The organism is Candidatus Aquicultor sp. (assembly GCF_054640775.1).
The window spans coordinates 1-53831 of the sequence record NZ_JBTSLF010000001.1 but is presented as its reverse complement, the minus strand read 5'-3'; the positions used below and the strand labels follow the sequence as shown (position 1 = coordinate 53831).

General features: G+C 51.0%; 51 protein-coding genes. 49 read left to right on the top strand and 2 right to left on the bottom strand.

Annotated elements, in window-relative coordinates; genetic code table 11:
* A partial coding sequence (locus ACYC56_RS00255; protein ID WP_461372162.1) for an Ig-like domain-containing domain occupies window positions 1-1914 on the bottom strand: 1914 nt, incomplete at its 3' end.
* A 327-nt stretch (window positions 1915-2241) separates the two neighbouring features.
* Here ACYC56_RS00255 and ACYC56_RS00250 point away from each other — a divergent pair.
* From ACYC56_RS00250 to ubiE, 15 genes are all read left to right on the top strand, one after another.
* Window positions 2242-3450: an MtnX-like HAD-IB family phosphatase gene (locus ACYC56_RS00250; protein WP_461372161.1), complete on the top strand. Its 1209-nt coding sequence runs from the start codon at window positions 2242-2244 to the stop codon at window positions 3448-3450.
* Window positions 3450-4229 carry a class I SAM-dependent methyltransferase gene (locus ACYC56_RS00245; protein WP_461372160.1) on the top strand — a complete coding sequence of 260 codons (780 nt, stop codon included), beginning with the start codon at window positions 3450-3452 and terminating at the stop codon, window positions 4227-4229. The genes ACYC56_RS00250 and ACYC56_RS00245 overlap by 1 nt, the downstream gene beginning before the upstream one ends.
* 70 nt (window positions 4230-4299) lie before the next feature.
* The gene (gene uvrC, locus ACYC56_RS00240) at window positions 4300-6156 is read left to right on the top strand and encodes an excinuclease ABC subunit UvrC (protein ID WP_461372159.1); all 1857 of its coding nucleotides are present in this window, start codon (window positions 4300-4302) and stop codon (window positions 6154-6156) included.
* Window positions 6157-6194: 38 nt separating this feature from the next.
* Window positions 6195-6713, top strand: coding sequence for a methylated-DNA--[protein]-cysteine S-methyltransferase (locus tag ACYC56_RS00235; RefSeq protein ID WP_461372158.1), 519 nt, complete (start codon window positions 6195-6197; stop codon window positions 6711-6713).
* Window positions 6714-6825: 112 nt separating this feature from the next.
* A complete protein-coding gene (rapZ, locus tag ACYC56_RS00230) occupies window positions 6826-7737 on the top strand; it encodes an RNase adapter RapZ (protein WP_461372164.1) in 912 nt (303 codons plus the stop codon).
* Window positions 7738-7748: 11 nt separating this feature from the next.
* The gene (locus ACYC56_RS00225) at window positions 7749-8687 is read left to right on the top strand and encodes a gluconeogenesis factor YvcK family protein (RefSeq protein ID WP_461372157.1); all 939 of its coding nucleotides are present in this window, start codon (window positions 7749-7751) and stop codon (window positions 8685-8687) included.
* 18 nt (window positions 8688-8705) lie between these two features.
* Window positions 8706-9671, top strand: coding sequence for a DNA-binding protein WhiA (gene whiA / locus ACYC56_RS00220; RefSeq protein ID WP_461372156.1), 966 nt, complete (start codon window positions 8706-8708; stop codon window positions 9669-9671).
* Window positions 9672-9715: 44 nt separating this feature from the next.
* Entirely contained in the window at window positions 9716-10711 is a 996-nt protein-coding gene (gene gap, locus ACYC56_RS00215) for a type I glyceraldehyde-3-phosphate dehydrogenase (protein WP_461372155.1), read from the top strand.
* Window positions 10712-10824: 113 nt separating this feature from the next.
* The gene (locus ACYC56_RS00210) at window positions 10825-12012 is read left to right on the top strand and encodes a phosphoglycerate kinase (RefSeq protein ID WP_461372154.1); all 1188 of its coding nucleotides are present in this window, start codon (window positions 10825-10827) and stop codon (window positions 12010-12012) included.
* A gap of 63 nt (window positions 12013-12075) precedes the next feature.
* The gene (gene tpiA / locus ACYC56_RS00205) at window positions 12076-12867 is read left to right on the top strand and encodes a triose-phosphate isomerase (RefSeq protein ID WP_461372153.1); all 792 of its coding nucleotides are present in this window, start codon (window positions 12076-12078) and stop codon (window positions 12865-12867) included.
* A 16-nt stretch (window positions 12868-12883) separates the two neighbouring features.
* Window positions 12884-14476, top strand: a complete 1593-nt coding sequence (gpmI, locus tag ACYC56_RS00200; protein ID WP_461372152.1) for a 2,3-bisphosphoglycerate-independent phosphoglycerate mutase — start codon at window positions 12884-12886, stop codon at window positions 14474-14476.
* 212 nt (window positions 14477-14688) lie between these two features.
* Window positions 14689-14928, top strand: coding sequence for a preprotein translocase subunit SecG (gene secG, locus ACYC56_RS00195; protein WP_461372151.1), 240 nt, complete (start codon window positions 14689-14691; stop codon window positions 14926-14928).
* A 154-nt stretch (window positions 14929-15082) separates the two neighbouring features.
* Window positions 15083-16702 carry a peptide ABC transporter substrate-binding protein gene (locus ACYC56_RS00190; RefSeq protein WP_461372150.1) on the top strand — a complete coding sequence of 540 codons (1620 nt, stop codon included), beginning with the start codon at window positions 15083-15085 and terminating at the stop codon, window positions 16700-16702.
* 52 nt (window positions 16703-16754) lie between these two features.
* A complete protein-coding gene (gene recD2, locus ACYC56_RS00185; RefSeq protein WP_461372149.1) occupies window positions 16755-18956 on the top strand; it encodes an SF1B family DNA helicase RecD2 in 2202 nt (733 codons plus the stop codon).
* Between the two features lie 29 nt (window positions 18957-18985).
* A complete protein-coding gene (gene ubiE, locus ACYC56_RS00180; RefSeq protein ID WP_461372148.1) occupies window positions 18986-19723 on the top strand; it encodes a bifunctional demethylmenaquinone methyltransferase/2-methoxy-6-polyprenyl-1,4-benzoquinol methylase UbiE in 738 nt (245 codons plus the stop codon).
* Window positions 19724-19728: 5 nt separating this feature from the next.
* Here ubiE and ACYC56_RS00175 read toward each other — a convergent pair whose 3' ends face one another.
* Window positions 19729-20187 carry a hypothetical protein gene (locus ACYC56_RS00175; RefSeq protein WP_461372147.1) on the bottom strand — a complete coding sequence of 153 codons (459 nt, stop codon included), beginning with the start codon at window positions 20185-20187 and terminating at the stop codon, window positions 19729-19731.
* A 170-nt stretch (window positions 20188-20357) separates the two neighbouring features.
* Between ACYC56_RS00175 and ACYC56_RS00170 the strand changes: the two genes are divergently transcribed.
* The 34 genes from ACYC56_RS00170 to ACYC56_RS00005 all read left to right on the top strand — a co-directional run.
* Complete coding sequence (locus tag ACYC56_RS00170) at window positions 20358-20894, top strand: nitroreductase family protein (RefSeq protein WP_461372146.1); 537 nt, start codon at window positions 20358-20360, stop codon at window positions 20892-20894.
* A 110-nt stretch (window positions 20895-21004) separates the two neighbouring features.
* A complete protein-coding gene (locus ACYC56_RS00165; protein WP_461372145.1) occupies window positions 21005-21178 on the top strand; it encodes a hypothetical protein in 174 nt (57 codons plus the stop codon).
* Window positions 21179-21189: 11 nt separating this feature from the next.
* Complete coding sequence (locus ACYC56_RS00160; RefSeq protein WP_461372144.1) at window positions 21190-21453, top strand: GlsB/YeaQ/YmgE family stress response membrane protein; 264 nt, start codon at window positions 21190-21192, stop codon at window positions 21451-21453.
* A 93-nt stretch (window positions 21454-21546) separates the two neighbouring features.
* Entirely contained in the window at window positions 21547-21921 is a 375-nt protein-coding gene (locus ACYC56_RS00155) for a CBS domain-containing protein (RefSeq protein WP_461372143.1), read from the top strand.
* Window positions 21922-22240: 319 nt separating this feature from the next.
* Complete coding sequence (locus ACYC56_RS00150) at window positions 22241-23533, top strand: double-cubane-cluster-containing anaerobic reductase (protein ID WP_461372142.1); 1293 nt, start codon at window positions 22241-22243, stop codon at window positions 23531-23533.
* Window positions 23534-24283, top strand: a complete 750-nt coding sequence (locus ACYC56_RS00145) for an acyl-CoA dehydratase activase (protein ID WP_461372141.1) — start codon at window positions 23534-23536, stop codon at window positions 24281-24283.
* A 113-nt stretch (window positions 24284-24396) separates the two neighbouring features.
* The gene (locus ACYC56_RS00140; RefSeq protein WP_461372140.1) at window positions 24397-24867 is read left to right on the top strand and encodes an HAD family hydrolase; all 471 of its coding nucleotides are present in this window, start codon (window positions 24397-24399) and stop codon (window positions 24865-24867) included.
* Window positions 24868-25118: 251 nt separating this feature from the next.
* Window positions 25119-25550, top strand: coding sequence for a division/cell wall cluster transcriptional repressor MraZ (gene mraZ, locus ACYC56_RS00135; protein ID WP_461372139.1), 432 nt, complete (start codon window positions 25119-25121; stop codon window positions 25548-25550).
* Between the two features lie 27 nt (window positions 25551-25577).
* On the top strand, window positions 25578-26516 hold the full coding sequence (gene rsmH / locus ACYC56_RS00130) for a 16S rRNA (cytosine(1402)-N(4))-methyltransferase RsmH (RefSeq protein ID WP_461372138.1): 939 nt from the start codon (window positions 25578-25580) through the stop codon (window positions 26514-26516).
* Between the two features lie 3 nt (window positions 26517-26519).
* Window positions 26520-27077, top strand: a complete 558-nt coding sequence (locus ACYC56_RS00125) for a hypothetical protein (protein ID WP_461372137.1) — start codon at window positions 26520-26522, stop codon at window positions 27075-27077.
* Window positions 27078-27095: 18 nt separating this feature from the next.
* Window positions 27096-28799, top strand: coding sequence for a peptidoglycan D,D-transpeptidase FtsI family protein (locus ACYC56_RS00120; protein ID WP_461372136.1), 1704 nt, complete (start codon window positions 27096-27098; stop codon window positions 28797-28799).
* A gap of 1668 nt (window positions 28800-30467) precedes the next feature.
* Window positions 30468-31940, top strand: a complete 1473-nt coding sequence (locus tag ACYC56_RS00115) for a UDP-N-acetylmuramoyl-L-alanyl-D-glutamate--2,6-diaminopimelate ligase (RefSeq protein WP_461372135.1) — start codon at window positions 30468-30470, stop codon at window positions 31938-31940.
* On the top strand, window positions 31928-33334 hold the full coding sequence (locus tag ACYC56_RS00110) for a UDP-N-acetylmuramoyl-tripeptide--D-alanyl-D-alanine ligase (protein ID WP_461372134.1): 1407 nt from the start codon (window positions 31928-31930) through the stop codon (window positions 33332-33334). Before ACYC56_RS00115 ends, ACYC56_RS00110 begins: the two co-directional genes overlap by 13 nt.
* Window positions 33335-33391: 57 nt before the next feature.
* On the top strand, window positions 33392-34429 hold the full coding sequence (mraY, locus tag ACYC56_RS00105; protein ID WP_461372133.1) for a phospho-N-acetylmuramoyl-pentapeptide-transferase: 1038 nt from the start codon (window positions 33392-33394) through the stop codon (window positions 34427-34429).
* 38 nt (window positions 34430-34467) lie between these two features.
* On the top strand, window positions 34468-35859 hold the full coding sequence (gene murD, locus ACYC56_RS00100) for a UDP-N-acetylmuramoyl-L-alanine--D-glutamate ligase (protein WP_461372132.1): 1392 nt from the start codon (window positions 34468-34470) through the stop codon (window positions 35857-35859).
* Window positions 35822-37291: a putative lipid II flippase FtsW gene (ftsW, locus tag ACYC56_RS00095; RefSeq protein WP_461372131.1), complete on the top strand. Its 1470-nt coding sequence runs from the start codon at window positions 35822-35824 to the stop codon at window positions 37289-37291. Before murD ends, ftsW begins: the two co-directional genes overlap by 38 nt.
* Window positions 37203-38333, top strand: coding sequence for an undecaprenyldiphospho-muramoylpentapeptide beta-N-acetylglucosaminyltransferase (gene murG / locus ACYC56_RS00090; RefSeq protein ID WP_461372130.1), 1131 nt, complete (start codon window positions 37203-37205; stop codon window positions 38331-38333). Before ftsW ends, murG begins: the two co-directional genes overlap by 89 nt.
* A gap of 59 nt (window positions 38334-38392) precedes the next feature.
* On the top strand, window positions 38393-39793 hold the full coding sequence (gene murC / locus ACYC56_RS00085) for a UDP-N-acetylmuramate--L-alanine ligase (protein WP_461372129.1): 1401 nt from the start codon (window positions 38393-38395) through the stop codon (window positions 39791-39793).
* Between the two features lie 78 nt (window positions 39794-39871).
* The gene (gene murB, locus ACYC56_RS00080) at window positions 39872-40807 is read left to right on the top strand and encodes a UDP-N-acetylmuramate dehydrogenase (RefSeq protein WP_461372128.1); all 936 of its coding nucleotides are present in this window, start codon (window positions 39872-39874) and stop codon (window positions 40805-40807) included.
* A 98-nt stretch (window positions 40808-40905) separates the two neighbouring features.
* Entirely contained in the window at window positions 40906-41697 is a 792-nt protein-coding gene (locus ACYC56_RS00075) for a cell division protein FtsQ/DivIB (RefSeq protein ID WP_461372127.1), read from the top strand.
* Window positions 41698-42177: 480 nt separating this feature from the next.
* On the top strand, window positions 42178-43239 hold the full coding sequence (gene ftsZ / locus ACYC56_RS00070) for a cell division protein FtsZ (RefSeq protein ID WP_461372163.1): 1062 nt from the start codon (window positions 42178-42180) through the stop codon (window positions 43237-43239).
* A gap of 152 nt (window positions 43240-43391) precedes the next feature.
* Window positions 43392-44258, top strand: a complete 867-nt coding sequence (gene pgeF, locus ACYC56_RS00065; RefSeq protein ID WP_461372126.1) for a peptidoglycan editing factor PgeF — start codon at window positions 43392-43394, stop codon at window positions 44256-44258.
* Window positions 44259-44435: 177 nt separating this feature from the next.
* Window positions 44436-45107: a phosphate signaling complex protein PhoU gene (phoU, locus tag ACYC56_RS00060; RefSeq protein WP_461372125.1), complete on the top strand. Its 672-nt coding sequence runs from the start codon at window positions 44436-44438 to the stop codon at window positions 45105-45107.
* Window positions 45108-45285: 178 nt separating this feature from the next.
* Entirely contained in the window at window positions 45286-45960 is a 675-nt protein-coding gene (locus ACYC56_RS00055) for a YggS family pyridoxal phosphate-dependent enzyme (RefSeq protein ID WP_461372124.1), read from the top strand.
* A gap of 14 nt (window positions 45961-45974) precedes the next feature.
* Window positions 45975-46460, top strand: a complete 486-nt coding sequence (locus tag ACYC56_RS00050) for a cell division protein SepF (protein WP_461372123.1) — start codon at window positions 45975-45977, stop codon at window positions 46458-46460.
* A gap of 12 nt (window positions 46461-46472) precedes the next feature.
* Window positions 46473-47282, top strand: coding sequence for a pyrroline-5-carboxylate reductase (gene proC / locus ACYC56_RS00045; protein ID WP_461372122.1), 810 nt, complete (start codon window positions 46473-46475; stop codon window positions 47280-47282).
* An 18-nt stretch (window positions 47283-47300) separates the two neighbouring features.
* Window positions 47301-47597 carry a YggT family protein gene (locus ACYC56_RS00040; RefSeq protein WP_461372121.1) on the top strand — a complete coding sequence of 99 codons (297 nt, stop codon included), beginning with the start codon at window positions 47301-47303 and terminating at the stop codon, window positions 47595-47597.
* Between the two features lie 48 nt (window positions 47598-47645).
* A complete protein-coding gene (locus tag ACYC56_RS00035) occupies window positions 47646-48560 on the top strand; it encodes a DivIVA domain-containing protein (protein ID WP_461372120.1) in 915 nt (304 codons plus the stop codon).
* An 18-nt stretch (window positions 48561-48578) separates the two neighbouring features.
* Window positions 48579-48878 (top strand): DUF167 domain-containing protein, encoded by a 300-nt coding sequence (locus tag ACYC56_RS00030; RefSeq protein ID WP_461372119.1) that lies wholly within the window; start codon window positions 48579-48581, stop codon window positions 48876-48878.
* Between the two features lie 33 nt (window positions 48879-48911).
* On the top strand, window positions 48912-49250 hold the full coding sequence (locus tag ACYC56_RS00025) for a hypothetical protein (protein WP_461372118.1): 339 nt from the start codon (window positions 48912-48914) through the stop codon (window positions 49248-49250).
* A gap of 315 nt (window positions 49251-49565) precedes the next feature.
* Window positions 49566-52400, top strand: coding sequence for an isoleucine--tRNA ligase (gene ileS, locus ACYC56_RS00020; protein WP_461372117.1), 2835 nt, complete (start codon window positions 49566-49568; stop codon window positions 52398-52400).
* A 65-nt stretch (window positions 52401-52465) separates the two neighbouring features.
* Window positions 52466-52834 carry a TraR/DksA family transcriptional regulator gene (locus ACYC56_RS00015; protein WP_461372116.1) on the top strand — a complete coding sequence of 123 codons (369 nt, stop codon included), beginning with the start codon at window positions 52466-52468 and terminating at the stop codon, window positions 52832-52834.
* Window positions 52835-52858: 24 nt separating this feature from the next.
* Window positions 52859-53338, top strand: coding sequence for a signal peptidase II (gene lspA, locus ACYC56_RS00010; protein WP_461372115.1), 480 nt, complete (start codon window positions 52859-52861; stop codon window positions 53336-53338).
* 21 nt (window positions 53339-53359) lie between these two features.
* The coding region (locus ACYC56_RS00005; RefSeq protein ID WP_461372114.1) for a prolipoprotein diacylglyceryl transferase at window positions 53360-53831 on the top strand (472 nt) is incomplete at its 3' end.

The following is a 53831-nucleotide window of genomic DNA, read 5'->3' as shown; positions in this document are numbered from 1 at the left end:
GTTCTTCACCGCGATGTTTGAGTACGCGCTACCTGACTGGATGGCCTCATTAAAGGTAACCGTAATGGTTTTACTTACCGAAACACCGGACGTGTTGCTGCCCGGATCGGTGCTTTGGATAACCGGCGGTGCGTTCCCGTTTGTAGTAAAGTCAAACGTAGAGGTGGTCACAAGCGGATTGTTTGTCGTATCCTTAATGGCGCCCGTCGGTCCACCCGGAATGTTTACCCTATATTTTGTCCCGTTTCCCAGATTTTTTGTCGGATTAATAACCAGGATATTTTTATACGCACCATCCACGATACCGTTCACTATGGTGACCGATGCGGGTATTGCCGTGCCGGTTGTATCCTTAAGCGTTATCCCGCTGAAGTTGGAACCGGCCTTGATATCCTCGCTGAAGTACACATTTATGTTTTGATCTACCGGAACACCGGTAGCGCCATTGGACGGGTCGGTGCTGGTTATCACAGGCGGCACATCCGGCTGCGCCATAAATCCAAAGGTATATTTGGCGGCCAGCGGATTGCCTGAGGCGTCTTTTACCGAGCCCGCATCGATAGTGACCGTATAGCTTTTGTTATAGCTAAAGTCATTGACCGGGTCGATGGTAAGTGTCTTGCCGCTGGCGTTATTTACGGTTGTCAAGATGTTATTACTAGAATCTTTAAGCGTAATCCCGGTTAGTAAGGTACCGGGCTCCAGATTTTCGCTAAAGGTAACGGTGATGGTTCTATTCAACCCAATAGAGGTGGCGTTGTTGGTCGGGTCGCTGGCGACCACCAGGGGGGCGTCTTTGTAGATATATTTAAGGTCGGTGCTGGTGCCCGCATCGTAATAGCTAATGTGCGCCGACCCGTTGGCGTCGACGGCAATGGACGAGTACTGGCCTTTATCACCGCCGGAATCCGCGGTCTCCGTAAGCCAGAGAGTATTAGAATCGCGGTACGCGTACTTGAGTACCTTGTTGGTGGCGTCATAGTAACTGATATGCGGATTGTTGTTGGGGTCGACCGCGATGGACGTATAAAGTCCCGTATTGCCGGTTCTGTCCACGGCCGTTATTTGCCAATTTGCACCCGATTTATATGCGTATTTAAGATCGCCATTGGTGGCGTCATGGTAACTGATGTGCGGATTGTTGTTCTTATCGATATCGATCGAGCTATACAAGCCTTCATCGTCGGTATTATCGACCGGCTCTATATGCCAATTGCCGTCACTATCCTTATACGCATACTTAAGGTTGTGGTTCGTCGTATCGTAGTAGCTGATGTGAGGTTTTCCTGTAGAGTCGACGGCGATGGACGAGTACATGCCTACATTATCCGGGCTGTCTACAGCCTTGATATACCAGGCACCTTCACTATCCTTATAAGCATATCTGAGATCACCATTAGTGGCGTCGTAGTAGCTGATGTGAGGTCTCCCCGAAGCGTCAACGGCCAGCGATGAGTATGAGCCGACGTCGTTATCGGCATCTACGGGTGGTCCTGTTTGCCACCCCGTAGCATCTTTATAGGCGTATCTCAGGTCATCGTTGGTATCATCGTAATAGCTTATGCAGGGTTTACCGGTAGGGGACAAGGCTAATGAGGAATATCTGCCGATATTGTCACCGGAGCCCGGCTCTACGGGTTCGCTTTGCCAGAAGCCCAAGGAGTCTTTAAATGCATACCTCAGGCCGGTATTGGTGGCATCATAGTAGCTGATCTGTGGGCTTCCCGAGGAGTCGAGGGCGATCGATGAATGCTGGCCCACGTCTCCTGTTGTACTTTCTACGATCTGCCACTGCCAGTTTACGGCCGCAAACGACGATTGTGCCAATACCATAGAAACCAGCAGGCCCACCAGCACTATCCCAAGCGCGAGGGTGGTATGTTTACGCGGTTTATTTATCCGAAATCCCCTCATACATCCTCCTCTTTAAAGCCCCGGCTCATCCAACCAATAAAAAAAACCCTGCTGGGGGCAGAGTTGATTTGAGCTAGGTGTGCATCCCGTGCTATTGTCCGCAGAAAAGGCGGTCTCATTTGTTGTTTATAATGTGTAATAGTTATGGCTTTATACTATCATCAGTATGCTCAATTGGCAATGACTTACAGTCCAACTATTACCACTGTAAAGGTTTGCCTGGATACCTCTTGCTTACAGGGGATGCACCGGACGGGGAAGTGCATAGTTCCTGGTCTGAGATTGACATACGCTTCAAGGAGTTATACCTTTAAAACAAGACAAAAATTGTCCGAAATTATCGACCCCCGGCATAGCCGGCCGGCCTTTTACGGGAGGATTATGCAGGTTACCAAGAGATCGGAATATGCAATTTTAAGTGCGCTGTACCTCGCAAAAAAAGGCGGGATGTGCGATATAGGCGAGATTGCGGCATCGCACGGGCTCTCGGTCGCATTTGTGGCCAAGGCCTTGCAGGGTCTTTCTAAAGCGGGGATTGTAACCTCGCGGCGCGGTCAGGGAGGCGGCTACACCCTGGCGCGACCGGCGGAGGCGATCAACCTGCTTGAGCTGGTCGAGGCGGTTGAGGGACCGGTCGCGATCAGCGACTGCCTCAAGGAAGGCGCCTCGTGCACCGCCGCCGGCTGTGAACTCAAGCCCGTCTGGGAAACGACGCAGCGCCTCATCCGCACGCAGCTTGCAGGTACAACACTCGCCGGCCTTCTCACAACCAAGAGCGATACGCATAAGAACTATAAAAGCGATATGAGCGATACGCGTGGTACTATAGCGGCGCCGGTTATCTTATGTGACTTCGACGGCACTATCAGCAAGCAGGACGTATCAGATGCCATCTTTACCATATGGCTGGGGGAGAAGTGGACCGAGATCGACCGGGAATGGCACGACGGCCGCATCTCGATGGTCGAGCTTTACCGGAAGTGCTGGGAGCTTGTCGAAGCGGACGAGGCCGATATCAGCGACTTCGTTGATACGGTCGAGATCGACTCCTTTTTCGCCGAGTTTATAGAGCAAACCCGCGCTTCCGACGTGCCGGTTTATCTGGTAAGCGATGGGTTCGATTATTTTATCGAACGGGTGATGGGTCGTCACGGCCTCTCCGATCTCACGTATCATGCAAATCACCTGTCGTTTGTTAACGGCAAGCTGGTTCTCGGGTTTAATAACCAGCACGCGGAGTGTATCCAGTGCGCCAACTGCAAGAAAGCGGTCATGGACGCGCAACGCGAGGGCGCCGGCTACGTGATCTACATCGGCAACGGCCTTTCGGACCGCTGTGCCGCCGAGCACGCCGACCTGGTGTTTGCCAAGGACAGCCTGCTCGAGTACTGCAGGAATAACGGTATTGATTGTATTGCGTACGAGCATTTCGGCGAGATCATCGGACATTTACGGGAGCGCTCGATACTTAAAGGCTTAGACAGAAATTTAGATAGAGACTTAGAGAGATGCCTGGATCAGCAAGGAGATGAATAATGGCAAAGACTTCTGAGCATTACGATAAGCACCTGGCGCCGTATTACTCGTGGCTTTTCGGCGATGTCGATAAGAATATCGCCGTCAACTACGAGTTCTTTGCCTCCCAGGGGATTGCTCCCGGCGGTTCGGGGGTCGCGGTTGATTTAGGTGCGGGGTCCGGCTTTCAGTCGATAGCCCTTGCGCGGCTTGGGTTTAGGGTTACGGCCATCGATCTCAGTCGGAAGCTGTTGGACGAGCTTAAAGACAACATGAAGCAGTACGGTAACGAGGATATGGTGATCGAAGCCGTACGCGGCGATATGCTGAATTTCGAGAAGCATAGCCCCGGCGGCGTAGAACTCTTCGTATGCATGGGCGACACGCTCACGCACCTGGACTCGTTTCGCAAGGTCGGATCGATGTGCAAAAAGGTGTATCATGCGCTGGAGCCCGGCGGCAGATTCCTGCTGAGTTTTCGAGATCTCACGCTTGAACTGGAGGATCTCGACCGGTTTATCCCTGTGAGAAGCGATGAAAATACGGTGTTTACCTGCTTTCTCGAATACGAGCAAAAGCATGTAAAAGTATATGATTTGATCTATACCAGGAATCATACGAAGAACGATACGAGCAATCGTGTAAACGATGAGGGGCTTTGGAGTTTGAGTAAAAGCTTTTACCGGAAGCTTCGCATATCGACTAACTGGCTGGTAGCGGGGCTTACAAGCACGGGGTTTACCGTTGACTTGTGTGAGAATAAGAACGGCATGATAACCATTATGGCAAGCAAACCGTAGCGTCATCGAACGTGGAATTATCGTGGCGATAAGTGCAATGAATATAACGAGTAATAGATAAAGAACTACTATGAACTATAGATCGAGACTAATCGAACAACTAAAAAGCGTGCCCACCGACCCCGGCGTCTATATATACCGGGATGCCGACGGCAGGGTTATCTATGTCGGTAAGGCCAAATCTTTGCGCAACAGGATGCGATCGTACTTCCAGGGCGGCGACCACGCACCGAAGACCAGGGCGCTCGTCGAGCGCATCGTTGATTTCGAGTTTTATGTAACCGGCAGCGAACTCGAGGCGCTGGTGCTCGAGTGCAACCTTATCAAGAAGTACCGCCCGGCGTTCAACGTATCCTACCGGGACGATAAGAGCTATCCATATATCGCCATTACCTGGCAGGATGCCTTTCCAAGGATATTGATAACCAGGGAGCATCACCGGCGCGGCACCAAGTATTACGGGCCGTACACCAGCGTGGCGGCGGTGCGCGAAACATTCGATACGCTGCGCAGGATATTCCCATTCAGAACGTGCAAGCGCGCCAAGCCGGGCAAATCGACCGGCTCGCCGTGCCTCAACCATCATATAAAACGCTGTCTCGGGCCGTGTATCGACGCGGTCTCTAAAGAAGCGTACCGTGCGATGATGGAAAAGATCGAGTTGTTCCTGGAGGGACATCCCGAGCCGGTAATCGACCAGCTTGAGGCCGAGATGAGCCAGGCGGCGGCAGGTCTCGAGTTCGAGCAGGCGGCGCGTATCCGCGATCGCCTGGATGCCGCACGCATCGTCCTGCAAAAGCAGAAGATCGTCTCCGAGACGGGAGAAGACTTCGACATCGTGGGCTTAAGCTTCGACGGCTCGCTTGGATGTATCAACCTCTCGATCGTGCGCGACGGCAAGCTCATCGGCAGCAAGAACTTTATCCTCGACAGGGGAGAGTCGGATGAGGATGTGTTAAGCGCGTTTATCAAGCAAAACTACATCAATTCCACGTCGGTCCCGCCTCAGGTGCTTGTGCCGCTCGAGCTTGAGGATGCCCATATTATCGAGGAATTACTAAGTCAGCAGCGGGGAACTAACGTTTCGCTTAAAATCCCCCAGCGGGGCGATAAGCGCGACCTTATCGATATGGCGTCGGCAAACGCCCAGTATGCGCTCACTATGTCGGTCGTCAAACACTCATGGGAGAAAGAGAATTCGAGCCGCGTTCTGGGGTCTCTGGCCAAGGCGCTCGGTTTATCCGGGCCGCCCGGGCGTATAGAATGCTTCGATATATCGACCATCCAGGGCAGCAACTCTGTGGGCTCGATGGTTGTCTTCAAGCAGGGCCGCCCGGCAAAGGATGATTACAGGAAGTTCAAGATACAGTACGACGTCAGCATCAACGACTACGCGATGATGCACGAGGTGATACATCGCAGGTTTACGCATGCGGATGCCAAGTTCGACCCGTCGTTTTCAGATGAGCCGGATCTCGTTATCGTAGATGGAGGAAAACCTCAGCTCTCAGCCGCTCTTTTAGCGATGCGAGAGGTCGGGTACGAAGATGTGCCGATCGTCGGGCTTGCGAAGCGCGAAGAGGAGATATTCGTGCCGGGCTGTTCCGACCCGGTACGGCTCGACCGCGGCAGCGATGCTTTAAAGCTCATGCAGCGGATACGCGACGAGGCGCACCGCTTTGCCATCACATATCACAGGAGTTTACGGGGTAAGGCAATGATCGAGTCGACTTTAGATAAAATCCCGGGGGTGGGCGGAGCGAGGAAGAAGCTTTTGCTCAAACACTTCGGCTCTCCAGGCGAAATCGCGGATGCGAGCCTTGAGGCGCTAAACAGCGTTCCCGGTTTGCCAAGCGTTATCGCCGAGCGGGTTTATCGCCATTTTCACAGTATTGGGTCGCAAATGGGACCCAATACTAGAGACTAGAAAGTAGATTGAGCAGGGTTTTTAGTGTGGAGGGCTAAATGACGAGATCAGAATTACTAGGATTTACTACTTATACGACCCAATGGGGTGTGGGGGCGGCGGTTTTTAGTGGAATCGGTCTTGCAGGCATCATCTTCCCGCAGGAGAGCGAACACTTGCTGGAAGAAGAAATCGCCAGGCGGTATGACCGGCTAAAATATGACGAGACCCTCGGATTAGAGTTAAGCTCAACTATAGGTAGATACTTTAATGGAGAGAACGTACACTTCGACTACCAGCTGGATTATGGGCAAGCAACAGAGTTTGAGCGTAAGATATACGATACTCTAAAGTCTGTATCATACGGTGAGACATTAACATACAAAGAATTGGCGTTGCGCTGCGGGCGGCCAAAGGCGGCGCGGGCCGTGGGCAATGCGATGGCAAAAAATCCTGTTCCCATCGTGGTGCCGTGCCATAGGGTGTTAAAGAGCGATGGTAGTATCGGTGGCTGGAGCGGTAAGCGCGGGTGGAAAGAGCGTCTTCTGGCGCTTGAAGGGATACTGCCGGAAGGTTAAGAAAAATATCTCAATTTAGCATAAAATGGTTCCGAAATGTTCTAGAATAAGAAGAAAGAAAGAGCAGAAATTACAAGGGACCACAGAGGAGCATGGTTAATTGAATCAGAATATTGAATTTGCGATTATCACAGGTCTCTCGGGAGCGGGGAAATCAGAGGCTATCAAGTGTTTCGAAGACATGGGCTTCTTCTGTATCGATAACCTGCCGCCTTCGTTGATTCCAAAAATGGCGGAACTCTGCACCCTTCCGGGAAGTAAGGTGCGGCAGGTCGCTGTGGTGTGCGACGTGAGGGGTCGCGAGTTTTTCGACACGCTCTTTGAAGAGCTGCAAAAACTAAAACTTCTCGGGATAAAATATCAGATACTCTACCTCGAGGCCTCCGACGAGGCCCTGGTGAAGCGGTTTAAAGAGACACGGCGCCGGCATCCGCTTTCTGAGGAAGGCGCGATAACGGACGGTATCCACCAGGAGCGCCATATCATGGAGCAGCTGCGCGGGGAGGCCGACCTGATATTCGATACGAGCAACCTCGCCACCTTCGAGCTTAAAGACAAGATCAGAACTGCGATTCTACAAAAGGATAAGCAGAAGAAGGGCATTATGATAACCGTGATGTCGTTCGGGTACAAGTACGGGATGCCTTTGGATGCAGACCTTGTCATGGATGTGCGATTCTTGCCGAATCCGCACTATATCGAGTCGCTTAAGCATTTCGACGGGACGAACGAGAAAGTGTGCGAGTTCGTCCTGAACAGATCCGAGAGTAAAATGTTCTTGCGGAAATTCAAGGGGCTGCTGGCCTTTCTTCTCCCACGCTACGTTTCCGAGGGAAAAACTCATTTTACGGTAGCCATAGGCTGTACCGGCGGTACCCATCGCTCGGTTGCGATTGCAAACGAAGTAGCGAGTTTCTTGCAAGAAAAAGAATATAACGTCGTATGCAGGCACAGGGACATGGGGCGGATATGGGAGACAAAGGGCAATAAAGGCGGCAAGACCGGTACGGACGGTAAGAAATAAAGGCGGTACATATGTCTGGTATAAAGTCGGTTGCAATAGGTGGGGGTACCGGGCTGCCGGTAGCGCTTAGGAGCCTGAGGCGGTATACGGATGACGTGACCGCGATCGTAAGCGTGGCCGATGACGGCGGAAGCTCGGGGCGGCTGCGCAGGGATATCGGGATACTTCCGCCGGGAGATATACGAAACTGTCTTGTGGCCCTGGCCGGCGACAAAGGGATGGCCGATCTTTTTACCTACCGTTTCCAACAGGGCGACGGTATCGCGGGGCACAACCTCGGCAATCTTATCATAGCCGCGCTTACCGACCTTTCCGGAAGCTTCGACGAGGGCGTTCGCATAGCCTCCGAGCTTTTATCAGTCGAGGGGCGTGTGCTGCCATCGACGATCGGCAATGTGATTCTGCGGGCGGACACGTTTAGCGGTGAACCCATCACCGGGCAAGTGAAAATCGCCCAGACCACCAGGCCGTTGAAAGAGATCTACCTCGACCCTCCCGATGTCGCGGCATACCCGGCCGCCGTTGAGGCGATTCTCGAAGCCGACCAGGTGGTGATCGGTCCGGGAAGTGTGTTTACAAGCATTCTCCCGAATCTCATCGTGCCGCAGATCGGCCAAGCCATGGCGGAGTCTAAAGCTATTAAGATATATGTGTGCAACGTCATGACGCAACCGGGAGAAACGGATTTGTTTACCGCGTGCGATCACGTCAGCGCGATCATCAACCATGGATCGCCCAGCTGGGTCGATGTGGTTATAGTAAATAATCACCCGATACCCGACGACAAGCTCATGAGCTACGCCGAGGATAGGCGTTACCCGGTATCCATCATAGCCGAAAGCATCCAGGCACTCGGCCTCAACGTGGTTCTCGCCGACGTTCTCGACGAAGCCAAGTCATCCTGCCACGATGTCGATAAGCTGGCGGCGGTACTAAGAGAGCTTGTTTGAAAGGAGAACTTATAAGCTTTGTCATTTTCGACGGAAGTTAAGAGCGAGCTTGCCAAGCTGCAGCCGAAACGTGAGTGCTGCCAGCGGGCGGAGGCTTCGGCGATCATCCACATGGACGGAAGCCTCCATATCCTCGGCAACGAGCGCTTTGCCCTCGATGTCTCGACCGAGAACGCGGCGGTCGCGCGTCTTCTCTATAAATACTTAACCGATACGTTTCCTCTTAAAGTCGAATCCATCGTTCGAAGAAGCGTTCTTCATAAAGTAAACAACTACCTCATCCACATCCCGGATCAGCCCGCGATCGGCCAGGTCTTAAATGAACTCGGTATCCTGGACGACCACATGGTCATGGCGCCGGGAATCCTGCAGAGGATCGTTAAAAAGGACTGCTGTGCGGTGGCGTACCTTCGCGGGGCGTTCCTGGGCGGCGGCTTTGTCAGTAACCCGAAAGGCGATTATCATTTTGAATTGACGACCGACAACGCTGAGTTTGCCGAGGATTTGCGCGATCTGGTGCGCCGCGTCGGGCTCAACGCTAAGATCAGCGCCCGCAAGAAAAATTCTGCGGTTCATAATTATGCGGTTTACATAAAAGACAGTGAAGAGATCTTGCAGTATTTAGCGCTCATCGGCGCCTACAACGCCCTTTTGCAGTGGGAAGACGAGCGTATTATAAAAGAGATGCGGGCGCAGGTGAACCGCCTGGTCAACTGCGATACGGCAAACTTGAATAAGGTCGTCAACGCCGCAGCGGACCAAATCGAAGACATAAAAATCGTCGACTCTAAGCTTGGGCTGAAAAATTTACCAAATAGTTTGCAGGAGTTCGCGAGGGTACGTGTCGAATATCCATATGTTAGCCTAAAAGAGCTAGGGGAGCTGTTTGACCCACCCCTTAGCAAATCAGCTGTGTATCATCGGGCCAGGCGCATGTCCCAGTTGGCAAAAAGCCTTATTAAGGTTTCGCGCTCATCCCGATAGGGAAAAGTTATGACAACTTATGGGAAAGAGGAGGAGTAAAACGTATGGCAGTTAAAGTAGGCATCAACGGGTTCGGGAGAATAGGTAGGAACGTATTTAGAGCAGCATTCGATGATCCTGATATCGAAATAGTCGCAGTAAACGACCTAACTGATGCCAAGACCCTTGCACATCTGCTCCAGTACGACTCGACGTTTGGGATTTTTGAGGCGGATGTTGAGCCAACCGAAAACGGTATTGAAGTCGACGGTAAAGAGCTAAGAGTAACAGCCGAGAGAGACCCCGCAAATCTTCCGTGGGGCGAGATGGGCGTGGACATCGTTATCGAGTCCACCGGTCATTTCACAAAAGCTGATGATGCAAAGAAGCACCTGGCTGCGGGCGCCAAGAAAGTCATTATTTCTGCACCTGCAAAAGGTGAGGATATTACCGTTGTCATTGGTGTAAACGACGAGAAGTTGAGCAAAGATCACAAGATCATCTCGAACGCTTCGTGTACGACCAATTGTCTCGGACCGGTCGCAAAAGTCTTGCTTGATAACTTTGGGATCGAGAAGGGCTTCATGACGACCGTTCACGCGTACACTAACGATCAGGCCCTGCTTGATATGCCGCATAAAGACCTGAGAAGAGCAAGGTCGGCGGCGACGTCGATTATCCCGACATCAACCGGTGCTGCAAGAGCTATCGGCCTTGTCATCCCCGATTTAGTAGGCAAGATGGACGGTATGGCCCTTAGAGTACCGGTTCCGGACGGCTCGCTTGTCGACCTTACCGTCGAGCTTTCAAAAGAAGCATCGGTCGACGACATCAACAATGCGATGGCCGAGGCCGCCGAGTCGGAGAAGATGATGGACATCCTGGCTTACACCGAGGACCCGATCGTATCCATCGATATCGTCGGTGACCCGAGGTCGTCAATCTTTGATGGCTTGTCGACCATGGCCTCCGGTAAGATCGCCAAGGTTCTGTCCTGGTACGATAACGAGTGGGGTTACTCAAACAGGCTCGTCGATCTCGTTAAGATCATCTCTGAATAAAAGCAGTTATCAGCGAAATTGAGATAGCAGGTGCCGACCGGCATCGTTAAGCCATGCCGGTCGCCATCTGCTATTGGCATGTCTAATAACCGGTAACACTGAGGGGGAGAGCTTTGGATAAAAAAAACGTGCGGGACATTGATGTTTCCGGTAAGCGGGTGCTCGTTCGTGTTGATTTTAACGTCCCCATCAACAATGGGGCGGTAACCGATGACAGCAGGATCAGGGCCGCGCTACCGACAATAGAGTACCTGGTCACCCAGGGCGCAAAAGTCATCCTGATGAGTCACCTGGGAAGGCCGAAGGGCCCGGAGGATAAGTATATGCTCGATCCGGTTGCACAGGAGCTTGCAGACCTGCTTGACAAAGACGTCGAAAAGGCCGACGAGGTCGTAGGCCCTCAGGTCAAAGAGGCCGTGGACAAGATGAAGCCCGGCGATGTATTGCTCCTGGAAAACCTGCGGTTTGACGAGCGCGAGAAAAAGAACGACCCGGAGTTTGCAAAAGAGCTGGCGAGCCTTGCAGATATCTATGTGAACGATGCTTTTGGGGCTTCTCACCGGGCGCATGCATCGGTTGCCGGCGTTGCCCGGTATTTGCCCGCGGTCGCCGGGTTCCTTCTGGAAAAAGAGATAGATACGCTGACATCGACCCTTGCAAATCCAAAGAGGCCGTTTATTGCGATCCTTGGAGGAAGCAAGGTATCGGATAAAATCGGCGTCATCGATGCGCTTCTCGATATCGTCGACGGGTTGTTGATCGGCGGGGGCATGTGTTTTACCTTCTTAAAAGCGCAGGGCTACAATATCGGCAAGTCGTTGCTCGAGGAAGATAAGATCGATTATTGTCGCGAGACGATCAAAAAGGCCGAGACCAAGGATATGTCGCTGTACCTGCCGGCCGATGTTGTGATCGCGCAGGAGATCAGCCCTGATGCCGAGGCGCGGGTCGTTCCGATCGATTCAATCCCCGACGGCTGGATGGGCCTCGATATCGGTCCCGATACGATCGCGGTCTACCAGGGCGTTATTAACAGCTCCCAGACGATATTCTGGAATGGGCCGATGGGCGTCTTTGAGATCGACCAGTTCTCGCGGGGGACCGAAGAGGTCGCCCTGTCAATCGCGCAATCCGGCGCTACCAGCATAGTGGGCGGCGGCGATTCTATAGCCGCGCTTAAGAAATTTCACCTCGAAGACCGGGTCTCGTTCATCTCAACCGGCGGCGGAGCCTCTCTCGAGCTTATCGAAGGCAAAAAGCTCCCCGGCGTCGAAGCGTTGCTTGATAAGAAAGACCCTTAAGAGCAGCGATTAGCGATTGGGTCTATATAATCATATAATTTAAGCTTATTTAAGGAGGGCTAAATGGGGGATAAACGCAGGATAATCGCGGGGAACTGGAAGATGTATAAAACGGCCAAGGAAGCGGTGTTTTTGGTCCAGGATCTCGAGGATCAGCTGGACGACCTTCCGCAGGATGATAGGGGATACAATGGCGTTGGGGTTATCGTCTGCCCACCGTTTACGGATCTTAAAAGCATCTATACCGTTTTCGGACAGGACAAACCGGCCATGAAACTGGGCGCTCAGAATATGTTCTGGGAGGACGAAGGCGCTTATACCGGAGAGGTGTCTCCGCTGATGCTTAAGGATCTGGAGTGTGATTATGTGATTCTCGGTCACTCGGAGAGGCGTATGTATTTCGGTGAGACCGACGAGTCGGTAAATAAAAAGGTAAAAGCCGCGCTCAGGCATGATATCACGCCGATTATGTGTTGCGGCGAGTCGCTCGCGCAGAGGGAAGCAGGCGAGACTAACTCCTTCATCGAGTCCCAGATTCTTGGGGGCACCGAGGGGCTGAACGCCGGGGACATGAAGAGCTTTATCGTTGCGTACGAGCCGATTTGGGCTATTGGAACAGGCAAAACAGCCCTTCCCGAGGACGCCAACGATGTCATCAGACACATTCGTGCGGTTTTGGCAGCCAGGTTTGGAGCGGATGTTGCTAAGGACATCCCGATTCTTTACGGCGGAAGCGTCAAAGCCGGCAATATCGCCGACTTCATGGCCGAATCGGATATCAACGGGGCTCTGGTCGGCGGTGCAAGCCTTGAAGCAGAGAGCTTTGCCGGTATCGTAAAAAACGCCCGTAAATAAAGGTAGAACTAACTTTTTGAGTACCATACATAACGAAAGGCACAAAGACGTGGAGACAAAGCGGCCGAAACCGGTTGTGCTGTGTATTCTTGATGGGTGGGGGGTAAATCCCGACAAGGTCGGAAATGCCATCGCGGCGGCGAACACACCAAACCTCAACCGTTACGGGATAGAGTTTCCCTTTACGACCTTGCGGGCGGCCGGCGAAGCGGTAGGCCTTCCCGAGGGGCAGATGGGGAATTCCGAAGTAGGGCACCTCAATCTCGGGGCCGGTCGCGTCGTATACCAGGAGATAACCCGGATCAGCAAGTCCATCCGGGATGGTGATTTCTTTACAAACAAAGCCTTCTTAGAGGCCATGCAATTGGCGAAGGAAAAAGGCACGGCCCTGCATCTAATGGGTCTGCTTTCCGATGGCGGTGTTCATAGCCTCGACACGCATCTTTTTGCGCTGCTGGATATGGCCAAGATGCTGGGGCTCGAGCGCGTCTACGTGCACGCGTTTCTTGACGGCCGCGACGTGCCGCCGCAAAGCGCGCTGACTTATTTTAAGCAACTTGAGGAGAAGATGGCGCAGGTAGGGCTTGGCCGGGTCGCGACGGTCATGGGTAGATATTACGTCATGGACCGGGACAACCGCTGGGAACGGGTCAAGAAGGGGTATGACGCGATGGTTCACGCCGAAGGCAAGCACGCTGTTTCCCCCGAGCAGGCCGTCCGGCAATCCTACGATGTAGGGGCCGTCGATGAGTTCGTCGAGCCGACCGTAATCATCGATGAAACAACCGGCAAACCCGTGGCGACCGTGCAGGACGGCGACTCGGTGATATTCTATAACTTCCGCGCCGACCGGGCGCGCGAAATAACCAGGGCGTTTATCGATAAAGACTTCGCAAGCTTCGACCGGGACGTCCACCCACCGAGCGTGTTTTACGTCTGCATGACGCAATATGATGTCACCTTCGATGTCGCAGTGGCGTTTCCGCCGCAGGAGCTTAAGAATATCCTGGCGGATATCTTGGCAGCTCATGACATGAAGCAGCTTCACACCGCTGAAACCGAAAAGTACGCCCACGTGACGTTCTTTTTCAACGGCGGGAAAGAGGCGCCAAAGGCGGGCGAGGTCAGGGTCCTTGTGCCCTCACCGAAGGTGGCTACCTATGACCTAAAGCCCGAGATGAGCGCACAAGAGGTAACCGATGTCGTGGTCAATGCCATACAATCGGATGCGTATGACTTCATAGTGGTAAACTTCGCCAACGGTGACATGGTCGGCCACACGGGAATCTTCGAGGCCGCAGTTAAAGCGGTCGAGGTCGTCGATTCCTGCGTAGGGCGCATCGTCGAGATGGCCAGGACGAAAGGCGGCGTCGTTTTCATAACCGCCGATCATGGTAACGCGGACAAAATGATCGACTTCGTTCACCACCAACCGTTCACCGCCCACACGACAAACGAGGTCCCATTGTACGCGATTATGGACAATCACTTCAAGCTCAAGCCCAAAGGCCAAGGCATCCTGGCCGACGTCGCACCAACGATCCTCGACGTCATGCACATACCAAAACCAAGGGAGATGACGGGTGCATCTCTGATTGAATGGGGGTAGGTACTTGTCATTCTGAGCGATAGCGAAGAATCTCGGGTGCAGTACGCATGGTTGCCACTGATTAGTGTCTAGGCGTAACCTAACTTTTGTAAAAATAAGGATTTGATTCTGGATTCTGGCTCCTGACTCCTGGCTTCTGCTCTTCTGGGGTGTTGCTCATATGAATCAGCTTGTGCTATGATGTCTAATGTTGTAAATATCAGGAGGTTAACGTGGTTACTTTAGTTGAGATCGTTCATGGGATATTAGCCGTCGCCTTAATTATCGCGATTCTGCTTCACTCCGGCAAAGGCACCGGTCTATCGAGTGCGTTTGGCGGTGCGTTGCCATCGACATTTTCAGGAACAAGCATTATCGAAAAGAACCTGAACCGTATAACAGTAGGGCTGGCTTCTGCCTTTGGCGTAACCTCCATAATTCTTTATTACTTCACGCAAAAGGGCATGATATAAGCCGCCATACCTTAACAAGAACGCGCTTCCACGAGAGGCGCTTTTTTTTGGTACCGCAGGCAAATCCTTTCCTGCGCTTAAAGGAGGCTCAACAACGATAAAGAGACCACCTGTAATCGTTTCTTCGGTCCTGATCGTCATAGGAGTGCTGTCGATGCTTTTTGCGAACGGCTGCGACGGTATCAAACTGGGCGGAATCAAGCTATTTGCGTCAGATCAGAAGTCCTCACCCAAAAAACCGCAACGGGGCGGCCGTCTCACCATTGGCTGCGCTCAGGAGCCGACCTCGCTTAACCCTTTCCTAACCGGTGGCTCAACGGCAGCGACTAAACTCGTTACCTCAAATATTTTATGGGGCCTTCTTGTCGTAACACCCGATCTTTCTTATGCGCCCCGTATCGCCGAAAAGGTACCAACGGTTGAAAACGGCCTGGTCACAAAGAGTCCCTTTACCGTCACCTACGACATTAAGAAGGACGCGGTATGGAGCGACGGCACGCCTATCACGGCAGAGGATATCAAGTTCACCTGGGAGACGATCATGAACCCCGCCTACCAGATCGCCGACCGCTCAGGGTACGACAAGATCGAGCGCATCGACACCCCGTATGACAAAACCCTAAGGATAGTCTTTAAGGAACCGTACGCAGCCTATAAGCAGCTGTTTTCTACCACATACCCGATACTACCTAAACATATACTTGAGCGTCAGGGCTTTAACGAGGCAATCAACGAACTCCTTCCATTCGCAAGCGGCCCCTATAAATTCAAGGACTGGGTGCGCGCAGATCACCTCACCATCGTCAGAAACGACGGCTTCTGGGGGGACAATGCGTATATAGACAAGGTAACCTTTAAATTCATCCCAAAAGACGACGGCCAAGTGACCGGTCTCTCGGAGGGCAAGATCGATGTCCTCTATCCATCAGATACAAAAGCGGTCACCGACAGGATAAAATCGATCGCGGGAACCGCGGGGTTCGCCGAACCGGGTCTGGTATGGGAGCACCTTGCCTTTAATACATCAAAACCGCCGCTCAATGATATAAATGTAAGAAAGGCGATAGCCTATGCGCTCGACAGAAAGAAAATAGCGGAGGCGGCGACAGGGGAGCCAAGCGTTCTCGAAAGCATCCTTGTACCCGACCAAAAGCCGTTCTATACCCCAGCCTGGAAGAAATATGCATTACAACCCGAGAAAGCGGCGCAATATCTTTCAAGGGCGGGCTATAAAAAAGGACCCGACGGAATATTCCAGAAGAACGGGAAGAAGCTGGTGGTTAAGATCAGCACCGCATCCGGCAATCCGACGCGCAAAGAGGTTGAAAAGACCATACAGGATAACTTGAACAGCGTTGGTATCAAGGTCGAGACACAAAACGCTGATGGCGAAACGTTTTTCAACTCTCGTCTGGCAAAAGGAGATTTTGAACTCGGTATCTGGGCCTGGCTTGAAGACACCGAGCCAAACCTTGGCTATATGTTCTGCGCCGATGCAACTCCACCGGCCGGCGGAAACTACTACCGTTACAGCAACCCCGAGGTCACGGCCGCACTTAAAATCATTCCCTCCGTCATTGACGATACCAAAAGGGCCGGCCTCTACCGCAACGTGCAGCAAAAGATAAGCGACGATTGTGTCGTCATTCCACTGTACCAGCACATCCAGGTCCTGGCCTTCAACAAAAAAGTAAACGGGATAAAAGACAACACATCCTTTGAAGGCCCCTTCTGGAATCTCTCCAGATGGTGGATATCAAAAGAGCAACGGTAGAAGTACTCACGCCCAAATAGTTGCGATGAGAACACATTAGGAAATCAAACAGATGACCCAAGACCAACTATCATTCAACAAATTCAATAACAACAAAACTTCGACTCTCGAAGGCATCCTCGAGCACTTCGTCTACTCCAACGAAGAGAACGGGTGGAGCGTGGTGCGCGTGAATGTGAAAGGCCACCGCGACCTTGTTACCGCTGTCGGTAATCTCTTGGGTGTTCAGCCCGGTGAAAGCATCAGGATGAAAGGCTGCTGGGTCAGCGACCGCAAGTACGGCGAGCAGTTCAAAGTAGAGTCCTACACATCCGTCAAACCCGCCACGCTTGTCGGGATAGAGAAGTACCTGGGCTCGGGGATGATAAAAGGGATCGGGCCGGTGATGGCATCCCGCCTGGTGAAGTGCTTTGGCATGGATACACTGGACATCATCGAAAACCAACCCAAGCGCCTCACCGAAGCCGACGGCATCGGTAACATCCGGGCCGAGCGTATCTGCGACGCCTGGCAGGAGCAAAAAGAGATCAAAGAAGTCATGCTCTTTTTGCAATCCCACGGTGTGACCACGACCTACGCCATTAAGATATACAAGACCTACGGCAACGAGGCGATAGATATCGTCGCGGACAACCCATATCGCCTGGCGGTCGATATCTTTGGGATCGGATTTAAAACAGCGGATAGAATCGCCGTTAACCTCGGGATTGAGCCGACCTCACCGCGCCGCGCCGAAGCCGGCGTCCTGCACGTGCTCGGAGGGTTGAGCGACGAGGGGCACGTGTGCGTCCCGCGCGACCAGTTGATGGAAAAGGCCGCGAACATCCTTGAAATCGACCAAGAAATCGTGAACACCGCGGTCGACACCCTTATCGAGCAGGAGTTAATCGCATCCGAAACCGTTGCGGACGAGCTTATCTACCTGCGTTCTCTTTACGCGTCTGAGGTGGGAGCCGTAACCCAAATCGAGCGATTGCTCGCAACCGACCTCAAACCCATAGACATCGAAATAGAAAAGGCCCTCTCTTGGTTCGAGCAGCAGTATAAAATCAACCTCGCCGAGCAGCAGCGCGACGCAATCCGCAACGCCGTCTCGCGTAAAGTCATGGTAATAACCGGCGGTCCCGGAACGGGTAAGACCACGCTCATCAACGGCATCATCCAGATTTTGAAGCGCAAAGAGAGAAGCATCCTGCTTGCAGCGCCGACCGGGCGCGCTGCAAAACGTCTCAGCGAGGCGACCGGTCTCGAGGCCAAGACCATCCATCGCTTGCTCGAGTTCAGCCCGCGGTCTATGCGGTTCGAGCGAAACACAGAAAATCCCCTCGAAGCCGATATCCTGATCATCGATGAGGTATCGATGGTCGATATCGTGCTCTTTTATAATCTGCTCAAAGCGGTGCCGTCGAACGCGCAGGTGGTCCTGGTTGGGGACATCGACCAGCTCCCGTCGGTCGGCCCGGGCAACGTACTCAAAGACGTCATTTCTTCCGGCCGCATAGAGGTCGTGCGCCTCACCCAAGTATTCCGCCAGGCGCAGCAGAGCATGATTATCGTTAACGCCCACCGTGTCAACGCAGGCCAAACCCCGTACCCCAAGGCAAAAGAGGGGAAAGGCGACTTTTTCTTCATCGACCGGGACGAGCCCGAGGAGATTCTAAAAACGCTCAAGCTGCTAGTCGCCAGAAAGATACCCGAGAGCTTCAAGCTTACCGCAGAGGATATCCAGGTATTAACGCCGATGCACATGGGCCTGCTTGGTGCCTCGAACCTTAACAAAGAGCTGCAGCAGCTCCTTAATCCCTCCGGTGAAACGCTCTCGTGGGGAAGTCATGTCTTTCGCGTGGGGGATAGGGTTATGCAGATCCGCAATAACTACGACCTCGACGTCTACAATGGCGACATCGGGAAAATCACTTCTCTGGATCAGGTGGAGCGAGTGGTGAAGGTCGATCTCGATGGTCGTCCTGTCACCTATGAATACTCCGACCTGGACGAGCTTATCCTGGCGTATGCCTGCTCGGTGCATAAATCACAGGGGAGCGAGTATCCCGCGGTCGTCGTCCCGCTCCACACCCAGCACTATATGATGCTTCAGCGCAACCTGCTCTACACCGCGATAACCAGGGGTAAGAAGCTCGTGGTGGTTCTTGGCAGCAAAAAGGCGCTGGCCATTGCGATCAAAAACAACCGCATCCAGCAAAGATACACCCGCCTCGCAGAACGCCTCGCACCGAACCACTTATGTTTTTAAATCCCGTGCCGTCTGGTATATTAGAGGCTATGAGTAAAACCACGGAAAGTTACGCGAAGAAAGCAATCAAGCCACCCGACCGGGTCCAATCAATGTTCGATGTGGTCGCCAAGCGCTATGATCTGCTGAATCGCCTGATGACATTGGGGCGTGACCAGCGCTGGCGTAGAATAGCCGCCAAAAGCACGGCCGCCGGCACAAACTCGCTGGTTCTTGATGCCTGCACCGGCACCGGGGATCTCGCGCTCGCCGTCCACGCGCTAACCGGGTCGAAAGTGGTAGGCGTTGATTTCAGCCGGGATATGCTGGATCTGGCCGCAGAGAAAATCAAGAAAACCGCCGCCGGCAATGACATAACGTTTGAATGTGCATCTGTTGATGAGCTGCCATACGAGGACAGTACATTCAATGCCATAACAATCGGGTTCGGCCTCCGAAATACTCCGGACTACCGCGCGGTATTACGCGAGTTTCACCGCGTGACCAAACCCGGTGGGCGCCTCGTTATCCTTGAAAGCGGCCATCCTGAAGCAAAACTAGTAAACGCCCCCTACACATGGTTTATTACATCCGTTGTTCCGTTCTTAGGCAAGGTATTCTCTAGCGATGGCCCGGCTTATACATATCTTGCCGAGAGTATGCAGGTATTCCCGCCGCAAAAAGAACTTGCATCGATGATGAGGGAAGCAGGCTGGACCGATGTAACATACCGCAACTTCTTCCTTGGCGCCGTCGCCCTCCATGTTGGGGTTAAGAGCAGCGAGTAGCGTTTTTACGGTGCTGCGCTGTTATTCGCTTCGTGGTTAGTGGTGAGGTTCTCTTCAGAAAGTTTATCCTCTGATGAACCATCCGGCATTTGTATAACGGGGTCCTGCGATTGATCGCGAGGTGCAGCCGCCGGCGTAATGCCTCCCTCGGGACCGAAGGCCCCTGTTTGCGGTTGGGTGGTAGGTGTAGCTTGGGTTGCGGGCGCTCCACCAGGCTGGACTCCCTGCGCAGGTTTTTTATCCGCATCAGCTTGGCCCATACCTGCAGGCATTTCGTTAGAGCCGTTTCGGATTACATACTTATTCTGTGCTACCGGTGGCGCTGTCGGTTTTGTCGCAAAGATACCGGCGGCCGGCGATTGCAGCTGAACCTGCGTTCTATTCAAGTTCATATACATGTAGACGCTTGCAGCTAAAAGCAAAACTGAGACAGCAACGATTGATCTACTCACAAATCTGCCCAATGTTTCTCCTTTAGTAGAGGGGCCTCAAGCAACCCTCTCCTTAATAATACTAGATGAGGCCACTAATATAAAGTCCTAAACCCGATCACCCTCCATTTGCGTTTATATTTCTGATTCCGCGGTAAACAACCATTAAGACCAATACTGCGTATCGGAAAGGGGGATCAACGATGGCTTTAAAAGCAATGGAGAACAGACGCACTATTAGAAAGTATACGGATGAGCCGGTCACCGAGGATCAGCTGCGCGACCTGTTGCTGGCCGCCATGTACGCGCCGTCCGCCTGGGGGAAAAGGTCCTGGGAGTTTATAGCGGTGGATGATCCGGATACAAGAAAAGAGCTTGGCAACGCCACACCGTATGCGTCTCAGGCAGCACAAGCGCCAATTGACATAGTTATCGTTGCAAACAAGAACGTCTCAAGCGCCTGGGTCGAGGATGCTTCGGTCGCGGCCGAACATATCAACCTCGAAGCGGCGAAACTGGGTCTTGGCAGTTCCTGGGTACAAATCCGCGGGATGCATCACGATGCTGTGGAGGCAGAACAATACGTTCGGAACCTTCTTGGCATACCGGAAGACTTCGGCATCTGCTGTATAATCACGGTCGGGCACCCCGCCGAGCAAAAATCACCTCACCGCGAGGGCGAGTTCATGTCCGAAAAAGTGCATCTCAACAAATTCGGCAAGGGCGAGGAAGCCGCCTAGCGTTTTTGCTATATGCTTGTCTACCGATAAAGGTATAGCTCGGGAAGAGTTATCCGATATAGGTTTAGTGAGGGCATGTTTTTGGAATGAACTTTTTTGGGGGTGCATTCATGTTTAAGCGCAAAGCGAAAGTCAAAAAAACAGGTTCGGATAATTGGAGCACGTGGGGTTCGATTGCCAGCGAGGGTAAGAAAGTCAATAACCACGTAAGCAAGGAATCCGAGCAGATGGTCACCAGAATCGACTATCTTGTCAATTCAATTAAAGAAACAAAAGTCGCCTAGCCGATAAGGGAGTGATAGCATTGGGCATCTTAGCGTGGATCATTCTCGGGCTGATCGCGGGAGCCATAGCGCGACTGCTCATCCCCGGGAAACAACCCGGCGGGCTTATCACGACAATCCTGCTCGGCATCGGCGGTGCTATACTGGGCGGTTATATTGGAAATGTGCTAACGGATACCGGTATCAGCGGCATCAATATCACCAGCATAATCCTGGCGGTAATCGGGGCGGTCATAATCATCTTCATCTGGGCCGCCATATTCGGCAGACGATAATCTCTCCTCACAAGTACAACTTAAGTTCGCAGCTAGTTTTGTCGATTCTATTTACATATATTGCCAGTTCTTTTGGTTGGAAAGAGGATTCTTATGGTTGTCCAAGATATCATGGTTTCGGATCTCGTCACCATCGACCCCTCGGCATCGATTGCCGGAGCAGCCGCCGTTATGCTTCAAAAGGGAACCACATCATTATTCGTGACCCACTCAGAAAAGTTACTCGGGATTATCACAGACTCGGATATACTATATAACGTAGTCGCTCAGGGCTACGCACCGGCGGAGCACCAGATTTGGGAGTTCATGGATTTTAACCCCCCGGTCGCAAATCCGGGGATGGATATTCTTGCACTTATTTCACTTATGGATAAATATCGCCTGACAAAGCTCCCAGTTGTCGAAGCCGGCAAACTTATCGGCACAGTAACCCTTGCCGATATCGCCTCCAAGTTGGATTTAATGTAGTGAACCGATGACCAGCTTGCCTCCCTCTAGACCTCTAATTTAGACTTATATTTAAAGCTCAAGCTTAGGGTTAGTATTATCATGAAACCGAGCGGTATTCATTTGAGCATACAGCGACACCAGGCTTTATGCGGAAACGACCTCGCAATACCCCAAAACCAGTACCACCACAACCCCTAAGGGCACGCGATATAAGTGTAGCTAATATACATAATACGCTTGCCTTATAAATAAAAGTATGTAATAATAACCATAAGATTATATTAAGAACTATCTACTGTTTTTGTGTAAGCCAGCAGAGCACCAAGGAGGCAAGCGTATGTCAGATTATCGTGAGATGTGGAAAGAATTAGGGCTTGATCTAGAGGCCCACGACCAACTGCTAGCGGTGATTCCGCAAATTTACGGAGATGTTTATCTAACCCAAAAAGATCGTCCGGAGGGAATGGGATACTTGGACTTCGTGATGTCTGAGATCCACGGCTTAAGGGTCAAAGAGCTTAACGATTTGCGAGACGCCGGAGGCAAAGTCGTAGGAACGTTTTGTCTCTATGTTCCGGAAGAAATAGTGCTGGCTTCAGGGGCGGCATGTGTCGGTATTTGCGGCGGCGCCGATTGGCCGAGCGCAGAGGCCGAAAAGGTGCTGCCAAGAAACCTCTGCCCGCTCATCAAATCGTTTATGTCGTTTAAAATCGCAAAGGTGTGCCCTTATTTTGAGACGAGCGATATGATCGTCGGCGAAACCACCTGCGACGGTAAGAAAAAAAGCTACGAGATCCTCGGGGAATATACGAACGTTTATGTCATGCATACCCCGCAGATGAAGGATGATTCGAGTCGCAGGCTTTGGTCCGACGAAGTTAAGAAATTTAAAGAAAAGATGGAAGAGCTTACCGGGAACAAAGTCGATGCGGCCGCCCTTGCTAAGGGAATCGCAACGGTTAACGCAAAGCGCGCTGCTTTGAAGAGGATGAATGATGCGAGAAAGGCCGACCCGGTTCCGATCAGCGGGAAAGATGCTCTATTAATACAGCAGGTGGCGTTCTACGATGACCCCGCCCGCTTTACCGAAATGATCAATAAGATAAGCGCCGAACTCGAGCAGAGAATCGCAAATGGTGTCGGCGTGGCAGAGAAGGGCGCTCCGAGGATTCTGATTTCAGGGTGCCCGATGGCGGTGCCGAACTGGAAGCTCCATCATATAGTCGAGTCGGCCGGCGCAGTGATCGTTGCCGAAGAAGCCTGTATCGGTCACAGGTATTTCAGGGACATGGTGAGCGAGGGCGCAACCGATATCGACGCAGGGTTGGAAGCAGTCGCAAGTCGCTACATGAAGCTCGATTGCGCGTGCTTTACACCGAACAAGGAGCGAATCGATAACATAAAGAAACTTGTCGACGATTATAGCGTCGATGGCGTGATTCATTACTCGCTGCAGTTCTGCGATCCGTTTACGGTCGAGTACAACAGCGTTGAGAGAGCGCTAAAAGACGCCGGAGTGCCGGTTCTCAAGATTGAGACTGATTATAGTATGGAGGATGCAGGCCAGCTTTCGACAAGGGTCGAGGCCTTTATGGAGACCATCAAAGATCGCGAAGGGGCTGTTAGATAGGTGTATGTCGGGATTGATATCGGGTCTCGATGCATAAAAGTGGTCGCATTAAACGGCGATGGTGTGGAAGATTTCAAGGTTGCCGATACGGGGTTTAACCCGTATGAGCGATCGCTTGAGCTAATAAAGCCATATAGTGCGAAAAAGATAATCGCGACCGGATACGGACGGCATTTTGCGAGGGAAGATTTTGCCGATGGGGTAATAACCGAGATCAAGGCGCATGCCATTGGAGCCCGCCATATATTTACCGGCTGCCGCACGATCATCGATATCGGGGGGCAGGACAGTAAGGTAATATCGCTTGATGAGAGCGGTAAGGTGGCCGATTTTCAAATGAACGACCGCTGTGCGGCGGGAACGGGAAAGTTCCTCGAGATTATGGCGAAAACGCTGGGTTTTGCTCTTAATGAATTCGGGGCGGCTTCGCTTACCGCACAAAAGGCTATGCGCGTAAACAGCATGTGCACGGTATTTGCAGAGTCGGAAGTAGTCTCGCTTCTAGCTAAGAAGGAGCTGCCGGTTAACATCGCGCTGGGACTGCACCAGTCTATTATAGAGAGGGTAAGCTCGATGCTGCATAAGGTAGGCATTGTGGACGATATAGTCCTCTCGGGCGGGGTCGGGCGAAACCCGTGCATTAGAGAGTTGTTCCAGCAGAAACTGGGGCGCAGCGTGCAGGTTTACGAGCATCCCGAAATCGCGGGCGCCCTGGGCGCGGCGCTTGCGGCACGGGATGCGGCAAACTAGCCATCCGGGTAAACCCGGTTTAAGAGTCTGATATAATAGAACAACAATAGATAAATTGAAGGGGTGGGCCTTGGTTCCGCCCCTTTGGTTAAGTTCTGATTGGCAGGTAAGAGATGATAAAAGTCGATATCCCCGGGAGGGGAGTCTATGAACTCCATACCTTGGTGCTCGATATGAACGGCACGCTCGCCGTAGATGGCGTTATCCCCGAGCAGGTGTTACGCCGTATTGAGACACTGTCGCAAGAACTCTCGGTTTACTTGATAACCGCTGATACCCATGGGAAACTCGATTCGCAGAAGGAAAAAATAGCGGCCACTATCGAGCGCGTACACCCGCCGGGAGAGGCTTCACAGAAGGCGGACTTTATCGAAAAAATCGGCGCTTCGACCTGCGTTGCGATAGGCAACGGATCAAACGATGTCGAGATGCTTAAGAAAGCACGGCTGGCGGTTAGTGTAATCGGCGGTGAGGGATGTGCGACGGATGCACTTTTAGCTGCTGATATCGTCGTAAATAGGCCGGAAGATGCGCTGGATCTACTGACCAACGCAAATCGCTTTATCGCAACCCTTCGAAAATAAGAACTGCCCTTAATAGGCAAGCGGTATCACTTCAACCCCATGTGGCTTTACAAAATCACCAAAATCCCCGAATCCATTGACATGCTAACTATCCAGGGCTTATTTAGCATCTGGTTAAATCAGCAGCGTATAAAAGACAGAAAGTCCTTTCAAAATCGGCAGGAAAGTTATAAATTTTGGATAAATGTGTTGCAAAGTGGAATAAAGTGGAGTAGAGTGGATTACACAAAGAACGCCAAAGGGGCAACTACTTGTTTTTTGGAGAGTACTACCATTCGCTAGATGAAAAAGGACGCGTTATACTTCCCGTGAGGTTCAGGGATGCGCTGGCTGATGGCCTCTTCATAACTAAATCGTTTGACAGCTGCCTTTTGGTTTACACCAGGAAAGACTGGTTCGAGCGGGTAGACGAGATCATGTCGAAGAAGCCCGCTACAGCCGAAGTGAGGAACTACCAGAGATTTGTTATCGGAAGCGCTGTCGAAGATGAGGTAAGCCGCCAGGGACGGATTTCAATCCCGCAGAACCTTCGAGATTTTGCGGGTCTTGATAGAGACATTGTAATAATAGGAGTCGCGAATAAATTAGAAATTTGGGCAAAGGAGAGATATGAACAATTTATAGCTGATGCTGAAAAATCGGCTTCTGAGTTAGGGGAAGAGATAGCTGATATCGGTGTTTAGCAAAACACAACGGAATAAAGGGCCACGATGGAATATTTTCATAAACCCGTTTTGCTGGCTGAAGTCCTGAAGCAATTACGTTGCACTAACGGTAGCACGGTCATAGACTGCACTTTGGGCGGGGCAGGACATGCAGAGGCAATATTAGATTTAATAACGCCGGAAGGCTTCTTACTAGGAATCGATCAAGACATCGCAGCACTGGACGCAGCAAGGGTTAGATTAGCACGCTTCAGCCAGCAAAATTTTTCTTTAGTTCGAGGCAATTTTAGTGAGCTGGATCGCATTCTGGCTGAGGCCGGCCTTTATGCGATAGACGGAGTATTGTTTGACTTAGGGGTTTCGTCAGTCCAGTTCGATCGTGCCGAGAGAGGTTTTAGTTATCGCTTTGATGCACCACTTGATATGCGGATGGATCAAAGACAAGCACTAACGGCGTCCGATGTGGTGAACACGTATTCGAGGGGTGACCTCACGCGTGTCATCAAAGAGTACGGTGAGGAACGCTGGGCCAACAGAATCGCCGCGTTTATTATTAAAGCGCGGCAAAACCGTCCCATAGCAACGACGTTTGAACTCGTAGATATAATTAAGGATGCAATACCGGCCCCTGCCAGGCGCCGGGGAGGTCATCCAGCGAAACAAACGTTCCAAGCACTACGAATTGAAGTAAATGGCGAGATCAAGATTCTCGAGCAGAGTTTTCGAGACGCCGTAAAATGGCTTAGGCCGGGAGGAAGACTAGTAATCATATCCTATCATTCGCTTGAAGATAGGGTAGCTAAAAATGTAATAAGTGACCTGTCAAAAGGCTGTATTTGCCCGCCGGGATTGCCGGTTTGCACATGTGGGCACATGCCTCAACTGAGTGTAGTAACCAGGAAAGTCGTAAGACCTACGCCTGGAGAGATAGCAGAGAATCCAAGAGCGGAAAGCGCCCGGTTGAGGGTTGCCGAAAAACTGTAAGAGGTGAGAACAATAGCACAAGCGGCAAGAAAACTAGCGGTCAAGCAGCAGCAGGTACGGTATAAAGAGCAGCCGAAACCGAAGAAGAAACTGAAGGTCGTAGAACCTAAGAGACGCCAGAGCCGGCAGGCTTTAGCATTGCCGGAGATCCCTTTTCCGGTGTTTGTAATGTCCGTGACGGTCATTACGGCCGGTATCATCATAAATGTAGCGCAGCAGGCGATTATATCCCAGCAAAGCTACATGATCGAGTCCATTAAGAAAGAGGTCCAGGTAGCACAACAGGCGCAGGATAATCTCTATGCGCAGAAAGCCATACTGCAATCGCCCCAAAGAATTGAATCAGTTGCCGTTGAGAAACTCTCGATGATCAAAGCGCCTAGGGTGTCGTATCTTCGCATTCTTGATGACGGGCCGCAGGGTATGGCCTCGACCGGCAACACGAGCCCTTCTATGAGTGCATCCGGTGGCAACCATTATGTATCCGGTAAGACTGTAACCAAAGTTCAAGAACGAGCTTCCTATGGTGGACGCTTGGGTTATCATGCTTTAGCACGTTAATAGAGGGAAGAGGAGCGAGTGGGTAGAGTTAAAAGCAGCACTGAGACACGGTTAACTGCTCTACTGGTCATAATATTCTTATGCGTTGTAGGAATATCGGGGCGGCTTGTCTTCGTTCAGGGGGTTTCGGCTGCCAAGTATGATGCCGCAGCGGAAAGGCAACGACAGAGTATCGTCGAGATACCCTCTAAGCGGGGCACCATCCTCGATAGAAACGGCGATGAGCTAGCCGTATCCATTCTTATGGATACCATATACGCGACTCCTTCGTTGATTGACGATCGTGAGGGGTTTGCGAAAAAACTCGCGCCCATCCTAAAAATAGATGAGCGGGAGATCCTCAGAAAACTTCTCAAGCAAAGCGGTTTCAGCTATCTTGTGAGAAAAACCGACCGCACTACCACTAAAGCGGTAAAACAACTGGTTAAAGAAGAGCATATAAAGGGCATCGGTTTCATTAAGGAGAGCAAGCGCTATTATCCTAACGCCACACTCGGTGCGCACGTAATCGGGTTTGCCGGTATGGACAACCACGGTTTAAGCGGACTCGAGCTGTATTATGATGAAATGCTCTACGGTAAGCCGGGTAAAATCGTCGCCGAGCGAGACGGTCAGGGCAGACCGATACCCCAGAGCGTGCAGAGTGCGCGTCGGGCGATCGACGGCTCAAACATTCGAACCAGCATCGATAAAGAAATCCAGTACAAAGCCGAGCTTGAGTTGGCGGCGGCCGTAAAGAAATATAAGGCTAAGCGGGGCAGCGTCATCGTAATGGACCCAAAATCCGGGGAGATCTACGCTATGGCGAATGTCCCGTACTTCAATCCGAACCAACTTGCAACGGTTAATAAAGACAATCTCAGAAACACGGCGATCACTGATATATATGAGCCCGGGTCGACGATGAAGGCCATTATTGCCAATGGTGCGCTGCAAGAGGGGTTATGTAACCCTTCGACCCCATTCTATCTTAAACCAACGATCAAGATCGGCAGCAAGAGAATCAAGGATGCGCACGCGCGGCCTGCCGGCATGTATACGTTTGCAAATATCATCCAGGAATCAAGCAACGTCGGAATGGTTAAAATCGGTATGTTGATGGGCAAGGACAAGATTCTTGATTACCTGTCGCGGTTTGGTTTTGACAGGAAAACGGGTGTGGATTATCCGGGCGAGGCCCGAGGGTTTTATCCAAAAGGAGATAACTGGTCCATGATGTCACTGGCTAATATCCCATTTGGACAGGGTATCTGCACCACGCAATTGATGATGGTGAAGGCATTCGCAACGATAGCCAATGATGGCATCCCGATAAAACCGCATTTATTGCTTGATGCGACGGATAAGCGGGGGAGGGTTATTCTCAGTGCCCCCGTGATGCCGGAGAAACAGGTTGTAGATCGCGCGGTTTGTGAGGAAATGAAGCGGATCCTGGAGAGGGCCGTGACCGATGGTACCGGACCGCAGGCAAAAGTCGCTCATTATCGCGTTGGTGGTAAGACGGGTACTGCCCAGAAGGCCAAAATCAACGGTCGTGGTTATGAAGAGGGCAGGTATGTCGCTTCGTTTATAGGAATGGCCCCGATACAAGACCCGAAGCTAGTCATCTCGGTCGTTATCGACGAGCCCCAGGAAAGTATTTACGGCGGCTCGGTTGCGGCGCCTGTGTTTAGTAGGGTCGCGGAGTTTTCATTACGTTATTTAAAAATACCCCCTGAATAGAATGCGCGGTTAGCAGCAGGGGATAGGAGGATTAGCGCTTGTTTGCAAAAGGGAAGGGAGGGATGACATGAAAGCAATTGCATGTGCCCGGTTTACCGGAAGGTAAAATAGGGGTTACGTTTCGGCGGAACCGGGCGGCTACCGATTTCACGCTTTCTCAAAAGCGACGTGGCGATTTGAACTAAAAGGTAGTACAGGTACGTAATGTCCACCCATACAGAGAGAAAAGGGGGAAGGGTGATGCGATGCACAGTAAATGTGAGTGCCCGGTTTATCGACGGCTCGCAAAGGACTTCATTCGATAAACGCGATAGATCGGGCGTCCACCGGCACAGTATACGACTTGTTTTTTATAGTTAGATGAGAATGTTTTGTTCTGCAATTCAGCGACTTTGTTTCTAGGATCAGTGTTTCTCGTAATAACACTTTTCTGAAGAGTCTTTGTTGTATCAGCAGTATCTTGTTTGAAAGCATGTATTAGGGTGAGAAGTACGCAATAAAATACAGCACGTTTGAGAGGTGATGGTATGCTACGCTATTGTAAGTGCCCGGTTTATCGGATCATCGACGTGGCATCCTGATAGATCGGGCGACTCCGTACAACTTAATATTGAAGACATTGCTGGCACGATACTAGAGTAATGTTGTTGCGGCGCTGATGCCTCAGCCCAGGCAGTAGTCTGGGTTCCAGGTTCAGATGTAGGCCATCTCTAAAAACAATCGACTTGCCACGACCTGCTAAATCTCGCTGTGACGCCCATCATTGGTACGGCTGGGGGGCTTGTCCTTTGATCTAGTCGCGGGCTGGATGCAGCCCGGGTAGAGAAGGGTGTAAGACATTCGAGAGCGGCAATCCAAGCGGCTTGTTTTTTCCGCAGAGCAGTTACTTTACCGAGTCATTGTCTTGAAAAGTCATCTCCGGCTTTTGCGCCGACTCCGGTAAAGTCACCACACACTATTCGCCAGAATACGCCTCATCATATATGATGCGACCGTTTTGTTCCCACATTACTAACTCATGCGGCAATACCCATCCCGAACGGAGATCCTGCGCGGTCAGATGATTCGGTTTGGACTAGCGAAAGCGTGCGCTTTTTGTGCTGGTGACACTTTTGGAAACAAACTGATGTTTTGGTCTGGGGAGGGGATACTTATTCGTGGTTTGATGCCATGCATAAAGCCACTTATAGACACTTTGTTGCAGCTTAAAGGCTGCGCATAGGACAGTGTCTAAAACAGTGTCTATAGCTGTGACAGAAGATGTATGAGCGCGCAAATTGCGATTGGGTACCGCGCGTGAATCCTGCGGTCAGGTTGCGGCCTTAAGCTCGTGCAGTTGGGCGGGTTTGAGTTTGGCAGCGGCCGTTAGTGCGGGTGTGACTGTCTGGATGGGATGCGTTGATCTGGGGCACGTTTTGATAGCTAGATACGGCTAAACTCATGGTCGCTTCAGATGGGAGGTATTTGGCCTGATGGCTGGGCTAGATGCGCAGTTTGGGCTGCGCGCTGGTTGCTGATCTGCCGGGAAGAATAGCCGGATGCTTTCAGCTGGCGTGATTCTGGAAGAAAGAGAGGGCTTCGCAGTTTTTAAGAAAATGCGGGGATGCTTTGGTATGACCCTAGACCTTGAAATGCGGACACTGGTATGATTGATGGGCGGAGGAGAGCGTGCAGGGGAAAAAGCTAGAGACTATACTTGAGGCAGTTACTATAAAAAACATTATCGGTGATATAGAGCGAGATATATTGGGCCTTGCGTATGATTCACGCAGGGTGAAAAAGGATGATCTCTTCTTTTGTATCAACGGGCTTAAGGCCGATGGGCATGAGTTTGCTCATAAGGCGCAAGAGGCAGGGGCGACGGCGGTTGTCGTTGAGAGAGTTTTGCCGGACATTACCGTAACTCAGATCGTCGTAGATAATACGCGCGAAGCTATGGCGAAGATGGCGAGCGCGTTTTTTGATTATCCGACCAGGAACCTTAAGCTGATCGGTATTACCGGCACGAATGGAAAGACGACCACCAGCTATATGGTGGAGAGCGTTCTGAGCGCTGCCGGGTATAAGACCGGTATGTTAGGTACGGTCGAGTACAGAATCGGAAGCGAAAGAATTCCTGTAGATCGAACAACCCCGGAGTCGCTCGATCTACAGGAATTCTTTGCGCGAATGGTGGATGCCGGTGTTGACGCAGCGGTCATCGAGGTTTCTTCGCATGCCATAGATCTATTACGGGTTGAAGCATGTGAATTTGACGTTGTTGTTTTTACAAACTTGAGTCAGGACCATTTGGATTATCATGGGACTATAGAGGAATATTTTAAGGTAAAAAAGCGTATATTCGACATGACGGGCGTTAATCAAGTCATTAATATAGACGACGAATACGGCCGCAAACTTCTGCGAACAGGTGAGAGAAAGCAACTCAGATATAGCCTTAAAGATAAAGTAGAGGTATATGCGAGCGGGATAGTTCTCAGGGCCGATGGTTCGACTATGAAGCTTCATGCCGGTTCGAGAATCATAGGCGTGGATTTAAAAATGCCTGGTCTCTATAACATATCGAATGCTCTCGCCGCTGCGAGCGCAAGTATTGCAGTCGGGATCGATGTAGAAAAGATTAAAGTAGGACTAGAGGAATTAGAGTTTGTCCCGGGGAGATTTGAACGGGTGGATGCCGGACAAGCGTTCACAGTAATTGTGGATTATGCCCATACGCCCGACAGTCTTGAGAAGGTTTTGACCGCCGCGCGGCAGCTGACAGAGGGAAGGCTAATAACGCTATTCGGGTGCGGCGGTGATAGGGATAAAGGCAAGCGCCCAATGATGGGGAGAATCGCGGCTGAGTTGAGTGACACTGTAATAATTACATCGGATAATCCTCGAAGTGAGGATGCAATGCAGGTAATTATGGAAATAAATAATGGGATAGAAGAAAGTTTGCTCTCCCGATGTGTGATCGAAGAGAACAGGCGAAACGCAATAGTGATGGCGCTCGAAGGAGCGCAAGAGGGTGATTTTGTGGTGATTGCAGGAAAAGGGCACGAGCAAGGACAAGAGATAGCGGGGGGAAAACTACCGTTTGATGATAGAGAAATAGCAGTTGAGTTACTCAGGGAGATGGTGAAATGGTCCCGTTAACCGTAGGCGAAATAGCGGATAGCACCGATGGAATCCTGCTCAGCGGCGCAGCGGGAGTTAAAGTCACCGGAATCAGTATCGATAGCAGGACGATTAAAAGCGGTGAACTCTTTATCCCGCTTAGGGGCGAGAGAGATGGACATCAATATATCTTTGAAGCCTTGAGAAAGGGTGCCGCCGGTTTTCTCGTAGAAAAAGACGCGTATGAAAAGGAAAAGCTTGTTGAGCTGACCGGGTCGCAGTTTGTGATTGAAGTGATTGACTGTCTGAAGGCGCTACAGAATATCGCCGCGTATTACCGGTCGAAACTGCCGTTAAAGGTAATCGGGGTAACAGGCAGCACAGGCAAAACGACCACAAAGGATATGTTAAACTGCGTGCTGGCCCAGAAATTCAGGGTTGTAAGCACGGACAAGAACTATAATAACGAAATCGGGGTGCCGCTGACCATTCTGAGGACCGATGCTGAAACGCAGGTGTTGGTGGTCGAGATGGGTATGCGTGGGTCGGGGCAGATAAAAGAGCTTGCTCGGATCGCTAAGCCTAATATGGGGGTGGTCACAAATATCGGACAGGCGCACCTGGAGCTTCTCGGGTCGGAAGAGATGATCGCCAAGGCAAAAGCAGAGCTTATCGAGTCGTTGTCGGAGGACGGAGTAGCTGTACTAAACGGGGACGATCTCTGGACCCCCGATATCGCCGAGTGTGCGTGCTCAAAGACCGTTATGTATGGGATCGCCTCCGGTGATGTCCGCGGAACGGAACTCGATGTCGATGAGCTGGGCCGGGCGTCGTTCAGGCTCGGTATCGGCAAAGGAACGGATTATGTCGTGCGACTGGCCGTGCCGGGCAGGCATAACGTTTACAATGCGCTCGCCGTTGCCGCTGTGGCCATTCAATTGGGATTAAGTGTCGACGAGATACGTATAGGGCTTTCGAGCTGCAGGCCCACATCCATGCGGATGGAGATTTTTACAACTGCCGATAATGTGCTAATCTTAAACGACGCGTACAACGCCAATCCGAGCTCGATGCAGGCGGCATTACTAACCCTTAAAGATATATCGACCCAACCCCAAGGAAGACACGTTGCGGTCTTAGGTGATATGCTAGAGCTTGGGCCTGTTTCAAATGAGGCCCATAAGGAAATCGGGGAACTTGTCGCCTCCCTAGGGATAAATATCCTGGTCGCAGTAGGTATTGAGAGCCAGTCGATGGCAGAAAGCGCCATTAAAAACGGGATGAACCCAAAAGCGGTTGTGACATGCCCGGATGCGGCTACGGCCGCGCAACTGCTAAAGCAACTTATCGCGTCCGGGGACGTTGTATTAGTGAAGGCATCACGTGGCGTTGGTTTGGAAGTAGTCGTAAGAGCACTTGTAAAAATAGTCTAAGAACACTCTTAGGAACATACTTTGACTCTAGGGAACTTACTTAGGACATATTAAATCATGATAACCTTTTTGCGCTATCCAACGTATCAGATATTTTTGACTGCTGTTCTAGCCCTTGTTTTAACAGCAGTATTAACGCCGATTTGGATAAAATTGCTTCGCAGGGAAGGCATAGGGCAGGTCGTAAGGATCGACGGGCCGCAAAAACACCTCACGAAGTCGGGCACGCCGACTATGGGCGGCGTCGTCATCCTCTTTACTGTCGCTATAGTGTACCTGCTGATGGCCTCGGCAAGCATGCGAGGTCTTGTTGCGCTGCTTGCCCTTTTTGGATGCGGGCTTATTGGATTCATCGACGACTACCGCAAAGTCGTAAAAGCCAGGTCGCTCGGCCTGAAGGCACGGTCGAAGTTTATATGGCAACTGGTAATAGCTATACTGGTCGGGTTGGCAGCGGTAAATTTTGCAAACCTTGCAACGACCGTGCAAATCCCGCTCACGCATCTTATCATTCCGCTTGGCGCCCCCGCATTTAAATTCTCGATATTGCATAAAGCGATAGTGGTCCCTGTTCTTTATATTGCCTTGGTGTACTTGATCATAACGGCGACAACCAATACCGTGAATTTAACCGATGGGCTTGACGGGCTCGCCGCCGGAACGGTTACGATCTCAATGCTCGCCTACGCCGGTATAGCATTTCGGCAGGACAGGCTTGACCTTGCAATAATCTGTGCCGCGGTGGGCGGCGCCGCTATCGGTTTTCTATGGTTCAACAGCTATCCGGCCAGCATTTTCATGGGCGACACAGGGTCGCTCGGGCTCGGGGGTGTGATTGCGGCCATGGCGATTCTGACTAAAACTGAGCTTTTGCTTGTTCTTATCGGCGGTATCTATGTAATAGAGGGCCTCTCCGTCATCGGCCAGATCGTCAGTTACCGCTGGTTTAAACGAAGGATTTTAAAGATGGCGCCGATCCATCACCATTTTGAGATGCAGGGGTGGTCTGAAACGCAGATAATGATGCGTTTTTGGATTGTTTCCGGCATTTTCGCCGGCATCGGGTTCGGTATCTATTTTATGATGGCTACTTGATGGCGGCTGTACGGAGCCAGTTACGAGAAGGTAATCGGGTGGAGTTTTTAGAAAATAATATCCTGGTCATAGGGCTTGGACGTAGCGGGAAAGCGGCGTCGCTAAAACTGAAGTCACTTGGCATCACGGTGCTGGCCTCTGACACCTCTGAAAAAGATGAAATGAAGCAAGGTGCCGCCGAGCTTGAGAAAAGCGGCATTACCGTGCGCCTTGGCAAGCAGGAAGAAAGCTTGCTTGATGGAATTGATTTAATAATAGTAAGTCCGGGGGTGCCGAGCCGCGTTCCGATCCTTGAAGCCGCGCGGCGGAGAGGTATCCCGATTTGGAGCGAGATCGAGCTTGCCTACCGGCTGACAGGCAAGCCGATTGTAGCTATAACCGGCACAAACGGAAAAACGACAACGACGGCGTTAACCGGGAAAGTGTTTGAGGCCGCCGGACAAAAACCGGCTGTCGCGGGCAATATCGGGACGCCGCTTGTAACGGCGGTCGACGATGTGGATGTCGAGACGCTGGTTGTCGAAGTGAGCAGTTTTCAGCTCGATACGATCAGCGATTTTAGGCCAAAAGTATCGGTGCTTCTGAATATTACCGAGGATCACCTTGATTGGCACCCGGATTTTACGGAGTATGTACGGGCCAAGAGCCGTCTGTTCGTTAATCAAACGGCCGATGATATCGCGATCCTGAACATGGATGATGAGTTGGTACGATCACTTGCGCCCCAAATAAAGGCAAAAGTCGTCGGCACGAGTAAGAAGCACGAGCTTCATCCCGGAGTTTTTCTACGAAACGGTCGCGTTGTTGCGGATATCGATGGTGAGGTCGATATCTGCGGGGTCGATGAGGTAAAAATCCGTGGTGACCATAACTTGGATAATATTATGGCGGTTGTCGGGATAGCTCTGGTATGTGGAATCGAGCCCATTTTGATCAAAGAGGTGGTTGCCGGCTTCCCGGGTTTAAGCCACCGTACGGAGTTTATCGCATCTGTTGATGGGGTGGACTATTATAACGACTCAAAGGCAACGAACGTTGACGCCACAGTAAAGGCGTTGACCGCTTTCAATAAACCGATCGTCCTTCTTGTTGGAGGAAGGAATAAGGGAAATAGTTTTACCGCCCTCGCCCAGAATATAGATATAAATAGGCAAGTAAAAGCGGTGATTGGTTTCGGCGAAGCCGGCCAAGAGATTTTAAGCGCGCTACCTGCCGGTACTCTTCAAGAGTATGCTGGAACGGTTGACGACGCGGTCGTACGGGCCGCGATGCTTGCGCAACCCGGCGATATCATATTATTTTCACCGGCCTGTGCAAGTTTTGATGCATTCAATGGATATGCGCAAAGAGGCGAAGCATTTCGACAAGCAGTTCTAGCGCTCGGAGAAAAACATGGCGAGAGCAAAACAAAACAAAAAACAAAGCAATAAACGAAACGCTAAGAAAGATTACCACAGGCTGCTCGGCGTGGTTATCGTGATGATCCTGTTCGGCCTCATCATGGTTCTCTCGGCGAGCCACGCCCGGGCGTATGCGGACACGGGCGACAGCTATTATTTCATAAAAAAGCAACTTATCGCGGCGGGGATAGGGTTTGCTGCCCTGATGCTCTTATCCAACATTCCTCTGAAAACCATGCAGCGCGTGGTGCGGCCGGCCATGTGGGCGGCGTTAGGATTGCTCGTTGCCGTCCTCATGCCGGGAATCGGCAGAAATGCTGGAGGCGCCACCAGTTGGATCCCCCTGGGAGGCTTTCAGGTACAGCCTTCTGAGCTGGCAAAAATCGCCGTTATCCTGTTTACCGCTGATTTTTTTTCTAATAAAAGCAAGGGCTTAAAGGACGTAAGAGAACTTTATCCCTACGCCGGGGTTATATTGCTGATCATCTTCCTGATTATGAAGCAGCCGGACTTGGGCACAACTGTTGCCCTCTGCATCACCCTGTTTGTCATGGTGTTCGTCGGTGGTCTCAACATGAAATATATTGCCGCGGCAGCCTCCCTTGGCGCTGTGTCTGTAGTTACTCTCATTTATGCCAGACCGTATCGCCTTAACAGGATTACCTCGTTTCTGAACCCGGATTCCGACCCCCTTCACACGGGCTGGCAGATCAAACAATCTTTGTTGGCGTTTGGTTCGGGAGGATTAACCGGCGTCGGTTTTGGGATGAGCAGGCAAAAATATTTCTACCTACCGGCCGCCCACACCGATTTCATCTTCGCCATCATCGGAGAAGAGCTGGGTCTTTTAGGTACGATGTTCACCATTTCACTCTTCGCGCTTTTTGCCTACTATGGAATCAGGATTTCATATCAGTGTAAAAACCAGTTCGGGCGTCTGGCGGGTGTGGGCGTGACCTCGATGGTTGCACTGCAGGCCATCGTCAATATGGGGACGGTAACCGGGGTTCTGCCCATAACCGGTATACCGATGCCGTTTATAAGTTACGGCGGCTCGTCGCTCATGGCTAATCTCGCAGCAGTGGGTATTCTTCTCAGCATTGCACTGGAAGGTAACAGTGGGTCTGCTTCTCGCAGGAGAAGAAAGCCGCTACGCGCCGTTGATCGTGAGGATATCGAAGAGACCTCGACCAAGAAGGGCAAACACAGGGTAAAATCATCGAGGAAGCGGGCGAGCGCACAGTCGTCCCGGTCGGGCGCTAGCTCTGCAAGATCAAGATCAAGGGCAAGGGTAGCGAGGGCTAAGGCACTGGAAGAGACCTCGAAAGCCAGGACAAAGAAGGTAAAGAAGAGAAAAACCAGGAGTCGTGTTAATGCGAGTAATAATAAGCGGGGGCGGAACAGCGGGTCACGTGTATCCAGGGCTGGCTCTCGCCAAAGCGCTACAAAAAGCAAGAAATGATCTTGAAATATTATATGTGGGCACATCGACCGGTCTAGAGGCTACACTTGTACCGCAGGCCGGCTTTGATTTTAAGGCCATTGAGGCGAGGGGGCTTCCAAGAAAGCCGTCGTTTAAGGCACTTGTCTCATTCATATCAGCAGGTAGGGGGACGATTGAAGCGGTAAGCGTCTTTCGCCGTTTTAAGCCGGATGTAGTTGTGGGTATGGGTGCCTATGTGAGTTTGCCCGTCGTGGGGGGCGCCGTTTTGCGCCAGATTCCGACGGTGATCCACGAACAAAACGCCGTCCCCGGCCTGGTAAACAAAGTGCTTGGCAGGGTCGCAGGTGCAATTGCTGTGTCCTATCCCAATATGAAGGGGTACTTCCCTGCAGATAGAAGGGTTGAGTTTACAGGCAATCCTATCAGGGAAGAGATTTTGTCAACCGACAAAAGCAAGGCCAAGAAAGTATTCGACGTGAACACATCCCGCAGAGTTTTACTCGTGTTTGGGGGAAGTCGCGGCGCCAAAAAAATAAACGAGGCGGTAGTCGAGGCCTATGATCGGTGGCGGCATAACGACGGCTTGCAGATAATCCATGCTACGGGTAAGATAAACTATGAATCGGTACGGGAAGCGGTTGATGAGATAAGACTGCCTGAAGATAAGCTCAAGTATACGGCCTATCCCTACCTGGACAATATGGGTGAGGCATATGCCGCGGCCAATCTTCTTGTATGCCGTTCGGGGGCCACGACAGTCGCCGAAATCACCGCAATCGGCCTACCGGCCATTATGGTCCCATACCCTTATGCCACGGATAATCACCAGGAAAAAAACGGCCGCGAGCTTGAACGGCTCGGAGCCGCCAGGATGATACTCGATAAAGATTTAAATGGCTCATCCCTCAACGAAGCGGTCGATGGGCTTATCTCGAGCGAGGATGCGCTTTCGAAAATGGCGGAAGCTTCGAAGCAATTCGGGCGTCCCGATGCCGATACGGCATTGGCCGACCTTGTGTTTGAAATCGCAGAGAGTCGTAAACACTCGACGGAAGAGTAAACCGCTAACAACTTGAAGATTATAAAGATGCTTAAGATGCAGAAACGTAAGGAGTCACAATGGTCGAAAACTTGATGCACATCCACTTTGTCGGTATCGGCGGGGCCGGGATGAGCGGCATAGCAAAGGTCCTTCTTGATATGGGATATAAAGTGAGCGGTTCTGACTTGAAAGAATCCCGTTACACCGCTTCACTAAGAGAAAAAGGCGCGATTATCTCAATCGGTCATAGTGCAGATAACATCAACGACCCCGATGTGGTGGTCGTCTCCACGGCAATACCCGTTACAAACCCGGAAGTAAAAGAGGCTAAGCAGAGCAACATCCCGGTTATTCGCAGGGCGGAAATGCTTGCCGAACTGGGCAAACACTTGCGGAGTATAGCCGTGGCCGGAACGCACGGAAAGACGACTACGACTTCGATGGTCGCACTAACGTTTGAAAAAACCGGTCTCGACCCGACGTTTCTAATCGGCGGGGAACTCAACGATATTGGAAGCAACGCCAAACACGGCGGCGGCGAGTTTTTCGTTACCGAGGCCGATGAGAGTGATGGCTCGTTACTCTTTTTAAATCCTGAAGTAATCGTCATGACCAATATAGAGGCCGATCATCTCGATTATTACGGCTCGCTCGAGGAAATCGAGGCTCTTTTCTTAAAATTTGTCGAATCGCTGCCCGAACACGGGTTTGTCGTCGCGTGTGCAGATAATCCGGGCGTGGCCCGCTTAATAGAGCGCTCCGAAAAGAGATTTGTGACGTACGGTGTCGAACAGGAAGGCGAGAGCCGGCCGGCCGGGCACAACTTTATCGCGCGCAATGTGGTGCTGCATACGTTCGGTAGCACCTATGATGCCTATTATAACGGTGCGCTCATCGGTGGGGTAAAGCTCAACGTGCCGGGCGTGCATAATGTATATAACTCACTTGCCACGATCGCCTTAAGCCAGAGTCTCGGTATGCAGATGGATGCCGTGTTAGGGGCGCTTAGCCAGTTCTCGGGCGTCAAGCGCCGCTTCCAAATCATCGAGACAACTCCCGATTTCACGCTGGTCGATGATTACGCGCATCATCCAACCGAAGTCGAGGCCACGCTGAGCGCGGCTAAAAGCGGCGATTGGAGCAGACTTATTTGCGTATTCCAGCCCCACAGGTACTCGAGGACCAAGTTTTTAAGCAAGGATTTCGGTTCGGCGTTTAGCGACGCGGATGTAGTTGTTCTTACGGATGTCTACGCCGCCGGAGAAGATCCGATTCCCGGCGTCACCGGCAAAGTCATAGTCGATGCCGTTCTCGCGGAAAGCCCGAGAAAACACGTCGTGTATTTACCAAAGAAAACAGAAATTCCAAAATTCCTGTTGGAAACGGTCCGGGAAGGCGACCTTGTTCTTACCATGGGGGCCGGCGACATAAGCGCCATCGGTGAGGATTTTCTTAAGCTACATAATCATCTGCGATGATTATGTAGCTTAGATCAATGGATCTATCTTGTGGAATTACCTTGGTTCGAAAGGGTACAGGAGTTGAACAACCGTTATGTGAGCAGGGCTTTTAGCATCTTACACAAGCACTTAAACGACAACGTCGTGAAAGGTAAAGTCCTAGCCAAAGAAACTACGATGAGGGTTGGCGGACCGGCCGAGATCTTTGCCGTCGCCGACACGCTCGACCAGCTTACCATTGTGCTTACCACTGCTAAAGAATGGGGACTTCCGCTCTTTGTTATTGGAAAGGGTTCCAATTTACTGGTATCTGACAACGGTTTTCCGGGAATCGTCCTGCGTTTGGGAAGAGACTTCATGATAAAGAGGGTCGAGGCGGGAAAAATACAGGCAGGCGCCGCCGTCTCGTTGCCATCTCTCGTCCAAACTGCCGCAAAGCACTCGCTGGCCGGCTTGAGTTTTGCCGTGGGAATCCCGGGCAACCTAGGCGGGGCTCTCAGGATGAACGCCGGCGCACATGGAAGAGCAATCGGTGACACGGTTGGTAACGTTGTAACGTATACGAGAGCTTGTGAACTCAACGTATTGAAGCGAGCTCAGATAGATTTTGGATATAGGAACAGCAGTCTAAGAAGAGATGATATAATTGTCGAGGCGACGCTGGTTCTTGTGCCCGGTGATCCGGAGGTCATCAAGCATGAGATGGAAGACTATTTTGCCAAGCGTAAGAACAACCAGCCGTTGCAACTGCCAAACTCCGGAAGCATTTTTAAAAACCCTAAAGCCGGTTCGGCGGGAAAATTAATAGAAGAGACCGGGTGTAAGGGTATGAGAATAGGCGGCGCCGAAGTCTCTACCAAGCACGCGAATTTCATAGTTAACTGTGGTTATGCGACTGCGTCCGATGTGTATCACCTGATGAAGGCCGTGCAGCAGCGGGTCTTTGAAGCACGCGGTATCCTGCTGGAGTCCGAAGTCGAACTGTTAGGGGAGTTCGACGAAGTCCTCTTAATGCCTACTAACGACAGGTAGAGCAGGATAAGAAGGTACATACTATATCACTAACGACGAACACCGTAAGTATTTTTAAGCACTATTAGAAGTTTAAGGGAAGCACAAGGTGATGCAAGGTGAGTGAAGGCAGGCAGATAGCAAAGACGAAAGCGGAAGAAAGACAGCAGAAACTTGTCCTTATCCGGCGAAAACGTCGCAATCAGATAACGATCTTTGCGGCAGCCGTATTTGTCGTGTTGCTAGGGGCCTATGGACTCTATCATTCCGGGCTTTTCAACGTTACCAAGGTCGAGATAGCAGGCAATAAGGCGGTGTCTGCCGCAAAGATCGTCCAGGTATGCAACGTTGATCGGGAGACAAATCTGCTTAGCGTTTCAACGGAGGATATCAGAGATAAATTACTTAAAGATCCCTGGATAAAGGACGTAGCGGTTAAACGGGCGCTGCCGCACACACTCAAGGTGGAACTTATCGAGCGCGCACCGGCCATCCTCATCTCTCTCGGAGGGAAGTTCTACCTGATCGACGAAGACCTCTTTGTGGTAGCCGAGCGACAGTATGCAGATGGCGCCAACGTTCCTACAATTACCGATTTACCTGTGGCCAAGATAAAAGTCGGGGATAAACTGATGAACGAATCGCTTGATAATGTCGTTAAGTGTCTTGAATCCATGGACCCTGAACTTAGAAAAACGATTGTTTTGATCTCGGCCCCATCAGTCGACAAACTTTCCCTCTATAATAAAGGCAACATGGAAATACTTTATGGTGAGGCGAAGCAGGCCGACCAGAAAAACAAAGTCCTCCAGAGTATCCTAAAGGAACAGGGCCGTCAGGTGATCTTCATCGATATCCGAAGTTACCCCCACTCAGACCCTGTCTTGCGCCGTATCGATTCGGTTCCGTAAGAGCAGCGATTAGCTAAGTACAGCGATTAGCGAGGAGCGATTGGCGATTAGGGAACGTCATTACGAGTACCCTGATCAATTACTCCCATCGTTATCTACACATACGAGCTTGTGGCCAATAGTCTTACTAAAGACCCACTTTCTCGACCCACACCCAATCGCTAATCGCTCATCGCTAATCGCTGCTATTAATGTCGTAGGCAGCCTTACCTGCTAGTAAGAGGATGTTAGTACGGGCGAAGAACGCGGCCGATCACGCAATTACCACAAAATACCAGGTAAAAGTAGTAGTGGCATCTTTGTCGAACTGGGTTTTTTGCTAATATTTTGGCAATGTTTTTACTTAAGACGGTTGCAATTTATGCTTGGATAGGATAAGGTTATTGCCAAGGTTAAGGTTAAAATAAACTATATCTGTACTAGAGAGAATCGCAGAAAAGTCTAAAGTAATAGTCGAGGTAATGGAAGGGAGGCTTTATGATGTTAGATGCTGGCGCCAATTATCTAGCTGTGATCAAAGTAGTCGGAGTAGGAGGGGGCGGCACCAACGCCGTCAACCGTATGATCGAAGCCGGCCTACGCGGCGTTGAATTTATAGCCTGCAATACAGATGCACAGGCTTTATTAATGTCTGACGCCGATTACAAAGTGCATATTGGCGCGAATCTAACAAAAGGCCTAGGAGCGGGAGCCGATCCGGAGATCGGATTCCAGGCGGCAGAAGAAAGCAGAGACGATATTAAAGAGGCACTGCAAGGTGCGGATATGGTTTTTGTTACTGCAGGAAAAGGCGGTGGCACCGGAACCGGGGCCGCACCTGTTATTGCAGGGATCGCCAAGGATATAGGGGCGTTAACGGTAGGAGTTGTTACCCGGCCGTTCAGCTTTGAGGGAAGAAAACGCTCCATGCAGGCCGATGAAGGCATCATGAAGCTCCGCGAGACAGTCGACACCTTGATCATTATCCCTAACGATAGGCTGCTTCACGTAGCCGAAAAGAAGACCTCGATCATCGAAGCATTCAGGATGGCCGACGATGTACTTCGTCAGGGCGTCCAGGGTATAACAGATTTGATTACCGTTCCGGGCTTAATCAACCTGGACTTTGCCGACGTTAGAACGATTATGTCTAACGCGGGCTCGGCGCTCATGGGTATCGGCGTATCAAGCGGCGAGAACCGCGCGGTTGAAGCCGCAAAGAGCGCTATTGCAAGCCCGCTGCTTGAGGCGTCTATCGACGGCGCGCAGGGTGTGCTGCTGAATATCTCGGGTGGCTCGGACCTCGGTCTCTTCGAGGTAAACGAGGCCGCAGAAGTAATCGCAAATGCTGCGCATCCGGAAGCAAACATCATATTCGGTGCGGTTATCGATGACACGCTCGGCGATGAGGTACGGGTTACGGTCATCGCGACGGGATTCGATCTCAGGAAGCAGGATAAACTCGAGTTCGTACAAAAAGTCACTCCTGAGGAGCCGTCTTCGAATATCCCAACATTCGACACGGAAGATCTCGACATCCCGACATTTTTAAGAAGAAGATAGGGAATAGCTGAATCCCATATCACGACGATGAATTCTACAACCGCCCGCGGTAAGCAGGCGGTTTTGTTATTTGTAGGAGCCGGAGGAATTGCGAATGTCGAATTACGAATTAACGAAGGTCGAGAGAGTGAGTTTTAGTAGGCAGGATACTTATGGATAGAGATATAAGTACGGGTGATACAGGTAAATATAGCCTCATATTTGAAGAGGCAGATGGGCTTAGTTATTTTATTTCGAGGCCGCTTCTTGACGAGCATAACATCCTTGTGGTGTTTACGACGAGGCGGGGTGGCGTAAGCCCTGACCCGTATGCATCGCTTAACCTCGCGTTTCATGTTGGGGATAACCCGGACAAGGTGGTTAAGAACAGGGATTTAGTATGTCGCCGGCTTGGCCTGGATGCTACTCGGATGGTATGTGCCGAGCAGGTGCACGGCGCCGAGGCGGCGGTCGTCGGTGAACTCGAGGCCGGACGGGGGGCTATGTGCCTGCAAGATTCTATCCCAGGCGTCGACGCGCTTATTACCGCCGACCAATCCATCCCGTTAACCTTGTTCTTTGCCGATTGTGTGCCGGTTATCCTGGTTGAGCCAAACAAACGCGTTATAAGCGTCGTTCATGCAGGTTGGCGCGGAATGTATGGGGAAGTGATAGGCGCCTCCGTCCGAACCATGGTTTCGGCATACGGGGTTCACCCCGGCAATCTTATCGCGTTTATCGGCCCCGCGATCGGCGGTTGCTGTTATCGGGTAGGCGCCGACGTAGCAGAAAAGTTCTCGCATAAATTCACAGATGTCGCAGGCTGGTTGGATGGTGCCACACTAAATCTAAGAGAGCTTGGTAAGATGCAGCTTGTTGGAAACGATATCCCCCCTGGTAATGTATACCAGTGTGACGGTTGTTGCTCTTCGTGCCGCAATGACCTGTTCTTTTCATATCGAGCCGATGGCGGAACAACAGGCCGCCAGGCGGCTATTACTGCAATCCTTCCGGATACTAACAAAGATACCAACAAATAATTAATAGATAATCACTAGACGATTATTTACTAAAAAACCAGCGTATAATTGACGTATTTTAAAAGGCGGTTATAATCTTACTAATATTCCGATGCGCGATACCGAATTAACTAAGAATGAAACAGGAACCGATTTTGATGCGCCCGGCATCATTTTATTTTTAAATGAGGAGATATAATGCCCCGAAAGAGCTTTCACGACGAGCTTGACGAACTCAAGTGCGATGTGTTGTTGATGGGAAGGATAGCCAGGCAAGCGATAGAGAACGCGGTCAAAGTGGTTGTTGAATGCGACGTTGAGCTTGCTGAAGAAGTCATCAAGATGGATGACAGGATCGACTTGCTCAACTACCAAATAGAAGGGCGTGCGATGGAGACCATTGCCAGGCAGGCTCCGGTTGCAAGCGATTTGAGGCTGTGCTGGACGACCATGTTTATCGCATTGCACCTGGAGCGCATTGGCGATCTGGCCGTTAATATGGCAAAAGGCGCAAAACGCTCGTGCCCGATCGACGGTATGATCGTACCGGTCGGTCAAAGCATAAGCGAAATGGGCGATGAGACCCTAAATATCTTCGACCTCTGCCTGAGAGCGTTTGAGGAGCTAGACATTGAACTCGCTCGCAAATTAACCGGTATGGATGATGTTGTCGATCGCATGCATCGCAACATGTTTGAGCAGCTTTCCCAGTACCAGGGGAACGAATCGATGCAGTGGATAGGAAGCATTCTTCTCGCAAGCCGTTTTCTGGAGCGCGTCGCCGATCACTGTGTCGATATCGCAGAGAGAATCGATTACTTGGTGACGGGACGGATACCCGATGGCCGTGAAATAGAGGTAGAACAGTAGGGAGTAGGCAGTATATACGAGGGAGTGGGTTTAGTAAAAACCAACATATATAAGCGTATAATAAGTATAGAGGGCGGGGGTCCGCTTTTTTTTATGTTTTATTTCGTTTTAGTCAAGGAAAAGCCAAGTTAGCGTTTAATGCAGGAATGTGGGTTTTTGTGGCGAAAATTACATGGATATGTCTGTAGACGAAAACATCCGGTCGGTACGTAAACGAATAGAGGACGCGGCCAAACGAAGCGGGCGAGACCCGGACGAAATAACGTTGGTTGCGGTAACCAAAAATCATTCAGTTTCTGAAATCCAGCAGGTGATCGATAGCGCAGTAGCAAATCTTGGGGAAAACAGAGTGCAGGAGCTACTGCCGAAATACGAGGCGTTAGGGGATGCGGTCGCTTGGCACTTTATCGGTCATTTGCAAAGAAATAAAGTAAAGTATATCATCCCATTCGTTTACCTGATACAATCAGTGGATAGCATAGCGTTAGCCAGGGAAATTAACAAGCAGAGCCGTGAACTCGGCAAAGTTCAAGACGTACTGCTTGAAGTTAACATCTCTGGGGAAGCTAGCAAGTACGGATTCTCACCCGAAGAAGTGCTGTTCGCCGTGGATGAGCTGGCACAACTTAATAATGTAAAAATTAAGGGCCTCATGATGATGGCGCCTTATATAAATGACACTGGACTTTTACGTATATATTTTGCAAAAATGAAAGAACTATTCGATAATCTATCTAAGCAGCAAGGGCCAGATTTCGAGATGCTTTCTATGGGTATGACCAACGACTTTGAGATAGCGATCGAAGAGGGCTCAACCATGGTACGGGTTGGAACAGCTATTTTTACACCTTAGGGAGGAGAACATATATGCGTGAAAATATGTGGCGCAAGACATTAAACTATTTCAAACTAACAGAAGAAGAACCTATCGAGAGCACTTTTGAAGACCTTGACGAAGACGACAGTTTCGAGGACTTCGACCAAACGCCGACGGTACGCAAGATAACGCGTTATCCAGATTTAGAGAGAGCCTCTCACAAATCGGCCCCTTTGCGTTCGATAGCGCCACCGCCACAACTAAAAGTGGAGATCTTTGAGCCAAGCAGTTTTAACGACTGCCAGAAGATCGCAGATAAATTCAAGTCCGATATCCCCGTCATAATAAACCTGCAAAGAAGCGATAACGACCTATCGAAGCGGCTCATAGACTTCGCCAGCGGCCTGACCTATGGTCTCAATGGTGGAATGCAGAAGATAGCCGATAAGGTCTTCTTGCTCACACCGAGTAATGTCGATGTCTCGGCCGAGGAGAGAAGGCGCCTGCAAGAAAAAGGATTTTTCAACCAGTTCTAGGGGGACTCGCTGTTGCTTGAAGGCAAAAAACTCTCGATTATTGGGGCCGGGCAGATGGGCGAAGCTCTGTTCAGGGGTTTCATCCGGTCCGGGATTATTCAAGCCGGGCAGATCGTTCTCAATGATGTAAATACCGAGCGTCTCGAGAGTTTAAGAGATGCATATCAGATAGAGTTCACAACCGAGACTGTCGAGGCCGTTAGAGACAGTGATGTAGTGTTACTGGCGGTAAAACCGCAGCAGATCGATCAGGTAGTAACCGGTGCTAAGGATGGCTTCCGGGAGGACCAGATTGTCATATCTATTGCGGCGGGGGTTCCAACAGAAAAACTACATCGTTTAATCGGCAAAAATGCACGGATCATTCGCGTAATGCCCAATACGCCGGCTCTGGTCGGGCAAGCAATGTCGGTGGTCAGCCGCGGCGCTTATGCTGATGACGAAGCTGCGGAAGTCGCATTGCGACTTTTCTCTTCGGTGGGTGAGGCGATTGAGCTTCCAGAGGATTTACAGAACCAGGCAACGGCCGTTAGCGGCTCGGGGCCTGCATATTTCTTTTTAATGGTCGAGGCGCTGATCGATGCCGGAGTAAAAGCCGGATTGGATGAGAGCGCCGCAAGCACGTTAGTCATACAGACGATGACCGGCTCCGCAACTATGCTGCGGGAGACCGGCAAGAAACCTAACGAGCTAAGAGAGATGGTAACATCACCGGGCGGTACGACAGCTGCGGCTTTACAGGTATTTTCTAATCACAATTTTAGGTCTATAGTACAAGAAGCAGTAGAAGCTGCAATTCGAAGAGCCGGGGAACTGGCTTAAGTTGGAGGAATCAGGTACGTGCCGTTAACTATTTTGTTCAGGATAATCGATGTAATATTTCAACTTCTTTATATCTTTATTCTGGTGAGAGTGGTGTTATCGTTTATACAGATCCCGGTGAATCCTGTCACCAGGCCGATTCTTAATTTTATTTACGACATCACCGAGCCCATTTTGAGGCTTGTTAGAAATATAATACCGCCGATTATGGTGGGCGGTATGGGGTTGGATTTGTCGCCGGTCATAGCGCTGATCCTGCTCAATATCATACAGCAGATAATTCGTTCGGTTCTAAGGCTCATACTCGGTATGTAACACATAATGTAACAGGTGCTATAGTAACAGTCGAAGGAGGATTCGCAGATGAAGTTAACACCACTAGATATTCACCAGAAAGAATTTCACAGAGCCATACGCGGCTACAGCGAAGAAGAAGTAGACAAGTTTCTAGACGACGTCGCAGAAGATTTTGAACGCCTCTTCAAAGAAAACATTGAGCTGAAAGAACAGTTTGAAAAAGCAAAAGAAGACCTGGACGGCTATTCGGGCATGGAGAAAAGCTTGCAGAACGCGTTGCTGACTGCCCAAAAATCGGCAGAGGACGTTACCGTTCATGCCAACAAAGAAGCAGATCTGATCGTAAGGGATGCCGAGCTTAAAGCCAAAGAGATAATCCAGGAAGCATACGATCTAAAAAGTAAGTATGAGACGACCTTGGGGAGTCTTAAACAAGCCGAAGAGGAATTTCGGACCAAGTTTAAGTCGATGCTGGAATCGTATATCCGGATTGCGGATAGCACTGCTGTTCTTGCCGACATAGGCACCAATATCGTGGGCATCAACGACAAAGCATCCTCCGAGCTGGAGAAAATAATGTCGGAGAGAATAGTCTCAATGCCCGAAACCGAAACGCCTGTGGCTGAGAGTGAAATCTCAATCGGTCCAGATATCCTAGATATCCAGGATATTCCGGATACTCCAGAAATGCCAGAGGCCCCGAAAATCGGCATGGTAAAGCTGGATGAGGACCCCCCCCAGGAGCCTGAAAGGCGGATGGAACCTGAAAGGCGGATGGAGCCAGAGCCGGTAATGCCGGATAGTTACATCGGCGAGACATATGTGCTGGATAATTTCATCGAAGAGACGTATCCGGGTGCGACTGATGCCTTATCTAACGGTAACGGTAGTGACTTGGCGAGGAATCCCGCTAAGGACGTTAAGAAAGATACATTTACCGACAGGCCGGACACCTCTGATTTTGATAGCTTAGCTTTTTAGTCGAAGAGGCTGATTTATATGTATGCAAGCCCTTATAGCGGCGGAACGTTGTTGAACGTGTGGATTCAGCCAAGGGCTTCCAGGACGAAGATCGTGGGGGTGCACGGCGACAGTATTAAGATCGCCGTAAAGTCGCCGCCGGTTGAGGGGAAAGCAAACGAGGAGTGTATTGGGCTTTTATCGCATATTTTAGGTTTGCCAAAACGTCAACTTGCGATAAAATCAGGACATCAGGGTAGACACAAGACTATCTATATAGAAGGAATGACCCCTGAAAAAATCGTGGCAGGTTTAGAGGGCGCTATGAAAGGCATGTAGCGCTCTATAAAGGGTTCGTGGGTGTCAGAATTAATGAGTAATACCATAGATAAAAATTTGCAAGAGTTTGTTCATACATACGTGAGTTCGCTCGTAGTATGGGCAGTTATCGTGTTTTATCATCAGAACCCGGGTGTTCGGGACAGGTGTACGGATTTGGCGCGTCACCTGGGGCGACGTGAGGACGATATTGAAGCAGCCGTTGATTATCTTGCCGGCAAAGGTTTTCTGAGAAAAGAAGGGGACGAGGCCGAGGCGATATTCATATATGAACCCGATTCGGGTTTACGTGATAAGGTTAACGCATTTGTAGATGCTCTCGAAACCCGCAATCTTAGATTATGGGTTTTATCCGAGGTACTCGGCAAGTAGCACGTATACCGTTTTTATCAGATGTGATTCCAGCAACCTTTCTCGCCGTTGTGTGTGAGAGAGGGCTTTTTCTTGATAGGGTCCAGAGGCCAGGGACCAGGGGTGTGGGTCGAGCCTGTGGGCCAAGGCATTTATAAAGATCTTTTAGATTCTCATAAGGCGAAATTGATGGGTTAAGTGTTAAGGAGATAAAGGGAAGAAGGGGTTTTCCCCTGGTCCCCGGACCCTTGACCCTTAGACATAGCTTATAGCTGATAGTGAACTATGAGCCATAAGCTACGATTAATGAGATTTATTACGAGGTGATAGGACATAATGAACGAACCGGCTAAACCCGATTACAAGATCACGTTGAATTTGCCGCAGACCGATTTTCCGATGAAGGCAAATTTACCGCAGCGAGAACCAGAAATGCTTAACTTCTGGAGCGATATCGATCTCTATAAAGCCATCCGCGAAGAATCGTCGGGGCGCGAAAAATTTATTCTTCACGATGGGCCACCGTACGCCAACGGCAACATCCACGTGGGCACTGCCATGAATAAAATCCTTAAGGATATGATCGTAAAATACAAGACGATGGCGGGTTTCGACAGCCCGTACGTGCCCGGATGGGATTGCCACGGTCAGCCGATCGAGCACAATGTCGAGAAGCAGCTTGGGGAAAAAGCAAAGACCATCTCTCAGGTCGAGTTCAGGAAACTCTGCAAAGACTACGCCTTGAGTTTTGTTGATAAGCAGCGCGAGCAGTTCATGCGGCTTGGAGTAAGCGGTGACTGGTTCGATCCATATCTAACGCTTAACCATAAGTACGAAGCGGCTAACGTCGAGGTATTCGGCGAGCTTTATAAGAAAGGGCTCGTATACAAACGGCGCAAACCGATTCACTGGTGCATTACCGACCAGACCGCGCTTGCCGAGGCCGAGATCGAGTACAAAGAGGAGACATCCCCTTCGATATACGTGAAATTCTCCCTGAAAAGCGAATTTGAACCGATCAAGGGTTTTAGCGAGCCCAAGTTTATCGTGATTTGGACGACTACGCCGTGGACACTTCCGGCAAACGTCGCCGTAGCGGTCCACCCGGATGCCGCATATATTGCCGTAAAAACCGGGGGCGAGATCCTTATCTTTGCGGATGCAAGGTTTGAAGAGGTCGCGCCCGAGATAGGAATATCCGGTTACGAGATCGTTGCGCATTTTAAGGGCTCCGACATGGAATACTTAAAATGCGAGCACCCGCTTTTTCCGGATAAGGAATCGGTGGTAGTGCTTGCCGATTACGTCGGCCTGGATACCGGGACGGGCGCGGTACACACGGCACCCGGACACGGCCAGGAAGATTATATGACCGGACTAAAATACGATCTGCCGGCCCCGATGCCGGTGGATGCGACCGGCCATTTCACCAAAGAGGCCGGCCAGTTCGCGGGCATGTATATCTACGATGCCAACAAAGAGATTCTTGATTTCTTAAAAGCAAAAGGGCTTCTCGCGTACAGTACCGAAATCACGCACGCGTATCCTTGCTGCTGGCGGTGCAAGAACCCTGTTATCTTCAGGGCGACCGAGCAGTGGTTTGTGTCGATGGAGGTAAATAACCTGCGCGGCGAAGCCATGAATTCAATAAATAATGTTCGCTGGATACCGGATTGGAGCATCAGACGCATCACCGGTATGGTCGAGGGGAGGCCTGATTGGTGTATCTCAAGACAGCGCTCCTGGGGCGTGCCGATCCCGGTGTTTTACTGCGCCGATTGCCAGGAAGAAGTCGTAACCGATGAGACCATCGGCGCTGTAATCGACCTCTTTGTGGCCGATGGCGCGGATGCATGGTTTTCGAAGAGCGCAGAAGAGATCCTGCCGGCGGGGTTTGCGTGCCCCAAATGCGGCGCCGCCAAGCTGACAAAAGAGACCGATATTCTGGATGTTTGGTTTGAATCGGGCGTGAGTCACGAGGCGGTTTTAAAACTCAGGCCGGAGCTAAGATGGCCCGCAGACCTTTATACCGAGGGCAGCGATCAGCACCGCGGTTGGTTCCAATCATCGCTGATGACTTCAGTCGGTGTGCATAACAGGGCTCCGTATGATGCGGTGCTCACACACGGCTTTGTCGTTGATGGCGACGGGCGCAAGATGTCCAAGTCGCTGGGCAACGTGGTCGATCCTTTGGACGTCACTGCAAAATCCGGCGCCGATATCTTACGACTCTGGGTAGCATCAAGCGATTATACCGTAGATGTTGGCATATCACCGGATATCCTCAAACACGTGGGGGAAGCCTACAGGAGGATACGCAACACATTCAGGTTTATGCTTGGCAATCTATACGATTTCAAGCCGGGTGTAGACGATGTCGAATACGACCAGTTGCAGGAGTTGGATAAATGGGCGCTTCATGAGATGACCGGCCTATTAAAGAATGTTACGGTCAATTATGAGGATTACCGTTTCCATGCGGTCTACCATACGGTATACAATTTCTTCACCAACGAGCTAAGCTCGCTTTATCTCGATATATTAAAAGACAGGCTGTATGCCTCGGCCGCCGGGTCGATTGAGCGTAGGGCGGCGCAGACGGTTCTTTTTGAAATGCTTGTCACGTTTACGAAAATGCTGGCCCCTATCCTTGCTTTCACCAGTGAGGAGTTGTGGTCGTATATACCCGAATCGGTTCGGGGCACGAAGAGCGTTCATCTTGCTCTATGGCCGGTGGCAAACGAGCAGTATATAAATCCGGAACTCGACGAGAGCTGGAATAGATTATTGAAGATACGGGGAGAGGTTGCAAAAGCCCTGGAAGAAGCCCGGAACAAAAAGGAGATTGGAAACGCGCTTGAAGCTCAAGTAGAGCTTTATAGTGATGATGCGCTGCGCGAATTTCTGGAGAACTACAAGAAAGTCCAGGTTGCCGTAGATCAGAATCTTCTATCCCAAGTGATGATAGTTTCTAGCATCAATGTATTTCCATACTTTGAGGCGCCTGAAAATTCTTATAAGAGTGAACTTATCCCGAACCTCGCCATAAAGGTTTCGCCTGCGCCCGGCGCAAAATGCGAGAGGTGCTGGCGATACGAGGAAACGGTCGGCGAGATTCCCGAACACCCCGGCCTATGCGCCCGGTGTGCATCGGTACTCGTGCACGTTTGATAGCTGCCAACTGGTTATGGGTATATTTAAAACCAAAGTAGCGAAAAGGTTGAGGAGGGGTTCCCGTGGACGAGAAGGAACTTAAAGAGTTCAGGGAGCGGCTGTTAAAGCTGAAAGCGGATCTTGAGGGCGAACTCAAGTATGTTGATAAGACATGGGACGAATCGCAAAGCGAGTGGACGGGCGAGAACCAATACGATAACCATATGGGAGACCTGGGAACCGCCACATATTCGCGTGAACAAGACCTATCGCTGGGGCTTAACACGCGGGACCTGATGGCAAAGGTAGATGAGGCTCTCAAGCGGATCGACGAGGGTACTTACGGTTTCTGCAGGGTATGCGGCAGGCCTATCGAACGAGAGAGGCTGGAAGCACTCCCGTATGCCGATCTTTGTATTGAGGATAAGAAAAAAGAAGAGAAAAGCTGGTAATCGCTAAACAATGGGGTTGGTTTTTTGCTTTTAGCAATAATTGCAGTACTTGTTTTGGTCTTCGATCAGGGTTCGAAGATGCTTATACGTTATTTCATACCGGTCGATACTTCGATTCCGCTGGTGTCGGGGATACTTCATATCACTCATGTCAGAAACGCCGGCGCCGCTTTCAGCTTGTTCCCCAACCAGCGGCTTGTGTTTTTAATAGTGAGCATAGCTGCTATAATCTCCATAGTGTATTACTACTGGCGGGTGGGGGATGTGGACCGGAAGCTTACGATTGCTCTTGGCCTAATGCTCGGGGGAGCGGCCGGTAACCTCACCGACAGGTTGGTTTCAGGCAGGGTTACGGACTTTATAGATTTTCGAGTCTGGCCGATTTTTAATATCGCCGACTCGGCAATAGATATAGGTGTGGCGTTATTTATCATCACCATGCTCATCGACGCCCGCAAGGAATCCGCGCAAGCCAAAAACCCTGAGCGAACACCGCAAAGTTAGAAAAAGGACGGTTGATAGTTTTTGTTACCAATACTCTTTAAAATCGGCCCGCTTACCGTACACACTTACGGGGTAGCCATGGCTGCCGCCTTTCTGGTAGGGCTTTTATTGATTCACCACGAGGCAAAACGAAAAGGGTTTAATCCGGAGATATCCTTCGATATCGTCTTGTTCGCTATGATCGGCGGCATTATCGGGGCAAGGTTGGTCTATGTCATCGACTACTGGCGTGATTTCGTAGGCAATCCGGCGCAGGTGTTTGCGATTTGGACGGGCGGGCTTATCTTTTACGGCGGACTTATCGGCGGCACCCTGGCGGTTCTCGCCGTGATAAAACTTAGAAAGCTCTCCGTCGGAAAAGTAGCCGATATGGTCGCACCGGCTATGGCCGTAGGGTCTGCGATCGGCAGGCTGGGCTGTTATGCCAACGGCTGCTGCTACGGCAAAGAGACCTCGAGTTTTCTCGGCGTGACCTTTACCGACGAAATTGCAA

Coding starts and splice junctions, on each gene's coding strand:
- ACYC56_RS00110 (WP_461372134.1), top strand. CDS start 31,928: ATGGTCCCGTTAACCGTAGGCGAAATAGCGGATAGCACCGATGGAATC.
- ACYC56_RS00190 (WP_461372150.1), top strand. CDS start 15,083: ATGCTTTTTGCGAACGGCTGCGACGGTATCAAACTGGGCGGAATCAAG.
- ftsZ (WP_461372163.1), top strand. CDS start 42,178: ATGTTAGATGCTGGCGCCAATTATCTAGCTGTGATCAAAGTAGTCGGA.
- ACYC56_RS00150 (WP_461372142.1), top strand. CDS start 22,241: ATGTCAGATTATCGTGAGATGTGGAAAGAATTAGGGCTTGATCTAGAG.
- ACYC56_RS00055 (WP_461372124.1), top strand. CDS start 45,286: ATGTCTGTAGACGAAAACATCCGGTCGGTACGTAAACGAATAGAGGAC.
- murC (WP_461372129.1), top strand. CDS start 38,393: ATGGTCGAAAACTTGATGCACATCCACTTTGTCGGTATCGGCGGGGCC.
- ACYC56_RS00025 (WP_461372118.1), top strand. CDS start 48,912: ATGAGTAATACCATAGATAAAAATTTGCAAGAGTTTGTTCATACATAC.
- gap (WP_461372155.1), top strand. CDS start 9,716: ATGGCAGTTAAAGTAGGCATCAACGGGTTCGGGAGAATAGGTAGGAAC.
- ftsW (WP_461372131.1), top strand. CDS start 35,822: ATGGCGAGAGCAAAACAAAACAAAAAACAAAGCAATAAACGAAACGCT.
- ACYC56_RS00165 (WP_461372145.1), top strand. CDS start 21,005: ATGTTTAAGCGCAAAGCGAAAGTCAAAAAAACAGGTTCGGATAATTGG.
- ACYC56_RS00030 (WP_461372119.1), top strand. CDS start 48,579: ATGTATGCAAGCCCTTATAGCGGCGGAACGTTGTTGAACGTGTGGATT.
- ACYC56_RS00035 (WP_461372120.1), top strand. CDS start 47,646: ATGAAGTTAACACCACTAGATATTCACCAGAAAGAATTTCACAGAGCC.
- ACYC56_RS00235 (WP_461372158.1), top strand. CDS start 6,195: ATGACGAGATCAGAATTACTAGGATTTACTACTTATACGACCCAATGG.
- ACYC56_RS00245 (WP_461372160.1), top strand. CDS start 3,450: ATGGCAAAGACTTCTGAGCATTACGATAAGCACCTGGCGCCGTATTAC.
- pgeF (WP_461372126.1), top strand. CDS start 43,392: ATGGATAGAGATATAAGTACGGGTGATACAGGTAAATATAGCCTCATA.
- phoU (WP_461372125.1), top strand. CDS start 44,436: ATGCCCCGAAAGAGCTTTCACGACGAGCTTGACGAACTCAAGTGCGAT.
- ubiE (WP_461372148.1), top strand. CDS start 18,986: ATGAGTAAAACCACGGAAAGTTACGCGAAGAAAGCAATCAAGCCACCC.
- murG (WP_461372130.1), top strand. CDS start 37,203: ATGCGAGTAATAATAAGCGGGGGCGGAACAGCGGGTCACGTGTATCCA.
- ACYC56_RS00225 (WP_461372157.1), top strand. CDS start 7,749: ATGTCTGGTATAAAGTCGGTTGCAATAGGTGGGGGTACCGGGCTGCCG.
- mraY (WP_461372133.1), top strand. CDS start 33,392: ATGATAACCTTTTTGCGCTATCCAACGTATCAGATATTTTTGACTGCT.
- uvrC (WP_461372159.1), top strand. CDS start 4,300: ATGAACTATAGATCGAGACTAATCGAACAACTAAAAAGCGTGCCCACC.
- rsmH (WP_461372138.1), top strand. CDS start 25,578: ATGGAATATTTTCATAAACCCGTTTTGCTGGCTGAAGTCCTGAAGCAA.
- ACYC56_RS00170 (WP_461372146.1), top strand. CDS start 20,358: ATGGCTTTAAAAGCAATGGAGAACAGACGCACTATTAGAAAGTATACG.
- ACYC56_RS00050 (WP_461372123.1), top strand. CDS start 45,975: ATGCGTGAAAATATGTGGCGCAAGACATTAAACTATTTCAAACTAACA.
- ileS (WP_461372117.1), top strand. CDS start 49,566: ATGAACGAACCGGCTAAACCCGATTACAAGATCACGTTGAATTTGCCG.
- ACYC56_RS00140 (WP_461372140.1), top strand. CDS start 24,397: ATGATAAAAGTCGATATCCCCGGGAGGGGAGTCTATGAACTCCATACC.
- recD2 (WP_461372149.1), top strand. CDS start 16,755: ATGACCCAAGACCAACTATCATTCAACAAATTCAATAACAACAAAACT.
- tpiA (WP_461372153.1), top strand. CDS start 12,076: ATGGGGGATAAACGCAGGATAATCGCGGGGAACTGGAAGATGTATAAA.
- ACYC56_RS00155 (WP_461372143.1), top strand. CDS start 21,547: ATGGTTGTCCAAGATATCATGGTTTCGGATCTCGTCACCATCGACCCC.